Annotated in this window: 57 protein-coding genes (2 of these 57 cut by a window edge); 37 read left to right on the top strand and 20 right to left on the bottom strand. The window is 73.5% G+C overall.

From position 1 onward, the window contains the following. Nucleotides 1-266 carry the beginning of an ABC transporter ATP-binding protein gene (locus GGQ55_RS05200; protein ID WP_179715436.1) on the bottom strand. The gene continues 433 nt to the left of window position 1, outside the view, so the window shows 266 of its 699 coding nt (coding positions 1-266); it begins with the start codon at nt 264-266; its stop codon lies beyond the left edge, outside the window. A gap of 203 nt (nt 267-469) precedes the next feature. Between GGQ55_RS05200 and GGQ55_RS26725 the strand changes: the two genes are divergently transcribed. From GGQ55_RS26725 to tsaD, 5 genes are read left to right on the top strand one after another with little or no spacing between them, the layout of a single operon-like run. Continuing rightward, the gene (locus GGQ55_RS26725) at nt 470-1,762 is read left to right on the top strand and encodes a sensor histidine kinase (protein WP_218859170.1); all 1,293 of its coding nucleotides are present in this window, start codon (nt 470-472) and stop codon (nt 1,760-1,762) included. Then, the gene (locus tag GGQ55_RS05190; RefSeq protein WP_179715434.1) at nt 1,759-2,442 is read left to right on the top strand and encodes a response regulator; all 684 of its coding nucleotides are present in this window, start codon (nt 1,759-1,761) and stop codon (nt 2,440-2,442) included. The genes GGQ55_RS26725 and GGQ55_RS05190 overlap by 4 nt, the downstream gene beginning before the upstream one ends. A gap of 33 nt (nt 2,443-2,475) precedes the next feature. Continuing rightward, nucleotides 2,476-3,111: a tRNA (adenosine(37)-N6)-threonylcarbamoyltransferase complex dimerization subunit type 1 TsaB gene (gene tsaB, locus GGQ55_RS05185; protein ID WP_179715433.1), complete on the top strand. Its 636-nt coding sequence runs from the start codon at nt 2,476-2,478 to the stop codon at nt 3,109-3,111. Then, complete coding sequence (gene rimI, locus GGQ55_RS05180; RefSeq protein ID WP_366488779.1) at nt 3,108-3,572, top strand: ribosomal protein S18-alanine N-acetyltransferase; 465 nt, start codon at nt 3,108-3,110, stop codon at nt 3,570-3,572. Before tsaB ends, rimI begins: the two co-directional genes overlap by 4 nt. Next, entirely contained in the window at nt 3,569-4,603 is a 1,035-nt protein-coding gene (gene tsaD, locus GGQ55_RS05175) for a tRNA (adenosine(37)-N6)-threonylcarbamoyltransferase complex transferase subunit TsaD (protein WP_179715432.1), read from the top strand. The genes rimI and tsaD overlap by 4 nt, the downstream gene beginning before the upstream one ends. Nucleotides 4,604-4,635: 32 nt before the next feature. On the opposite strand, the gene GGQ55_RS05170 is transcribed toward tsaD, so the two are convergent. Beyond that, nucleotides 4,636-5,877, bottom strand: a complete 1,242-nt coding sequence (locus GGQ55_RS05170) for a THUMP-like domain-containing protein (RefSeq protein ID WP_366488777.1) — start codon at nt 5,875-5,877, stop codon at nt 4,636-4,638. 170 nt (nt 5,878-6,047) lie between these two features. On the opposite strand from GGQ55_RS05170, the gene groES reads away from it, so the two are divergent. Both groES and groL read left to right on the top strand, forming a co-directional pair. Then, complete coding sequence (groES, locus tag GGQ55_RS05165) at nt 6,048-6,356, top strand: co-chaperone GroES (RefSeq protein ID WP_179715431.1); 309 nt, start codon at nt 6,048-6,050, stop codon at nt 6,354-6,356. 104 nt (nt 6,357-6,460) lie between these two features. Beyond that, entirely contained in the window at nt 6,461-8,101 is a 1,641-nt protein-coding gene (gene groL / locus GGQ55_RS05160) for a chaperonin GroEL (protein ID WP_179715430.1), read from the top strand. A 164-nt stretch (nt 8,102-8,265) separates the two neighbouring features. On the opposite strand, the gene GGQ55_RS05155 is transcribed toward groL, so the two are convergent. Then, nucleotides 8,266-8,565: a WhiB family transcriptional regulator gene (locus tag GGQ55_RS05155; RefSeq protein WP_179715429.1), complete on the bottom strand. Its 300-nt coding sequence runs from the start codon at nt 8,563-8,565 to the stop codon at nt 8,266-8,268. Nucleotides 8,566-8,913: 348 nt separating this feature from the next. On the opposite strand from GGQ55_RS05155, the gene GGQ55_RS05150 reads away from it, so the two are divergent. Continuing rightward, nucleotides 8,914-9,648 carry a LuxR C-terminal-related transcriptional regulator gene (locus tag GGQ55_RS05150; RefSeq protein ID WP_366488774.1) on the top strand — a complete coding sequence of 245 codons (735 nt, stop codon included), beginning with the start codon at nt 8,914-8,916 and terminating at the stop codon, nt 9,646-9,648. A gap of 76 nt (nt 9,649-9,724) precedes the next feature. Here GGQ55_RS05150 and GGQ55_RS05145 read toward each other — a convergent pair whose 3' ends face one another. Continuing rightward, nucleotides 9,725-10,120, bottom strand: coding sequence for a DUF5319 family protein (locus GGQ55_RS05145; protein WP_179715428.1), 396 nt, complete (start codon nt 10,118-10,120; stop codon nt 9,725-9,727). A 140-nt stretch (nt 10,121-10,260) separates the two neighbouring features. Between GGQ55_RS05145 and guaB the strand changes: the two genes are divergently transcribed. The 3 genes from guaB to guaA are packed head-to-tail and all read left to right on the top strand — an operon-like array spanning nt 10,261 to nt 14,487. Continuing rightward, nucleotides 10,261-11,778 carry an IMP dehydrogenase gene (guaB, locus tag GGQ55_RS05140; RefSeq protein WP_179715427.1) on the top strand — a complete coding sequence of 506 codons (1,518 nt, stop codon included), beginning with the start codon at nt 10,261-10,263 and terminating at the stop codon, nt 11,776-11,778. Nucleotides 11,779-11,780: 2 nt separating this feature from the next. Beyond that, nucleotides 11,781-12,908, top strand: a complete 1,128-nt coding sequence (locus GGQ55_RS05135) for a GuaB3 family IMP dehydrogenase-related protein (protein ID WP_218859860.1) — start codon at nt 11,781-11,783, stop codon at nt 12,906-12,908. Between the two features lie 10 nt (nt 12,909-12,918). Further along, complete coding sequence (guaA, locus tag GGQ55_RS05130; RefSeq protein ID WP_179715425.1) at nt 12,919-14,487, top strand: glutamine-hydrolyzing GMP synthase; 1,569 nt, start codon at nt 12,919-12,921, stop codon at nt 14,485-14,487. A 33-nt stretch (nt 14,488-14,520) separates the two neighbouring features. On the opposite strand, the gene GGQ55_RS05125 is transcribed toward guaA, so the two are convergent. The 3 genes from GGQ55_RS05125 to GGQ55_RS05115 form a co-directional block, all read right to left on the bottom strand. Further along, nucleotides 14,521-15,246: an META domain-containing protein gene (locus GGQ55_RS05125; RefSeq protein WP_179715424.1), complete on the bottom strand. Its 726-nt coding sequence runs from the start codon at nt 15,244-15,246 to the stop codon at nt 14,521-14,523. A 75-nt stretch (nt 15,247-15,321) separates the two neighbouring features. Beyond that, nucleotides 15,322-15,609: a hypothetical protein gene (locus tag GGQ55_RS05120; RefSeq protein WP_179715423.1), complete on the bottom strand. Its 288-nt coding sequence runs from the start codon at nt 15,607-15,609 to the stop codon at nt 15,322-15,324. Beyond that, complete coding sequence (locus GGQ55_RS05115; RefSeq protein WP_179715422.1) at nt 15,602-16,540, bottom strand: PspC domain-containing protein; 939 nt, start codon at nt 16,538-16,540, stop codon at nt 15,602-15,604. Before GGQ55_RS05115 ends, GGQ55_RS05120 begins: the two co-directional genes overlap by 8 nt. Nucleotides 16,541-16,674: 134 nt before the next feature. Here GGQ55_RS05115 and GGQ55_RS05110 point away from each other — a divergent pair, with 134 nt between their 5' ends. Genes GGQ55_RS05110 through GGQ55_RS05100 form a run of 3 tightly spaced genes read left to right on the top strand, consistent with a single transcriptional unit; the run spans nt 16,675 to nt 19,324 of the window. Then, nucleotides 16,675-17,886 (top strand): ATP-binding protein, encoded by a 1,212-nt coding sequence (locus GGQ55_RS05110; RefSeq protein WP_366488771.1) that lies wholly within the window; start codon nt 16,675-16,677, stop codon nt 17,884-17,886. Beyond that, a complete protein-coding gene (locus tag GGQ55_RS28220; protein ID WP_179715420.1) occupies nt 17,883-18,545 on the top strand; it encodes a response regulator in 663 nt (220 codons plus the stop codon). The genes GGQ55_RS05110 and GGQ55_RS28220 overlap by 4 nt, the downstream gene beginning before the upstream one ends. Then, a complete protein-coding gene (locus tag GGQ55_RS05100) occupies nt 18,542-19,324 on the top strand; it encodes an alpha/beta hydrolase (protein WP_179715419.1) in 783 nt (260 codons plus the stop codon). Before GGQ55_RS28220 ends, GGQ55_RS05100 begins: the two co-directional genes overlap by 4 nt. Here GGQ55_RS05100 and GGQ55_RS05095 read toward each other — a convergent pair. From GGQ55_RS05095 to GGQ55_RS27565, 5 genes are all read right to left on the bottom strand, one after another. Continuing rightward, nucleotides 19,310-19,609 carry a TfoX/Sxy family protein gene (locus GGQ55_RS05095; RefSeq protein WP_179715418.1) on the bottom strand — a complete coding sequence of 100 codons (300 nt, stop codon included), beginning with the start codon at nt 19,607-19,609 and terminating at the stop codon, nt 19,310-19,312. The two genes, GGQ55_RS05100 and GGQ55_RS05095, sit on opposite strands and share 15 nt — an antisense overlap. Beyond that, nucleotides 19,606-20,346: a PIG-L deacetylase family protein gene (locus GGQ55_RS05090; RefSeq protein WP_179715417.1), complete on the bottom strand. Its 741-nt coding sequence runs from the start codon at nt 20,344-20,346 to the stop codon at nt 19,606-19,608. Before GGQ55_RS05090 ends, GGQ55_RS05095 begins: the two co-directional genes overlap by 4 nt. Next, the gene (gene sigJ, locus GGQ55_RS05085; protein WP_179715416.1) at nt 20,343-21,269 is read right to left on the bottom strand and encodes an RNA polymerase sigma factor SigJ; all 927 of its coding nucleotides are present in this window, start codon (nt 21,267-21,269) and stop codon (nt 20,343-20,345) included. Before sigJ ends, GGQ55_RS05090 begins: the two co-directional genes overlap by 4 nt. Continuing rightward, on the bottom strand, nt 21,266-21,847 hold the full coding sequence (locus tag GGQ55_RS05080) for a carboxymuconolactone decarboxylase family protein (RefSeq protein ID WP_179715415.1): 582 nt from the start codon (nt 21,845-21,847) through the stop codon (nt 21,266-21,268). Before GGQ55_RS05080 ends, sigJ begins: the two co-directional genes overlap by 4 nt. Before the next feature lie 64 nt (nt 21,848-21,911). Further along, the gene (locus GGQ55_RS27565; RefSeq protein WP_281371287.1) at nt 21,912-22,043 is read right to left on the bottom strand and encodes a hypothetical protein; all 132 of its coding nucleotides are present in this window, start codon (nt 22,041-22,043) and stop codon (nt 21,912-21,914) included. Between the two features lie 199 nt (nt 22,044-22,242). Here GGQ55_RS27565 and GGQ55_RS28215 point away from each other — a divergent pair, with 199 nt between their 5' ends. Then, nucleotides 22,243-23,829 carry a diguanylate cyclase domain-containing protein gene (locus GGQ55_RS28215; RefSeq protein WP_179715414.1) on the top strand — a complete coding sequence of 529 codons (1,587 nt, stop codon included), beginning with the start codon at nt 22,243-22,245 and terminating at the stop codon, nt 23,827-23,829. On the opposite strand, the gene GGQ55_RS05070 is transcribed toward GGQ55_RS28215, so the two are convergent. Continuing rightward, nucleotides 23,826-24,092: a chorismate mutase gene (locus GGQ55_RS05070; protein WP_179715413.1), complete on the bottom strand. Its 267-nt coding sequence runs from the start codon at nt 24,090-24,092 to the stop codon at nt 23,826-23,828. The genes GGQ55_RS28215 and GGQ55_RS05070 overlap by 4 nt on opposite strands. Before the next feature lie 297 nt (nt 24,093-24,389). Between GGQ55_RS05070 and GGQ55_RS05065 the strand changes: the two genes are divergently transcribed. After that, nucleotides 24,390-25,478 (top strand): methyl-accepting chemotaxis protein, encoded by a 1,089-nt coding sequence (locus tag GGQ55_RS05065; protein ID WP_179715412.1) that lies wholly within the window; start codon nt 24,390-24,392, stop codon nt 25,476-25,478. A 63-nt stretch (nt 25,479-25,541) separates the two neighbouring features. Next, on the top strand, nt 25,542-27,836 hold the full coding sequence (pcrA, locus tag GGQ55_RS05060; protein ID WP_179715411.1) for a DNA helicase PcrA: 2,295 nt from the start codon (nt 25,542-25,544) through the stop codon (nt 27,834-27,836). A 108-nt stretch (nt 27,837-27,944) separates the two neighbouring features. On the opposite strand, the gene GGQ55_RS05055 is transcribed toward pcrA, so the two are convergent. Continuing rightward, the gene (locus tag GGQ55_RS05055; protein WP_179715410.1) at nt 27,945-28,712 is read right to left on the bottom strand and encodes a M23 family metallopeptidase; all 768 of its coding nucleotides are present in this window, start codon (nt 28,710-28,712) and stop codon (nt 27,945-27,947) included. Nucleotides 28,713-28,848: 136 nt separating this feature from the next. Further along, nucleotides 28,849-29,748, bottom strand: coding sequence for an esterase/lipase family protein (locus GGQ55_RS05050; RefSeq protein ID WP_179715409.1), 900 nt, complete (start codon nt 29,746-29,748; stop codon nt 28,849-28,851). Nucleotides 29,749-29,931: 183 nt separating this feature from the next. On the opposite strand from GGQ55_RS05050, the gene GGQ55_RS05045 reads away from it, so the two are divergent. Then, the gene (locus GGQ55_RS05045) at nt 29,932-30,981 is read left to right on the top strand and encodes a hypothetical protein (protein ID WP_366488767.1); all 1,050 of its coding nucleotides are present in this window, start codon (nt 29,932-29,934) and stop codon (nt 30,979-30,981) included. A gap of 19 nt (nt 30,982-31,000) precedes the next feature. Further along, a complete protein-coding gene (gene icmB, locus GGQ55_RS05040; protein ID WP_179715408.1) occupies nt 31,001-31,411 on the top strand; it encodes a coenzyme B12-dependent isobutyryl CoA mutase small subunit in 411 nt (136 codons plus the stop codon). A 23-nt stretch (nt 31,412-31,434) separates the two neighbouring features. On the opposite strand, the gene GGQ55_RS05035 is transcribed toward icmB, so the two are convergent. Further along, nucleotides 31,435-33,288, bottom strand: a complete 1,854-nt coding sequence (locus GGQ55_RS05035; protein ID WP_179715407.1) for a CocE/NonD family hydrolase — start codon at nt 33,286-33,288, stop codon at nt 31,435-31,437. Between the two features lie 125 nt (nt 33,289-33,413). Between GGQ55_RS05035 and sucC the strand changes: the two genes are divergently transcribed. The 7 genes from sucC (at nt 33,414) to GGQ55_RS05000 (ending at nt 40,972) form a co-directional block, all read left to right on the top strand. Beyond that, nucleotides 33,414-34,574, top strand: coding sequence for an ADP-forming succinate--CoA ligase subunit beta (sucC, locus tag GGQ55_RS05030; RefSeq protein WP_179715406.1), 1,161 nt, complete (start codon nt 33,414-33,416; stop codon nt 34,572-34,574). Between the two features lie 31 nt (nt 34,575-34,605). Further along, nucleotides 34,606-35,484, top strand: coding sequence for a succinate--CoA ligase subunit alpha (gene sucD / locus GGQ55_RS05025; RefSeq protein ID WP_179715405.1), 879 nt, complete (start codon nt 34,606-34,608; stop codon nt 35,482-35,484). 163 nt (nt 35,485-35,647) lie between these two features. Further along, the gene (locus tag GGQ55_RS05020; protein ID WP_179715404.1) at nt 35,648-36,826 is read left to right on the top strand and encodes a hypothetical protein; all 1,179 of its coding nucleotides are present in this window, start codon (nt 35,648-35,650) and stop codon (nt 36,824-36,826) included. Nucleotides 36,827-36,946: 120 nt separating this feature from the next. Continuing rightward, on the top strand, nt 36,947-38,179 hold the full coding sequence (locus GGQ55_RS05015; RefSeq protein WP_179715403.1) for a cell division protein PerM: 1,233 nt from the start codon (nt 36,947-36,949) through the stop codon (nt 38,177-38,179). A gap of 20 nt (nt 38,180-38,199) precedes the next feature. After that, a complete protein-coding gene (gene purN, locus GGQ55_RS05010) occupies nt 38,200-38,814 on the top strand; it encodes a phosphoribosylglycinamide formyltransferase (protein ID WP_179715402.1) in 615 nt (204 codons plus the stop codon). After that, nucleotides 38,811-40,361, top strand: coding sequence for a bifunctional phosphoribosylaminoimidazolecarboxamide formyltransferase/IMP cyclohydrolase (gene purH, locus GGQ55_RS05005; RefSeq protein WP_179715401.1), 1,551 nt, complete (start codon nt 38,811-38,813; stop codon nt 40,359-40,361). The genes purN and purH overlap by 4 nt, the downstream gene beginning before the upstream one ends. After that, a complete protein-coding gene (locus GGQ55_RS05000) occupies nt 40,361-40,972 on the top strand; it encodes a pentapeptide repeat-containing protein (RefSeq protein WP_179715400.1) in 612 nt (203 codons plus the stop codon). Before purH ends, GGQ55_RS05000 begins: the two co-directional genes overlap by 1 nt. On the opposite strand, the gene GGQ55_RS04995 is transcribed toward GGQ55_RS05000, so the two are convergent. Continuing rightward, entirely contained in the window at nt 40,969-41,655 is a 687-nt protein-coding gene (locus tag GGQ55_RS04995; RefSeq protein WP_179715399.1) for a hypothetical protein, read from the bottom strand. The two genes, GGQ55_RS05000 and GGQ55_RS04995, sit on opposite strands and share 4 nt — an antisense overlap. A gap of 120 nt (nt 41,656-41,775) precedes the next feature. Here GGQ55_RS04995 and GGQ55_RS04990 point away from each other — a divergent pair, with 120 nt between their 5' ends. The 4 genes from GGQ55_RS04990 to GGQ55_RS04975 are packed head-to-tail and all read left to right on the top strand — an operon-like array spanning nt 41,776 to nt 45,201. After that, nucleotides 41,776-42,645, top strand: coding sequence for a bifunctional methylenetetrahydrofolate dehydrogenase/methenyltetrahydrofolate cyclohydrolase (locus GGQ55_RS04990; RefSeq protein ID WP_179715398.1), 870 nt, complete (start codon nt 41,776-41,778; stop codon nt 42,643-42,645). 5 nt (nt 42,646-42,650) lie between these two features. After that, a complete protein-coding gene (locus tag GGQ55_RS04985; protein WP_179722304.1) occupies nt 42,651-42,950 on the top strand; it encodes a DUF3017 domain-containing protein in 300 nt (99 codons plus the stop codon). A gap of 44 nt (nt 42,951-42,994) precedes the next feature. After that, nucleotides 42,995-43,948 (top strand): malate dehydrogenase, encoded by a 954-nt coding sequence (mdh, locus tag GGQ55_RS04980; RefSeq protein ID WP_179715397.1) that lies wholly within the window; start codon nt 42,995-42,997, stop codon nt 43,946-43,948. 38 nt (nt 43,949-43,986) lie between these two features. Next, nucleotides 43,987-45,201: an NADP-dependent isocitrate dehydrogenase gene (locus GGQ55_RS04975; protein ID WP_179715396.1), complete on the top strand. Its 1,215-nt coding sequence runs from the start codon at nt 43,987-43,989 to the stop codon at nt 45,199-45,201. Between the two features lie 156 nt (nt 45,202-45,357). On the opposite strand, the gene GGQ55_RS04970 is transcribed toward GGQ55_RS04975, so the two are convergent. Next, the gene (locus GGQ55_RS04970) at nt 45,358-46,212 is read right to left on the bottom strand and encodes a CAP domain-containing protein (RefSeq protein WP_366488764.1); all 855 of its coding nucleotides are present in this window, start codon (nt 46,210-46,212) and stop codon (nt 45,358-45,360) included. A gap of 204 nt (nt 46,213-46,416) precedes the next feature. Between GGQ55_RS04970 and GGQ55_RS04965 the strand changes: the two genes are divergently transcribed. Next, complete coding sequence (locus tag GGQ55_RS04965; protein ID WP_179715394.1) at nt 46,417-47,742, top strand: hemolysin family protein; 1,326 nt, start codon at nt 46,417-46,419, stop codon at nt 47,740-47,742. On the opposite strand, the gene galE is transcribed toward GGQ55_RS04965, so the two are convergent. Then, the gene (galE, locus tag GGQ55_RS04960) at nt 47,739-48,686 is read right to left on the bottom strand and encodes a UDP-glucose 4-epimerase GalE (protein ID WP_179715393.1); all 948 of its coding nucleotides are present in this window, start codon (nt 48,684-48,686) and stop codon (nt 47,739-47,741) included. The two genes, GGQ55_RS04965 and galE, sit on opposite strands and share 4 nt — an antisense overlap. 27 nt (nt 48,687-48,713) lie before the next feature. Between galE and hisC the strand changes: the two genes are divergently transcribed. From hisC to GGQ55_RS04940, 4 genes are all read left to right on the top strand, one after another. Beyond that, nucleotides 48,714-49,826 (top strand): histidinol-phosphate transaminase, encoded by a 1,113-nt coding sequence (gene hisC, locus GGQ55_RS04955; protein ID WP_179715392.1) that lies wholly within the window; start codon nt 48,714-48,716, stop codon nt 49,824-49,826. Between the two features lie 73 nt (nt 49,827-49,899). Next, nucleotides 49,900-50,919, top strand: coding sequence for a tryptophan--tRNA ligase (trpS, locus tag GGQ55_RS04950; RefSeq protein WP_179715391.1), 1,020 nt, complete (start codon nt 49,900-49,902; stop codon nt 50,917-50,919). Beyond that, complete coding sequence (locus GGQ55_RS04945; protein ID WP_179715390.1) at nt 50,916-51,485, top strand: 2'-5' RNA ligase family protein; 570 nt, start codon at nt 50,916-50,918, stop codon at nt 51,483-51,485. The genes trpS and GGQ55_RS04945 overlap by 4 nt, the downstream gene beginning before the upstream one ends. Nucleotides 51,486-51,527: 42 nt before the next feature. Then, nucleotides 51,528-52,493, top strand: coding sequence for a YihY/virulence factor BrkB family protein (locus tag GGQ55_RS04940; RefSeq protein WP_179715389.1), 966 nt, complete (start codon nt 51,528-51,530; stop codon nt 52,491-52,493). Here the strand turns inward: GGQ55_RS04940 and GGQ55_RS04935 are convergent. After that, nucleotides 52,450-53,697 (bottom strand): D-alanyl-D-alanine carboxypeptidase family protein, encoded by a 1,248-nt coding sequence (locus tag GGQ55_RS04935; RefSeq protein WP_366488761.1) that lies wholly within the window; start codon nt 53,695-53,697, stop codon nt 52,450-52,452. The genes GGQ55_RS04940 and GGQ55_RS04935 overlap by 44 nt on opposite strands. A 263-nt stretch (nt 53,698-53,960) precedes the next feature. On the opposite strand from GGQ55_RS04935, the gene GGQ55_RS04930 reads away from it, so the two are divergent. After that, the gene (locus GGQ55_RS04930) at nt 53,961-55,019 is read left to right on the top strand and encodes a BMP family lipoprotein (protein ID WP_179715388.1); all 1,059 of its coding nucleotides are present in this window, start codon (nt 53,961-53,963) and stop codon (nt 55,017-55,019) included. 123 nt (nt 55,020-55,142) lie between these two features. Next, nucleotides 55,143-55,991, top strand: the 5' portion of a protein-coding gene (locus tag GGQ55_RS04925) for an ABC transporter ATP-binding protein (protein ID WP_179715387.1). 717 nt of this gene lie beyond the right edge of the window; 849 of the gene's 1,566 nt are visible here — the first part of the coding sequence; its start codon is at nt 55,143-55,145; the stop codon falls past the right edge of the window.

Genomic DNA, 55,991 nt, shown 5'->3' with positions numbered 1-55,991 from the left:
ACCATGCCGACGCGGGCCCGGCGGAACCGCGCCGAGGCCGCCTCGCCGAGGCGGTCCACCCGCTCGCCGTCGACGGTGACCGTGCCCGTGGTGGGCCGGTCCAGCCCGGCGATCAGGTTCAGCAGGGTCGACTTCCCGCTGCCCGAGGGCCCGAGGACGGCGACCGCCTCCCCGGGCTCGATGCTCAGCGAGAGCGCGTCGAGCGACGGCCGGGCGCCGTCGTAGGTCTTGCTCACCTCGCGGAGGTCGATGATCGGTGCGCTCACGGCTGCTCCTCGGGTCGGCTCGGTCGAGTGCGCGCCGACGCTAGGAGCGGGCCGCCGCGGAGCGCGTCGGCCGCGAGAGCGGGATCGGCTACCGCGACGGGCGGACCGACCAGCCCGTCATCCCTGGGATGTAGGCCGACGGTGCAGGCGGGTGGGTCGCGCGGGTGATGTCCGGGACGACGACTGCTTGCCACACTGACCCGGTGACGGGAGCGGTGATCGCGGACCGGGTGCACGCCGCCCGGGCGGCACTGCTGCGCGGCACGGGTCCGGTCCCGCTGTCCCGGTGGGCCTGGACCGCCGACGTGTTCCTCGGCGCCTTCTTCGCGGCCGCGCTCCTCGTGCGCTGCCTGGTCCGGGTCCGCGGTCCCCAGCTGATCGACCCGATGGCGCCGCTACCGCCCGAGGGCGATCTCCTCGTGCCCGGGCCTGGCGGCGATCCGTTCGTCCTGCCGCCCATCGTCGTCCACCCCTGGGAGCTGGTGCTCGCGGTGCTCTGCGGGCTGCCCCTGGCGGTGCGCCGGCGCTACCCGCTCGCCGCGTTCTGGCTGGTCCTCTCCGCGTCGCTGCTGTTCCACGTCCGGGTGGTCGACGACGACACGAAGCTGTTCACCTTCGCCGCCTGCCTGGTCGCCGCGTACAGCGCCGCGATGTACAGCCCCTACCGGCTGCTGGCGGTGGGGAGCGTGGCGATCGGGGCCGCGCTGATCGCGGTGCTGCACGACGACAACGTCCCGGACGTCACGGCCGGGTACGTCCCGTTCCTGCTGATCCTCGCGATCGGCCTCGGGGCCAACTCCATCCACACGTGGAAGCAGCGGGTCGGCCGGCTCGAGGCGCAGCAGCAGACGGCGACCCGGATCGCCGTCGAGGACGAACGGGCCCGGATCGCCCGGGAACTGCACGACGTGGTCACCCACAACGTCAGCGTGATGGTGATCCAGGCCGGCGCCGCCCGGAAGGTGATGGACGCGGAGCCGGGTCAGGCCCGCGAGGCGCTGCTGGCCGTGGAGGCCGGCGGTCGCGCGGCCCTGGCGGAGCTCCGGCACGTCATGGACCTGCTGACCACGGCCGGTGACGAGCCGGACGACGACCGGCTCGCCCCGCAACCGGGCCTCGGGCAGCTGCCGGCGCTGGTCAGCCGCGTCCGCGGCACCGGGGTGCCGGTCGAGCTGACCGTCACCGGCACGCCGGCCCCGATCCCGGCGGGCGTCGACCTGGCCGCGTACCGGGTGGTCCAGGAGGGGCTGACCAACGCCGTGCGGCACGCCGCGGGAGCGCGCGTGCGGATCACCGTCGAGCACGCGCCCGACGCCGTCCTGGTCGAGGTCGCCGACACCGGCGGGGCGCCCGCCCTCGGGGTCGGTCCCGGGAACGGCCGCGGGCTGATCGGCCTGCGGGAGCGACTCGCGGTGCTCGGGGGAACGCTCGAGGCAGGGCCTCGGCTCACCGGCGGCTACCGCGTCCGCGCCGTCCTGCCGGTGGCCGGGTCGTGACCGAGCCCCTGCGGGTGGTCGTCGCCGACGACCAGGCGCTGGTGCGCAGCGGGTTCGGGATGATCCTGGCCGCCGACGGGATCGAGGTCGTGGCCTCCGTGGCCGACGGCGCCGCGGCCGTCGACGCGGTCCGCCGGACCCGGCCCGACGTCGTCCTCATGGACATCCGGATGCCCGAGGTCGACGGACTGGAGGCGACCCGGCGGATCCTGGCCGACCCCGGCGACCCGGGCGCGCCCAAGGTGCTCATCCTGACGACGTTCGACCTCGACCGGTACGTGTACGCGGCGCTCCGCGCCGGGGCGAGCGGCTTCCTGCTCAAGGACGTCACGCCGGAGCAGCTGGTCGCCGCGGTCCGCCTGGTGCGCTCCGGCGACGCGCTGCTCGCGCCGGCGATCACCCGGCGGCTCGTCGAGCGTTTTGCCGCGCGCGACGAGCGGGTCGCGACGCTGCACCGCGACCTGTCCTCGCTCACGCCGCGCGAGCTGGAGGTCCTCGAGCTCCTGGCCGGGGGGCTCAGCAACGCCGAGCTCGCCGCGCGGCTGCAGCTCAGCGAGGCGACCGTGAAGACCCACGTCGCCCGGATCCTGGCCAAGCTGCGGCTGCGCGACCGGGCCCAGGCCGTTGTGATCGCCTACGAGACCGGCCTGATCACGCCCGGCGGCAACGGTTCCGCGTAGGGGGCCGGCGGCACGTCGGTAACCTGGCCGGTCGTGCTGGTCCTCGCTCTCGACACCGCCACCCCGACGCTCGTCGCCGGGGTCGCCCGCTGGGCCGACGGCACGGTCGAGGTGCTCGCCGAGCAGGCCGTTCCCTCCGGCAACAAGCACGCCGAGCTGCTCACCCCGGCCATCCGTGCGGTGCTGGGCGACGCCGGGACGGCGATGGGCGACCTCGATGCGGTCGTCGTGGGGCTGGGCCCGGGCCCGTTCACCGGGCTGCGGGTCGGCGTCGTCACCGCGGCCACGCTCGCCGATGCCCGCCGGCTGCCCGCGGTCGGCGTCTGCTCGCTCGACGCGATCGGCGACGGTGGGCGCACCGTGGTCACCGACGCGCGGCGCAAGGAGGTCTACTGGGCCGCCTACGACGCCGCGGGCGTCCGCGTCGACGGCCCGGGTGTGGAGCGGCCCGAGGAGCTGTCCGCCCGCGGGCCGTTCGTGGGCGACGAGCGGTTCGCCGAGCGGCTCGGGGCCGAGGTCGTGGACGCCCGGGTGACGACGGCGGGGCTGCTGCAGGCTGCGGCGGCGCAGCTGGCCGATCCGTCGTCCGCCGGCCCCCTCACCCCGCTGTACCTGCGCCGTCCCGACGCGACGCCGCCGGCGTCGATCAAGACGGTGTCCCAACCGTGACGGTGGGCCTGCGACCGATGCGGCTGGCCGACCTGACCGCGGTCCTCGAGCTCGAGGAGGAGCTCTTCGCGCCCGACACGTGGACCGCGGCGATGTACCGCGACGAGCTGGCCCGCACCGACACCCGCTGGTACCTGGTGGCCGAGGACGAGTCCCCGGACGGGAGGCCACGCGTCGTCGGCTACGCCGGGCTGATCGCCTATCCCGAGGAGGCGCACATCGCGACCATCGGGGTGGCGGGCAAGCGCCAGGGCGAGGGCATCGGGGCGCGGCTGCTCGACACGCTGCTCGAGGAGGCCGACCGGCGGCGCGTGCCCGTCGTCCTGCTCGAGGTGCGGGCCGACAACGAGCTCGCGCAGGGTCTGTACCGGCGGCGCGGGTTCGCCGAGATCGGCCGGCGGCGCGGCTACTACCAGCCCAGCGGGACCGACGCCGTGGTGATGAAGAGGGAGAAGCTGTGAGCGAGCCTCTGGTGCTCGGGTTCGAGACGTCGTGCGACGAGACCGGCGTCGGGCTGGTGCGCGGGCAGACGCTGCTCGCCGACGCGCTGGCCACGTCGGTGGGGGAGCACGAGCGCTTCGGCGGCGTCGTCCCCGAGATCGCCTCGCGGGCGCATCTGGAGGCGATGGTCCCCACGGTGCACCGCGCGCTGGCCGACGCCGGGGTCACGCCGGACGACGTCGACGCGATCGCGGTGACCTCGGGCCCGGGCCTGACCGGGGCGCTGCTGGTCGGCGTCGCCGCCGCCAAGGCCTACGCGCTGGCGCTGGACAAGCCGCTCTACGGGGTCAACCACCTGGCCGCGCACGTGGCGGTCGACGAGCTGCAGCACGGGCGGCTGGCCGAACCGTCGATCGCGCTGCTGGTCTCCGGCGGGCACAGCTCGCTGCTGCTGGTGCCCGACCTGGCCCGCGACGTGGAGTCGCTGGGCCGGACGATCGACGACGCGGCGGGGGAGGCCTTCGACAAGGTCGCCCGCGTGCTCGGCCTGCCGTTCCCGGGCGGCCCGCCGATCGACAAGGCGGCCCGCGAGGGCGACGCGACCGCCATCGACTTCCCGCGCGGCCTGACCGGCCCGCGCGACGCCCCGTACGACTTCTCGTTCTCCGGCCTGAAGACGGCGGTCGCCCGCTGGATCGAGGCGCGGCAGCGGGCGGGCGAGCCGGTGCCGGTGGCCGACGTCGCCGCGTCGTTCCAGGAGGCCGTGGCCGACGTGCTGACCGCGAAGGCGGTGCGGGCGTGCCGGGACACCGGCGTCGACCACCTCGTGCTCGGCGGCGGCGTGGCGGCGAACTCGCGGCTGCGGGCGCTGGCCGAGGAGCGCTGCACCGCGGCCGGGATCGTCCTGCGCGTGCCGAGCCCCCGGCTGTGCACGGACAACGGCGCGATGGTCGCCGCGCTCGGCTCGCGGCTGGTCGAGGCGGGCGTGACGCCGTCCGAGCCGGACCTCGGCGCCGACAGCTCGCTGCCGATCGGCGTCGTCTCGCGCTGAACGGAGGCTGAGCGCGCAGGAAACCTGCGCTCTCAGCCTCCGCTGACGTCGCAGACCAGCGCCGTGGGGGCCCCGGCCACCCGGGTGACGACGACGACCGCCGACTCCGGGCCCGGACCGCGCAGCTGGCGGGCCAGAGACTCCGGCTCGATCGCCGAGCCGCGCTTCTTCACGGTCACCCGACCGACCCCGCGGGTGCGCAGCAGCGCGCGCAGCTTCTTGAGGTTGAACGGCAGGACCTCGTCCACCCGGAACGAGCGCACCCACGGCGACCCGGCGGTGGCGTCGGAGGTCAGGTAGGCGATCGTCGGGTCGACCAGCGTCGCCTCCAGGTCGGCGGCGACCAGCGCGACGAGGCCGGAGCGGATCACCGCGGGGTCCGGCTCGTGCAGCCAGCCGCGCACCGGCCCAGCCGGCGCCGTACCCGGGTCCGGCTCGGCGGTCAGCTCCAGGAACCCGCCGTCGTGCAGCAGCGTGGTCCGGCGCCAGGTGGTGGAGACGCCGGTGCCCCACAGCAGCGCCTCGACGATCGAGCCGCCCACGGAGACCCACTCCGCCTCCACGCCGTCCGGCACCCGCTCGTGGTCGAGGCCGGGCGCCACCTTGACCAGCGCGCGGGGGACCCGTTCCAGGAGCCGGGCGACCGTCGACCAGGGCGGTGACCAGCGGTCGGGATCCAGCTGCCGGCGGCCGTCGGCGCGGCGGGCCGGGTCCAGCACCGCGGCCGCGCAGCTCGCGACCCAGCCGTTCTCCGCGCGGTCGACGACGTCCACGACGTCCCCGCCGACCACCCGCACCCGCGAACCCACCCCGAGCGCCGCGGCGTTGGCGGTGGTCAGCTCGCGCGCGACCGGATCGCGGTCGATCGCCACCACGGACGCGCCGCGGCGGGCCAGGGCGACGGTGTCGGTGCCCGCGCCGCAGCCCAGGTCGGCCACCGGGCCGCCGCCGTCGGCCAGCAGCCGGGCCGCGCGCCGGTCGGCGAGCTCGGGCCGCCCGGCCTGCTCGAGGGTCTCCGCGGTGAGGAACAGCAGGTCGGCGTCGGCGCCGAAGACCGGCCGCGCGCGGGCCCGCAGCCGGGCCAGCTCCCAGGCCGGCCCGGCGAGCTCCGGGCCGAGCTCCTCGCGCAGCCGGGACAGCCCGGTCAGCAGGTCGACGCCCTCGGCGAACAGCCCGGCCGCACGCTGCACCGCTGCCGTCCCCTCGGCCGTGCGCAGCAGGCGGAGGTTCGACAGCGCGGGGTCGTCGTCGGGCACGCGCACAGCCTCGCTCACGAGAACCTCCCCGGGTCGGGGGACCCGGTTGAGAGGCTGGCACTCTCGTGGGTAGAGTGCCAACCGACACGGGCGAGGTGCTCGACCCCCGCGACGGCGGGCGCCGGTTCCCGTGCCACAGCGTCAGCACCATCCACCAGCCCTGCTATCTGCGAAGGGGGCGTCACGACGTGACGACCGCTACCAAGGTCAGCATCAAGCCGCTGGAGGACCGCGTCGTGGTCCAGGCCAACGAGGCCGAGACCACCACCGCCTCCGGTCTGGTCATCCCGGACACCGCCAAGGAGAAGCCGCAGGAGGGCACGGTCATCGCCGTGGGCCCCGGCCGCATCGACGACAACGGCAACCGGGTCCCGCTCGACGTCTCCGTCGGTGACGTGGTCATCTACTCGAAGTACGGCGGCACCGAGGTGCGCTACGGCGGCGAGGACTACCTGGTCCTCTCGGCCCGCGACCTGCTCGCCGTCGTGGAGAAGTAGAACTCCTCCAGCTGAGCACACCGACCGCCCCGGCGGCCCGACATCCCGGGTCCCGGGGCGGTCGCTCGTTCCACCCCTAGACGAACGCATTCGAGAGGTCTGGCATGGCCAAGATCATCAAGTTCAACGAGGACGCCCGCCGCTCGCTCGAGCGCGGCGTCGACAAGCTGGCCGACGCGGTCAAGGTGACCCTCGGCCCGCGGGGGCGCAACGTCGTCCTCGACAAGAAGTTCGGTGCCCCGACCATCACCAACGACGGCGTCACGATCGCCCGCGAGGTCGAGCTCGACGACCCGTACGAGAACCTCGGCGCCCAGCTGGCGAAGAACGTCGCCACCAAGACCAACGACGTGGCCGGTGATGGCACCACCACCGCGACGGTGCTGGCGCAGGCCCTGGTGCACGAGGGGCTGCGCAACGTGGCCGCCGGCGCCAACCCGATCGCGCTCGGCCGCGGCATGCGCGCCGCCGTCGACGCCGTCCACGGCGTGCTGGACAAGGTCGCCATCCCGGTCGACGACCGCTCGGCGATCGCCGGCGTCGCGACCGTCTCCGCGCAGGACGCCGAGGTCGGCGACCTGATCGCCGAGGCCATGGACAAGGTGGGCAAGGACGGCGTCATCACCGTCGAGGAGTCCACCACCATGGACACCGACCTCGAGGTGACCGAGGGCGTGCAGTTCGACAAGGGCTACCTGTCGCCGTACTTCGTCACCGACGCCGAGGCGCAGGAGGCCGTCCTCGAGGACGCGCTCGTCCTGCTGGTCAGCGGCAAGATCGGCGCGCTGGCCGACCTGCTGCCGCTGCTGGAGAAGGTGCTCGGCCGCGGCAACTCGCCGCTGCTGATCGTCGCCGAGGACGTCGAGGGCGAGGCGCTGTCCACGCTCGTCGTCAACTCGATCCGCAAGACGATCCGCGCCGTCGCGGTGAAGTCGCCGTACTTCGGCGACCGCCGCAAGGCGTTCATGCAGGACCTCGCCGTCGTCACCGGCGGCCAGGTGGTCAGCGAGGACGTCGGCCTCAAGCTCGACTCGGTCGGTCTCGAGGTGCTCGGCACCGCGCGCCGGGTGACCGTCTCCAAGGACACCACCACGATCGTGGACGGCGGCGGCGCCAAGGACGCCATCGCCGACCGCGTGGCGCAGATCCGCCGCGAGATCGAGAACACCGACTCCGACTGGGACCGCGAGAAGCTGCAGGAGCGGCTGGCCAAGCTGGCCGGCGGCATCGGCGTCATCCGCGTCGGTGCGGCCACCGAGGTCGAGATGAAGGAGAAGAAGCACCGGATCGAGGACGCCATCGCCGCGACCAAGGCCGCGGTCGAGGAGGGCGTCGTCCCCGGTGGTGGCTCCGCGCTGGTGCACGCCGCCGCGGCGATCGACGGGCTGGACCTCTCCGGTGACGAGGCGACTGGTGCGCGCGCCGTCCGCCTGGCCCTGGACGCCCCGCTGTCCCGGATCGCGAGCAACGCCGGCTACGAGGGTGCGGTCGTGGTCAGCAAGGTCCGCGAGCTCGGCGAGGGGCAGGGCTTCAACGCCGCCACCGGCGAGTACGGCGACCTGGCCGAGCAGGGCGTCATCGACCCGGTCAAGGTGACCAAGGCCGCGCTGGCCAACGCCACCTCGATCGCGGCGATGGTGCTCACCACCGACTCGGCCGTCGTCGAGGCGCCGGAGGAGGAGCACGACCACGGGGCCGGCCACCACACCCACGGCCACTCGCACGGCCACGGCCACTCGCACTGACGTCAGCGTTTGATCAGGTGACCTGGGTAAGGACCCCGCTGCCCCCCGCCGCTCGCAGGCTCGCGGCGGGACCCTGCAGCGGGGCCACCAGGACGGCCTGACAACACAAGAGGGCCGGGTCCGGACAGTTCGTCCGGACCCGGCCCTCTCGCACGTACCGAGAACTAGACCCCCGCGGCGACGGCGGCGGGCTCCGCGGCGATCAGCCGGGCCCGCTCCTCCTCGCTCATGCCGCCCCAGACCCCGTAAGGCTCGCGCACCGAGAGAGCGTGCTTCAGGCAGGCTTCGATGACCGGGCAGCGGGCGCACACGGCCTTGGCCGCGTTCTGGCGCCGGGCCCGTGCGGGACCCCGTTCGCCGTCCGGGTGGAAGAAGAGCGACGTGCTCTCGCCGCGGCAGGCGCCGTGCAACTGCCAGTCCCACACCTCGGCAACGGGCGTCGGGAGTCGGCGGATGTCAGCCATGTCGTCCTCCTGGGCTCGGTCTCGCGAGCCGGGAGGGGGAGTCCGGCTGCAAGGGGCCCGGTGCCCGGGGTCCCGGGACGTCAAACACGCCCGGGGCGCGCATTTTCGCTCCGTTTCCCCGAACGCGCGACCTCACCCCCGGGAGTGATGGCCGCTGTTGCCGACAGCAACCGTCGATCAAGGTGATTTCGGGTCGTGCCGACGACCGGGTGGGGGAACCCGGCGCGGCACGCCTCGACAGCGATCGACGGAGGGCTTCGCGGCTCCCCGTCCGAGCGACACCCGGCCGGGCGCTGCCCGGTCGGCCAGACCGGCCGGCAACCCGTCCGGGGGAACGAGGAGCTAGGCGTGATCGACGATCGGATGCGCGGTCCGGGCCAGGGTGCCACGACCGTCTGGGTGTACGACGAGCGGCGCCGGGTGCGCGACGACATCGCCTCGCGGCTGGTCGCCCTGCCCTTCGTGGGCCGGGTCGAGGTCGTCGGCGACGCCCAGTCGCTGCTGCAGCGGCTCGCCACGCGTACGCCCGACGTGCTGCTGGTCGGCACGCAGCGCGCCGTCGACTCGGGGCTGACCGTGGCCACCCAGGCCCTGCGCTCCTACCCGAACCTGCCGGTGCTCGTCCTCGGCGCGCCCGACGACGCCGAGACGGTCCGCGCCGCCGTCGCGCTGGGCGCCCGCGGCTACCTCCGCTGGGACGCCCTGCCGATCGAGATGGGCCTCGGCCTGTCCCGCGTCGGCCTGCGCGCCGACGGCCGCATCCCGGCCCCGGCGCCGCCCCGCGAGCTGTCCTCCATCGGCGCCCCGGCGCCGTCGTGGGGCGGCGCGGCCCCGCTGGCCGGCTCGCAGCCGACCACGGTGCGCTCGACGGTCCGCGAGCTGGCCCCGGTCACGCTCTCGATGCGCGAGATGCAGGTGCTCACCGGCATGAGCCAGGGCAAGAGCAACGCCCAGATCGGCCGTGAGCTCTACCTGTCCGAGGACACCATCAAGACCCACGCCCGGCGGCTGTTCCGCAAGCTCGGCGCCAAGGACCGCGCCGAGGCCGTCGCGACGGGCTTCCGCCGCGGCATGATGCAGTAACAGGACCCGCTGGAACGGCCCCGCTGCAGGGGCCCGCCCCGAGCGTGCGAGGGGTGGGGGGCAGCGGGGTCCTTGATCAGTCGTCGCGGGCGTGGCGGCCGCGGGGCTCGGTGTCGGCCTCGTGCTCCGCGGCAGCGGCGATGCCGTCGGCGTACCCGCTGGCGTAGTCCCAGCTGACGTAGTCGTCGGGGTTCGGGTCGAACGGTGGCTCGTGCCGGCCGGTCTGCCCCTCATCGAGCAGCTGGCGCAGGTTGGCCTGCATCAGCGCCCAGTCGACGTGGTGCTCCTCGTCGCAGTCGGGGCAGTCGACCACGATGCCCTTGATGCCGGTCGGCTCCAGCAGCGTGCGGAACACCTCCAGCTCGGCGAGGTCGTCGAGGACGCCGGCGCGCTCCTCCATGGTCAGCGGCGGCGGACCCGGTCGGTCGGCGGGCCCGAAGTCGGGCCCGGTTGCGTCGTCCCACGTACTCACGGCTCCCACGGTAGTGGGCGAACAGGGGAAAGACCGCCCCCTCCACACCGCCGCCTACGATCAGGGGTGGTCCCTCCCGCGCCCGGCCAGGGGCGGCTTCCGGCACGGGGACCCGATACCTGGAGGGGTGGCCGCCGACGATGCAGCCCGACGACCGTGTTCCCGAGCTGCCCGCGAAGTTCGCTCCGCTCGGCCTGACCTACGACGACGTCCTGCTCATCCCGGGCGCGTCGGACGTCGTCCCGGCGGAGGTCGACACCAGCACCCGGATGACCCGCCGGATCCGGCTGGCCGTCCCGCTGGTCTCCAGCGCCATGGACACCGTGACCGAGGCCCGGATGGCGATCGCCATGGCCCGCGTCGGCGGCGTCGGCGTCCTGCACCGCAACCTCGCCGCCGAGGAGCAGGCCGGCCAGGTCGACCTGGTCAAGCGCTCCGAGGCCGGCATGGTGACCAACCCGGTCACCTGCTCGCCGGACAACACCCTCGCCGAGGTCGACGCGCTCTCGGCGCGTTACCGGATCTCCGGCGCACCTGTCGTCGACGCCGAGGGCCGCCTCGTGGGCATCGTCACCAACCGGGACATGCGCTTCGAGACCGACCAGAACCGCCTCGTCCGCGACGTCATGACGCCGATGCCGCTGGTCACCGCACCCGTGGGCGTCGACGCGGACACCGCGCTGCAGCTGCTGTCGAAGCACAAGATCGAGAAGCTGCCGATCGTCGACGAGGCCGGCCGGCTGCGCGGGCTGATCACGGTCAAGGACTTCGTCAAGCGCGACCAGTTCCCCAACGCCACCAAGGACGCCGACGGCCGGCTGGTCGTCGCCGCCGCGGTGGGCGTCGGCGAGGACGCCTACAAGCGCGCCGGCCTGCTGGTCGACGCCGGTGTCGACGTGGTCATCGTCGACACCGCCCACGGCCACCAGCGCGCCGTCCTCGACATGGTCGCGCGGGTGAAGCAGGAGTTCGGCGGCGAGCACGGCATCGACGTCGTCGGCGGCAACGTGGCCACCCGGTCCGGCGCCCAGGCGCTGATCGACGCCGGCGTGGACGCGGTCAAGGTCGGCGTCGGTCCCGGCTCGATCTGCACCACCCGCGTCGTGGCCGGCGTCGGCGTCCCCCAGATCACCGCCGTGTACGAGGCGGCGCTGGCGGCCAAGGCGGCCGGTGTTCCCGTGATCGCCGACGGCGGCCTGCAGTACTCCGGCGACATCGCCAAGGCCCTGGTCGCCGGCGCCGACACGGTGATGATCGGCGGGCTGTTCGCCGGCGTCGAGGAGGCCCCCGGCGAGCTGATCTTCGTCAACGGCAAGCAGTACAAGAGCTACCGCGGCATGGGCTCGCTCGGCGCGATGCAGAAGCGCGGCAACCAGTCCTACAGCCGCGACCGGTACTTCGCAGACGACGTGCTCTCCGACGACAAGCTCGTCCCCGAGGGCATCGAGGGCCAGGTGCCCTACCGCGGCCCCCTGGCCGGGGTCGCCCACCAGCTCGTCGGCGGCCTGCGCGCCTCCATGGGCTACGCCGGGGCGCCGACGATCGACTACCTGCAGCAGCACGGCCAGCTGACCCGCATCACCTCGGCCGGCCTGACCGAGAGCCACCCGCACGACATCCAGATGACCGTCGAAGCGCCGAACTACCGGGGGCGATGAGCATGCCCGTGCGCGAGACCGCCGAGATCGGCCTCAACCGCTTCGCTCGCCGCGGCTACGACCTCGACGAGGTGTCGATCGTCCCGTCGCGGCGCACCCGGGACGTCGACGACGTCTCCACCGCGTGGCAGATCGACGCCTTCCGGTTCGACATCCCGCTGATCACCAGCCCGTCGGACGCCGTCGTCAGCCCCGAGACGGCGCTCGCCGTGGACAAGGCCGGCGGCCTCGGCGTCCTCAACGCCGAGGGGCTGTGGACCCGCTACGAGGACCCGACCCCCGTCTACCGCAAGCTGCGGGACGCCGCCGGGTCCGAGGGCCCGCCGACGGCGCTGCTGCAGGAGGTGTACTGCGAGCCGGTCAAGACCGAGCTCATCAGCGCCCGCATCAAGGAGCTGCGCGACGCCGGCGCGACGACGGCGGTGCGCGTCTCGCCCCAGCACACCGAGCAGCTGGCGCCCGCGGCGCTGTCCGCCGGGGTCGACCTGCTGGTCATCCAGGGCACCGTCGTCTCCGCCGAGCACGTCACCACGCAGGGCGACGCGCTCAACCTCAAGGAGTTCATCGCCGACCTCGACGTCCCGGTGATCGTCGGCGGGGCCGCGGACTACCGCACCGCGCTGCACCTGATGCGCACCGGCGCGGCCGGCGTGATCGTCGGCGTGGGTGCCGACAGCTTCTCCACCACCGACCTGATCATGGGCATCCGGGTGCCGCTGGCCAGCGCGATCGCCGACGCCGCGGCCGCCCGCCGCGACTACCTCGACGAGACCGGTGGCCGGTACGTGCACGTGATCGCCAACGGCCGGATCGAGACCAGCGGCTCCATCGCCCGGGCGCTGGCCTGCGGCGCGGACGCCGTCCAGCTCGGCGAGCCGCTGCGGATCGCCCGCGAGGTGCCCGCCGGCGGGGTCTGGTGGGACTCGGTGGCCGCGCACCCGCGGCTGCCGCGCGGCGGGGCCTCGGCGCCGCTGCCGCCCGCGGGGTCGCTGCAGCAGGTGCTGCTCGGCCCGGCCGAGCAGGCCGACGGCCGGACCAACCTGTTCGGCGCGTTGCGCCGGACCATGGCCAAGACCGGCTACCGCGACCTCAAGGAGTTCCAGCGCGTCGACCTCGTCATCGGGGGCTGAGTTCCGCGTCATGAGCATGGACTTCCCGACCGTCCTGGTCGTCGACTTCGGCGCGCAGTACGCCCAGCTGATCGCGCGGCGGATCCGCGAGGCCGGCGTCTACTCCGAGATCGTCCCGTCGACGACGCCCGCCGAGGAGATCGTGGCCCGCAAGCCGGCCGCGATCGTGCTCTCCGGCGGCCCGTCGAGCGTCTACGCGCCCGGTGCGCCGCAGGTCGACGCGACGCTGTTCGAGTCCGGCGTCCCCGCCTTCGGCATCTGCTACGGCTTCCAGGCCATGGCGGCCTCCCTCGGCGGCACGGTCGCCCGCACCGGCGACCGCGAGTACGGCGGGACGCCGCTGACCGTCACCACCGGCGGTGCGCTGTTCGGCGACCTGCCGGTGCAGCAGTCGGTGTGGATGAGCCACGGCGACGCCGTCGCCGAGGCCCCGCCCGGGTTCACCGTGACGGCCACGTCCGCCGGTGCGCCCGTCGCCGCGTTCGAGGACGTCGACCGGCGGTTGGCCGGTGTCCAGTTCCACCCCGAGGTGCGGCACACCTCGCACGGGCAGTCGGTGCTCGAGCACTTCCTGTTCGACATCGCCGGCCTGGAGCCCACGTGGACGATGGCCAACGTCGTCGAGGAGCAGGTCTCCCGGATACAGGAGCAGATCGGCGACGGGCGGGCGCTGTGCGCGCTGTCCGGCGGGGTCGACTCCGCGGTCGCCGCGGCTCTCGTGCAGCGGGCGATCGGCGACCGGCTCACCTGCGTCTACGTCGACCACGGCCTGATGCGCGAGGGCGAGACCGAGCAGATCGAGCGGGACTTCGTCGCCGTGACCGGCGTCGACCTCCGGGTGGTCGACGCGCGAGAGCAGTTCCTGGGCGCGCTGGCCGGGGTCAGCGACCCCGAGGAGAAGCGCAAGATCATCGGCCGGGAGTTCATCCGGGTCTTCGAGCAGGCGGCGCTCGACGTCGTCGGCGACGCGAAGGCGCACGGCGACACGGTCGACTTCCTGGTGCAGGGCACGCTCTACCCCGACGTCGTCGAGTCCGGCGGCGGCACGGGGACGGCGAACATCAAGAGCCACCACAACGTCGGCGGCCTGCCCGAGGACCTCACCTTCACCCTGGTCGAGCCGCTGCGGACGCTGTTCAAGGACGAGGTCCGCGAGGTCGGCATCCAGCTCGGGCTGCCCGAGTCGATGGTCTGGCGCCAGCCGTTCCCGGGACCGGGGCTCGGCATCCGGATCGTCGGCGAGGTCACCCAGGAGCGGCTCGACGTCCTGCGCAAGGCCGACGCGATCGTCCGGGCCGAGCTGACCGCCGCCGGGCTGGACCGCGAGATCTGGCAGTGCCCCGTGGTGCTGCTGGCCGACGTCCGGTCGGTCGGCGTCCAGGGCGACGGGCGCACCTACGGGCACCCGATCGTGCTGCGGCCGGTCTCCAGCGAGGACGCGATGACCGCCGACTGGACCCGCCTGCCCTACGACCTGCTGGCGAAGATCTCCACGCGGATCACCAACGAGGTCGCCGAGGTCAACCGCGTCGTCCTCGACGTGACCAGCAAGCCCCCGGGCACCATCGAATGGGAGTAGGCGGAGTGCCAGGGCGCGGATTCCGCGTCCTGGTCACTCCGCTCGATACACCAGCTCGCGCGCGTCGGGGGCGGTGAGGGTCAGCCGGTCGCCGTCGATGGCTGAGGTCGGCGCCGCGTCCAGGACGGCGAGCACGTGCTCATCCTGGCGGCCCAGGTCGGCGGGGCAGCCGATGTCGTCGCGGGTCACGTCGAGCGTCAGGACGTCGCCGGCGACCGACCACGTGCCGACGAACCCGCGGCAGCCGGTCGACCCGGTCGCCGTCCCGTCCGGCGCCAGCTCCAGCGTCGGTGAGCCCAGCACCGACAAGGCGACCTCGCCGTCCACCAGCGTGTCGAGGGTCCACGTCGTCCCGGCGAGCTCGCGGTCGGGGACCGGCGCCTGCCGGGCGAACCGCAGGGACCCCTCCGGCCCGCTCAGGACCAGGTCCGCGCCGTCCCGCGTCACGCGGTCGGCCCTGCCGAGGGCGGTCAGGAAGGCGGTCTCGGCGGCCATGACGGCGGGCTCGCAGCCCATGTCGGACCCGCCGAGCCCGCTGACGGCCAGGACGTCGCCGTCGAGGGTGTAGCTGCCGGCGTAGTGGTTGCAGAAGGAGATCCCGCGCAGCTGCGCGTCCTCCACCACCAGGGTCGCGGGAACCCCGCTGGGCTGGGGTACGCCGGACACGAGCACCCACTCGCCGAGCACGTCGGGCCCGGCGGCCGCGCCCCCGCCGCAGCCGGCGAGGGCCAGCAGCGCGACGAGCAGCACCCGGGTCACGGCGGCAGCGTGGCAGAGAGAGAGGGCCCGGGGAGCGGTTGCTCCCCGGGCCCTCTCGACCTCCGCACCGTGTGGTCAGCGTCTGCGGCCTCGCCGCACCTCGCGCAGCAGCAGGCCGACGCCGGCGATGATCAGCAGGGCCCAGAGGACGCCGCCGTCGCGGAAGATCGTCATCGGCACGTCCACCCCGGTGAGCACCAGGATCGCGATCGTGATGAAGGCGACGCCGGGCACGAGCGCGACCAGGTCGATCCGGGGCCGCGGCTGGACCGGCGGGTCCTCCGCCGGGAGGGGCGCGATCTCCTGCCAGGCCCGCTCCTGCCACGCGGTCGGGGTGGTCGGGAACTCGCTGTAGTCAGGCACGGGACACCTCCACGTCACCGGCACCGGAATCGATCGTGATGATGAACTCGGGGTGGCCGTCGTCGGTCCAGGCCGCCGAACCGGTGCCCGCGAAGAAGCCGTCCGTGGCGCCGGAGTCGAACACGTCGAGGTTCCCGATGCCCTGGTCGACGTTGATCTGGACGTCGGCCGAGTCGGGCACGACCACGGTGAGGTCGCCGACGCCGTGGTCGACCTTCGTCCGGATGGGCGCACCGAGGTCGGAGACGTTCACGTTGCTGAGGTCGACGGTCAGGTCGCCAGCGCCGAGCTCGTACACCGGGCGGACCATCTGGGCGGTGGCCGGCCGGTAGGTGCGGTCGCCGACGCCCCCGCCGAAGTGCCACGGCCCGGACGCCGACGCGATCAGCCCGAACGACAGGATGATCCCGAGCGCGATCAGCCCGCCGCGGGCCCGTCGTCCGCCGGAGAACGCGGCGGCCACCAGCCCCAGGCCGACGACCAGCAGCGCGGCACCGAAGAAGCCGCGGGGGCCGACGTCCCAGGTCGAATACCGGGTGATCAGCACCAGGATGCCGATCACGATGAGCAGGCCGGCGAGGGTGATGCCGGGGATCGGCGAGCGCGGCCCGGCGGCGGCCCGGCGCTCGGCCATGCGGTCCAGCGGCGCGCGGCGCTCGACGGGTGCGCGGTCGGCGTGCGGCATGAGCAGCCACAGCAGCAGGTAGACCAGGACGCCGGAGCCGCCGGCGAACGCCAGGGCGACGAAGCCGATGCGCCAGAGCAGCGGGTCGATCCCGCTGTAGTCGGCCAGGCCGCCGCAGACGCCGCCGATCATCCTGTCGGTGCTGCTGCGGCGCAGCTGGGTCCGCACGGGCGGGCCGGGCGGCGGGGTCGGCGGCTCCCAGGACGGGTCCACCGTCGGTTCTGCGGGGGGCGGTGCGGATGTCATGCCCACAGGGTCGGCACTCCGGCCGCCCGGATCCATCGGGGAACGCCCCCATCCGACCCTGGTCCTCGGGGAGCTCCCCGACCCGGGTGATCACCGGTGTTCCACCGGGGCCCGGCGGTGCGACGATCGGAAACGTGCAGATCCCTGTCGCGGGGTCCCCGGCTTCCGGGGCGACGCCCGCCCCGCAGCCCCGCCCGCCGCTGGCGCGCCCGCGTGAAGGGCGCCTGCTGGCCGGCGTGGCCGCGGGCACGGCCGCGCACCTGCGCCAGGACCCGCTCGTCGTCCGCGCCGCCTTCGTGGTGCTCTCCGCGCTCGGCGTCGGCGTCGTCCTCTACGGGCTGCTGTGGCTGACCATGCCGGTGGCCGAGCCCGGCGCCGAGCCGGTGGTCAGCCTCGCGCCCGGTGGACCGCGCAGCACGCGGCAGATGCTCGCGCTCGGCGGGCTGGGCCTGGTCGCGCTCATCCTGTTCGGGCAGGTGCTGTCGTTCAGCAACGGCAACGTCGTCCTGCCGCTGGTGCTGGTCGCCGCGGGGCTCGCGGTCATCTGGCGCCAGCTCGACACCGACCGGGCGCTGTCGCTGCCCGGGGTGCGCTGGGTGCTGGCCGGCGGCATCGCGCTGGCCGGGGGCGGCGTCATCCTGCTGCTGGCCACCACCGGTCAGCTGGCCAACGCCCGCAACGGGTTCGCCGCCACCCTGGTGATCCTGGTCGGCATCGTGCTGGCCACCGCGCCGCTGTGGCGGCGGCTGCTCGACTCGCGCGAGGCCGAGCGGGCCGCGCGCATCCGCTCCGAGGAGCGCGCCGCGGTGGCCGCGCACCTGCACGACTCGGTGCTGCAGACCCTCGCGCTGATCCAGCGCAACGCCGACGACGCGCAGGCGGTCGGCCGGCTGGCCCGCTCCCAGGAGCGCGAGCTGCGCACGTGGCTGTACGAGCCGCAGGTCGCCAGCGGCGGCACGTGGGCCGGCCTGGTCGCGCAGATGGTCGCCGAGGTCGAGGCCGACCACGCGGTCACCGTCGACCCGGTGGTGGTCGGCGACGCCCCGCTCGACGACGCGCTCACCGCCCTGGGCGCGGCCACCCGCGAGGCCATGGTCAACGTCGCCAAGCACGCCGGGGTGACGACGGCGGACCTCTACACCGAGGTGACGCCGGACAAGGTGTCGGTGTTCGTCCGCGACCGCGGCAAGGGCTTCGACCCCGAGACCGTGCCCGACGACCGCCGCGGGCTGCGCGACTCGGTGAGCGGCCGGCTCGCCCGGCTGGGCGGGACGGCGACGATCCGGTCGGCGCCGGGGGAGGGGACGGAAGTGGAACTGGTGCTGCCGAGGGAGACCAGCGCGTGAGCGAGCCGGTGCGCGTGTTCGTCGTCGACGACCACGCGATGGTCCGGGCCGGCGTGCGCGCCGAGCTCGGGGACGAGGTGACCGTCGTGGGGGAGGCCGCCGACGTGCCGGAGGCGGTCGAGCGCATCCGGACGACGGTGCCGGACGTCGTGCTGCTCGACGTGCACCTGCCCGGGGGCGGCGGCCGGGCGGTGCTCGAGACGCTGCGGGCCGAGCTGCCGTCGGTGCGCTGGCTGGCGCTGTCGGTGTCCGACGCGGCCGAGGACGTCATCGCGGTCATCCGCGCCGGCGCCCGCGGCTACGTCACGAAGACGATCTCCGGGCCGGACCTGCAGGCCGCCGTCCGCCGGGTGGCCGACGGCGACGTCGTCTTCAGCCCCCGGCTGGCCGGCTTCGTGCTGGACGCGTTCTCCGCCGCCGGGCCCGCCCCGGCACCGGCCGAGGACCCCGCGACCGACCCGGGCCTGGACCTGCTGTCCGCCCGCGAGCGCGAGGTCATGCAGCTGCTCGCCCGCGGCTACACCTACCGGGAGATCGGCTCGCGGCTGTTCATCTCGGTGAAGACCGTGGAGTCCCACGCCTCGAACGTGCTGCGCAAGCTGCAGTTGTCCAACCGCAACGAGCTCACCCGCTGGGCGGCGACCAACCGGTTGCTGTGAGGCGTGCGCTGCTCCTCGTCCTCCTGGTGGTCGTGGCCGTGACCGGGCTGCTGTGGACGTTCCAGCGGCGGCTGGTCTACCTGCCGGAGGGCACGCCCGGCCCGGCGCCGGCCGGGGCCCGCGACGTCACGCTGACCACCGACGACGGCCTGCGGCTCGGGGGGTGGTTCTTCCCAGGCGACGACGCCGCGCCGGCCGTGCTGGTCGCCGACGGCAACGGCGGCAACCGCGGACTGCGGGCACCGCTCGCCGAGGCGCTGCAGGAGCGCGGGCTCTCGGTCCTGCTGTTCGACTACCGCGGCTACGGCGGGAACCCCGGCAGCCCCAGCGAGGAGGGGCTGGCGCTCGACGTCCGGGCCGCCCGGGCGTTCCTGCTGGAGCAGGTGCCGGCGGCGCGGCTGCTCTACTACGGCGAGAGCCTGGGCTGCGCCGTCGTCACGGAACTGGCGACCGAGCACCCGCCCGCCGGGCTGGTGCTGCGCTCGCCGTTCACCGACCTGGCCGCCGTCGGCAGCGTGCACTACCCGTTCCTGCCGGTCCGGCTGCTGCTGCGCGACCGCTACCCGGTGGAGGAGCAGATCGCGCGGGTCCGGGTGCCGACGACGGTGGTCTTCGGGACGGCGGACACGATCGTCCCGCCCGACCAGAGCCGGGCCGTGGCCTCCGCGGCCGCGGACCTCCACCGCCTGCTGGCCGTGACCGGCGCCGACCACAACGACCCGGTGCTGCTCGACGGGCCGCAACTGGTCGAGGCGGTGGTCGAACTAGCGCGTCTGTGACTCCACAAAGGCGCGGGCCTCCTCGACCAGCGGGGGCCGGTCGACGCTCTCGTCCACGACCACCCAGCCGTTCATCCGGCGGCCGTCCATCGGCTCGAACGGCACGGCCTGCCCGGCGCCGACCAGCTCGTCCTGCCGGGTCGGCGGGAGCTTCAGCACGAGCTGCTCGTGCCACCAGATCGCGAAGAACTTCGCGCCCGTGCGCAGGCCCTGCGAGCCGAACATGCTGCCGCGGCTCACCGGCCCGCCCTCGGCCCCGGCGACGAGCTCGTCCCAGGCGCTCATGCCGTGTGGACGACGTGGAAGGCCTCGGCCAGCCGCCCCTCCGCCAGGCCGAAGCGCTGGGCCGTCTGGCTCATCCAGCCGCGGACGAACCCGTCGAGGTCGGGCATGTGGCCCACCTGCGACTTGTGGCAGCTCAGGGCCTCGATCTTCCGGTCGGCGACGGCGGTGACGTCGACGGCGTGGTCGGCGCGCGGGCTGGCGCCCAGCCACACCTCCGCCACCGTCCACGCCTCCAGGCCCTCGTCGGCCAGCAGCTCGGGCCAGGCGAACGGGTTGCGGGCGTCGGGGTAGACCGCGCGCAGCGTCGACTCACCGACCGTCATGTGGTCGGGGTGGCTGGCGCCGATCCGGTCCCAGAACCGCTCCGGCGAGCTGGTCAGCACCCGCTGCGGCCGCACCTGGCGGATCACCCGGCTGATGTCGCGACGCAGGTCGAGCGAGAGCTCCAGCCGCCCGTCCGGATAGCCGAGGAACCGCACGTCCTCGACGCCGACGACGGCCGCGGCGGCCCGCTGCTCGGCCTGGCGCAGCGGGCCCATCTCGTGCCGGGGCGTCTCGTCGAAGCCCCCGGCGTCGCCGTCGGTGACGATGCAGTAGGTGACCTCGGTGCCGGCCGCCGTCCAGGTCGCCACCGTGCCGGCGCTGCCGAAGTCGACGTCGTCGGGGTGGGCGAGCACGCAGAGCGCGCGCTCCACGTGCTCGGCGGGCTGAGTCGGTCGGGCGAACGGATTGGTCACCCGCCGGAGCTTATGTGCCCGGCCGCCGCGGCGATCCCGGCCAGCTTGTCCGGGTTGCCCATGTAGAACACCTGCTCGACCAGGCCGTCGACCAGCACCAGCTGCAGCGCCATGTACGGCCCCTCGTCGTTCCACGCCACGACCGCCGGTGCCCCGTTGACCTCGGCCAGGCCGACCTGCAGCCCGAGCCCCGCGCCCACCGGTCCGATCGCGGCCAGGAAGCGGGCCACCTTGTCCGCGCCGAAGATCGGCCGCCGCGCCGCCTTGACCTTGCCGCCGCCGTCGGAGACGAGGACGACGCCCGGCGACATCGCCGCGAGCAGGCTCTCGACGTCCCCGCTGACCGCCGCCGCGAGGAAGCGCTCGGTCACCTCCTGCGTCTCGCGCCGGTCGGTGTCGAAGCGCGGACGGCGGGCCTGCACGTGCTCGCGCGCCCGGTGCCCGAGCTGCCGGACGGCGGCCTCGGACCGGTCGAGGACTGCGGCCACCTCCGACCACGCCATGCCGAACACCTCGCGCAGCACGAAGACCGCCCGCTCCACCGGCGACAGCGTCTCCAGGACGACGAGCACCGCCAGCGAGACGTCCTCGCCGAGCTCGACCGACTCCGCCGGGTCCGGTGGCCTGCTGCCCGGCACCGGGTCGGTCAGCAGGGGCTCGGGCAGCCACGGGCCGACGTAGGTCTCCCGCTGCGCCCGCGCCGACCGCAGCCGGTCCAGCGCCAGGCGGGAGACGATCCGGACGAGGAACGCGCGCGGGTCGGCGACCTCGCCGCGGTCGGCCGCCGACCAGCGCAGCCACGCGTCCTGCACGGTGTCTTCGGCGTCGGCGACGCTGCCCAGCATCTGGTAGGCCACCCCGAACAGCAGCCGCCGGTGCCGGTCGAAGACGGCGAGCAGCTCGTCGCCGGCGCCGGAGGTCATGACGCGGTGGACCGGAGCGGGGCGACCCGCGCGGCCGGGATCTCGCAGCGGTCCTTGAAGCCCTGGCTGTGCAGGCCCAGAGCGCTGTTGAAGCGCGAGCGCTGGTTCTCCACGGCGATCATCATGGTCAGCTCGACCAGGGCGGCGTCGTCCAGATCCCGGCGCAGGCCCTCGACCATCTCGTCGGTGACCGTCGGCGGGGTGGCGGTGGCCGCCTCGGTGTACTCCAGGACCCGCCGCTCGAGGTCGGTGTAGACGTCGCTGTCCCGCCACCGGGGCACGTCCCTGATCTTGGCCTCGTCGGTGCCCCGGCTCACGGCGGTCCAGTAGCCGAAGTCGACGCACCAGGAGCAGCCGATCGCCACCGACGCGGCCATCTCGGCCAGGTGCCTGAGGGTGGGGTCGAGCCGGTGCCACTTGTCGAGCGACATCTCGAAGCGGGCGTTGGTCAGCAGGACCTTCGGGTTGTGCCCCATCGCCGCCGCCGGGTCGGCGACGACGCCCCACTTGCGGCGCGAGTACCACTCGGTGAGCCGGTAGACGAGGCTGCGGGGCGGGTCGAGCGGGATGCGGGCCATGGTCGTCGTCCTCTCTGCATCGGTTGACGCACAGAAAGACGGGGCAGCCGCGCCGGATGTGACATCAGTCCAGGGGCAGTGCCGGCAGCCGCTTGAGGAACCGGCGCAGCGGCAGCGGTCGGGTGGAGGTCCCAGCGGGGTCAGGGCCGGGCGGCGGCGGGACGTCGGGCCCCGGTTCCTGCGGCGATGCGCTCATGCCGTCCAGGCTGGCCCGCGCGGTACCGGACGTCGTCGTTCCAGGAGTCGAATCGCGGTCGGCCGCAGTGCATCGTCCGGAGGACCCCGTCTCCTCCTCCGGATGGATCCCCCCGGGCCGGAACACCGTCGTTCCGACCCGAGAACGGACGTCGAAACCCCTGGTCGGCGAGGGGGCTGATTCGCCATGCTGTCCCACCGTGGCTGTTTCGGCACACCCCGTGGTCGACCGGAGAGTGCGATCGGGGGCCGCCGCGGCGCTCCCCCCGGTCGCGGCGGGCACGGCGGGGCTGTTCGTCCTCGGCTGCCTGATCGCCTCGCTGACCCTGCCCGGCGACCTGTACTCGCGGGTGGTCACCAACGTGGCGCAGTTCGTCGCGCCGGCCGTCGCCGCCGTCACCCTCGGGCTGCGGGCGCGCCGGTCCACCGGGCGGTTGCTCGCCGCGTGGACGGTGCTCGCCGTCGGCTGCGGGTGCTGGGCGGCCGGCCAGGCCTGGTGGGCGCAGCAGGAGATCAGCGGCGCGGGCATCCCGTTCCCCTCGGTCGCCGACATCGGCTACCTCGCGTTCCCGGTGCTCGCCGCGGTGGGGCTGCTGCTCTACCCGAGCGACGGCGGGGCGCGCGGCCGTTGGCGGCGCACCTCCGACGCCGTCATGACCTCGGCGGCAGTCGGGCTGGTGAGCTGGGAGACCGCGCTCGGCGCGATCGCCGACCGGACCACGCCGGACGAGCCGCTGACGTGGGTGCTCTTCCTCGCCTACCCGGTGCTGGACGTCGTCCTCATCGTCCTGGCCGTGCTGACCGCCGCCCGGACCCGCAACCCCCGCCTGCCGCTGGTGCTGGTCTGCGCCGGCCTGGTCGCGCTGAGCGTCTCCGACAGCGCCTTCGCCTACCTGCAGGCGACCATGTCCTACCGCGGCGGCTCGCTCGACCTCGGCTGGGTCGCCGGCTTCCTCCTGCTCGCACTGGCCGGGCTGGCCCGCACGCCGACCGCGGTGCCGGAGACACCGGAACGAGAGGCGACGGCGGAACTGCGCGCCGACCTGCTGCCCTACCTGCCGGTCGCCGTCGCGCTGGTCGCCACCTTCGTCTACGCGCTCACCGGCGGGCAGCTCGGCATCGTCGCGGTGTCGCTCTCGGTGGTCGTCATCGGGCTGATCCTGGTGCGCCAGTACGTCACCCTGCGCGAGAACGTGCGGCTCAACCGCGAGCTGGTCCAGCGGGAGGCGCTGCTCCGGCACCAGGCGTTCCACGACGGCCTGACCGGGCTGGCCAACCGCGCGCTGTTCCTCGACCGCCTCGAGCACGCGCTCGCCGTCCACCGCCGGGAGCCGCGGCCGGTCGCGCTGGTCTTCCTCGACCTCGACGACTTCAAGGTCGTCAACGACACCCTCGGCCACGCCGCCGGCGACGCGCTGCTGGTGGAGGTGGCGGTCCGGTTGCGCGGTGCCCTGCGGACCGCCGACACGGTCGCCCGGCTGGGCGGGGACGAGTTCGCCGTCCTCCTCGACCCGGCGGACGACGTCGAGGCCGCCATCACCCGCGCGCTCGACGCACTGCGCACGCCGGTCGTCCTCGCCGGGACTCCGGTGCCGGTGCGGGCCAGCGCCGGGGTGTGCGTGCTCGGCCCGGAGGACCCGTCGGCCCGGGCGGACGCGGTGCTCGTGCGCGCCGACACGGCGATGTACGCGGCGAAGCGCGCGGGCAAGGACCGGGTGGTCCGCTTCACGCCCGGTCTGCCGCTCCAGGCGGGAGCCCGCGAGCCGCGGGGTGTGCTGACCTCCTAGAGGCGGCCGCGCCCCTGGCGCAGCAGCATCAGGCCGAGCGCGGCGCCGTCCGTCCCGAGCGCGGCCTGGAACCTCGCCAGGACCTGCTGCTCGCGGGCGAGGGAGAGGCGTGTGCCGCCGGCGGCGGCGCGCAGCTGCCCGATCTCGCGGGAGATGGCGAGCCGGCGCTGCACGAGCTCGATGATCTCGGCGTCGCAGGCGTCGATCTCGGTGCGCAGCTCGCCGATGCGGGCCGTGGCATCAGGTGCGGTGGTGGTGCTCATCGGAACGGTTCCTCCGGGGCGGTTCGGCCGTCTGACCCCGGAACGAGAAACGCCCCGGGCTCTTCGGGCCCGGGGCGTCGGTTGCTGTGGTCGCTCAGCCAGCAGTGACGGACACCGGATCCCGGTGACCGTAAAAAAACACGGAGCTGGTGTGCAGCACGGCAGCAGTGTGCCACAGCCGCCGGACGCGCCGCCAGGATGTGACGTCGGCGGCTCCGCTGGAGGAGCGGACGGCCCAGGCCGATGGGAGAACGGCCGCAGGACCCGCCGCGGCCTCGTCGCACAGGAGCCCCGAACGTGCCCTCCTTCCTCCGCCCGCACTCCCGGCTCGAGGGATCCCCGCTGGTCACCGACCCGAGCACGCTCCGGGCGGTCCTCGACGCCGCTCCGGTGACGCTGTTCGTCACCGACGAGCGCGGCGAGATCGTCCACCGCAACGCGGCCGCCGGGACGACGCTGGCCGACGCCGTCGCGATGCTGGGGGAGCGCGGCCTGGACCAGCTGCGCGGGACCCTGCGCCGCGTGATCCGGGAGCGCACGCAGTTCCCGGTGCACGAGACGATCGTCGTCGAGGGCGACCAGCGGATGGTGGCCCAGCTGGGCATCGGCCGGATCCCGGGCGGCTACGTCGTCCACTGGCGCAACGACACCGCCCGCGCCGCGCTCGCCACGGCGACGGGGGAGCTGGCCGACGGGCTCGCCGACGACGGCGCCGCGCTCGCCGCCGTCGGGGACACCCTGGCCGGTGCGGCGGAGGGCTGCTCCGCGCAGGCCGGGACCGTCTCCGCCGGCGCCGTCCAGCTCACGGCCAGCATCGACGACATCAGCCGGAACACCTCGGCGGCGGTGACCAGCACCGCGAACGCCGTGACGTCGGCGCGGGCGGCGACCGACAGCGTCGAGAAGCTCTCCGCCTACAGCGCCGAGATCGGCAGCATCTCGAAGCTGATCATCTCGATCGCCGAGCAGACGAACCTCCTGGCGCTCAACGCCACGATCGAGGCCGCGCGCGCCGGGGAGGCCGGCAAGGGCTTCGCCGTCGTCGCCAACGAGGTCAAGGAGCTGGCCAGCGGCACGGCCGAGGCGTCGGCGAACATCAACCGGATGATCGAGACGATCCAGGCCGGCAGCCGGGCCGCGGTCGAGGCGATCGCCGACATCGTCGCCCGGATCACCGAGCTCGAGGAGCAGCAGACGACCATCGCCGCGGCGGTCGAGGAGCAGAGCGCCACCGCGGCCGGGATCTCCCAGGCGACCGGGGGTCTCGCGGGGGCGGCCCAGACGACGTCGGACTCGGTGACCGGCGTCCGCTCGGCGGTCGGCTCGATGGCCGACCGGGCGGCGCGCCTGCGGGAGCTGCTGGCCGATCTCCACAGCGCGAGCTGACCGTTCACAGACGTCACACGAGGACCGGGAGCCGTCACCCGTCCGGCTTACAGTGATGTGGTCATGAGCAGCGCCCAGTCAGCCCTCCCCGGTACCGCCACCCTCCAGCGCACCGCGCCGGGCTCGGTGGGTCGCGATCTCGACCGCATGCTCGCCGGCCTGAACGGCCCGCAGCGCGACGCCGTCGTCCACGAGGGCGGGCCGCTGCTCATCGTGGCCGGCGCCGGGTCGGGCAAGACGCGCGTGCTCACCCACCGCATCGCCTACCTGCTCGGTGCGCGGCACGTGCAGCCCGGCGAGATCCTCGCGATCACCTTCACCAACAAGGCCGCCGGCGAGATGAAGGAGCGCGTGGCCAACCTCGTCGGTCCGCGCGCCCGCGCGATGTGGGTGTCGACGTTCCACTCGATGTGCGTGCGGATCCTGCGCGCCGAGGCGTCGAAGCTCGGCCTGAAGTCGTCGTTCACGATCTACGACCAGGGCGACTCGGTGCGGCTGATGACGATGGTCGCCCGCGACCTCGACCTCGACGCCAAGCGCTACCCCGGCCGCAGCCTCGCCGCCCAGGTGTCCAACCTGAAGAACGAGCTCATCGACGAGGAGAGCTACGTCCCGTCGACGGCGCCGGAGAAGGTGCTGGCCGAGGCCTACAAGCTCTACCAGCAGCGGCTGCGCCAGGCGCACGCGCTGGACTTCGACGACCTGATCATGACGACCACGCACCTGCTGCAGGCCTTCCCGGACGTCGCCGAGCACTACCGCCGCCGCTTCCGGCACGTGCTCGTCGACGAGTACCAGGACACCAACCACGCGCAGTACGTGCTGGTCCGCGAGCTGGTCGGCCCGCCCGGTGGCCCGGTGCCGCCGGCCGAGCTGTGCGTCGTCGGCGACGCCGACCAGTCCATCTACGCCTTCCGCGGCGCGACGATCCGCAACATCGACGAGTTCGAGCGCGACTACCCCGAGGCCACGACGATCCTGCTGGAGCAGAACTACCGCTCCACCCAGCGGATCCTGCGGGCGGCCAACACCGTCATCGCGAAGAACACCGGTCGCCGTCCCAAGAACCTGTGGACCGATGCCGGCGACGGCGAGCTCATCGAGGGCTACGTCGCCGACAACGAGCACGACGAGGCCGCGTGGGTCGCCGAGCAGATCGACGCGCTGGTCGACGAGGGCACGGCAGCACCCAAGGACATCGCCGTCTTCTACCGGACCAACAACGCCTCCCGCGTCTTCGAGGAGGTGTTCATCCGGGTCGGGATGCCCTACAAGGTGGTCGGCGGCGTGCGCTTCTACGAGCGCAAGGAGGTCCGCGACGCGCTGGCGTACCTGAAGGTGGTCGCCAACCCGGCGGACGTCGTCAGCCTCCGGCGGGTGATCAACACCCCGAAGCGCGGGATCGGCGACCGGGCCGAGGCCTGCATCGAGCAGTTCGCCGACCGCGAGCGGATCGCGTTCGCGACCGCGCTGCGCCGCTGCTCGGAGATCCACACGCTCGCCCCGCGCTCGCTCAAGGCGATCCAGGAGTTCGTCGCGCTGCTGGAGGAGTTCGAGCAGCTGGTGGAGACCGGCTCCGGGCCGGCCGCGCTGCTGGAGAGCATCCTCGACCGCACCGGCTACCTCGCCGAGCTGTCGGCCTCGACCGATCCGCAGGACGAGGGCCGTGTCGACAACCTCAACGAGCTCGTCTCGGTCGCCGCCGAGTTCGAGGCGGCCAGCCCCGGGGGCTCGGTCACCGACTTCCTCGAGCAGGTCTCGCTCGTGGCCGACGCCGACCAGGTCCCGGTCGCGGGTGACGACGCCGGCGTCGTCACCCTGATGACCCTGCACACCGCCAAGGGGCTGGAGTTCCCGGTCGTGTTCCTGACCGGTCTCGAGGACGGCGTCTTCCCGCACCTGCGGGCCCTCGGCGACCCCAAGGAGCTCGAGGAGGAGCGGCGGCTGGCCTACGTCGGCATCACGCGGGCGCAGCAGCGGCTGTTCCTCTCGCGGGCGCAGGTGCGCACGAGCTGGGGGCAGCCGGCCTACAACCCGCCGTCCCGATTCCTCGACGAGCTGCCGGCCGACACGGTGCACTGGGAGCGCAAGGACGCCGCGCCGATCTCGACGTCGTACTCGTCGGCGCAGCAGCGGGTCGCCGCGACCGGGCTCTCGACCGGCGGGCTGCGCGGCGGCGCGGGCAACCGGCCGATCATCGCCGTCGAGGTGGGCGACCGGGTCAGCCACGACGCGTTCGGGATGGGCACCGTGGTCGAGGTCAACGGCGTCGGCGACAAGGCCCAGGCGACCGTCGACTTCGGCTCCGGCGGCACCAAGCGCCTCGTCCTGCGCTACGCCCCCCTCGTCAAGCTCTAGGCGTCACGCAGGCCCTGCCCGCGACTCTCGCGGTCTTTCTGCAGCTCTTGCGGTCCTGCAGGACCGCGAAAGCAGCAGGAAAACCGCAAGACCAGCGCCGAGCGCTCCTCAGCCGACGCTGATGCCGCGGTCGGCGAACCAGGGAGCCGGGTTGAACGGCTTGCCGGTCATCCCGCCGCGGTGCAGCTCGAAGTGCAGGTGCGGGCCGGTCGACTGCCCCTGGTTGCCCACCTTGGCGATCTGGTCGCCGGCGTGGACGACGTCCCCGGCCTTCACGTTGTAGTACTTCATGTGGCCGTAGATCTCGACGTCGCCGTCGGCGTTCTGGATGTAGATCGCGTTGCCGAACCCGGACGCGGGGCCGGCCTTCAGCACGACACCGTCGGTCGCCGCGTAGATGGGCGTGCCGAGCGGGGCGGCCATGTCGATGCCCCAGTGCATGGTGCCCCAGCGCATGCAGTAGCAGGTGGTCAGCCGGAAGTCGGTGACCGGCAGCACGGTCTTCGGCTCGCGGGCCGCGCGGGAGGCGGCGAGCTCGTTGAGCCGTGCCTGCGCCTCGGCCTCGGTGATGCTGGCGCGGGCCACGGCGTCGTCCATCCCGCCGGTCAGACCGACGTCGGACGCCGTCCCGAGCCCGTAGTCGGCCGCGGACGCCACGACGTCGGTGGGACCGCTGCCGAGCAGGCCGGGCAGGCCGGCGACGAGGGCACCGAGGATCAGCGCGGCCAGCCACAGCGGGGCGCGCTTGCCGGGGGGCTGCGGGAGGCGGCGGGTGTGCGTCGTCTCGCCGGCGTCGTCCGCGGGACGGGCGCTTCCGAGGGAGACGTCCGTCGCGGGGAGGATCCCAGGCCGGGGAAGGACCAGGGAGCGGGACACAGGTGCACCTTCCGGTGGAGCGACGGCCACGACTGCTGCCGGGACCGTGACCGGACCGTAACGATGCGTCAGGAGTCGACAAAGCACCTCGCGGCACGTGTCGTGCCGGGCCCGTTCCGGATGTGACGGGTGGGACTCAGGCGACCGCGGCGGTCAGCGACGCGACCGTGGACACGGTCCGTCGCAGGCCCGCGAGCGTCGCCGCGACCTCGTCCAGGACACCGCGGTGGATCGGCAGGGACATGTGCCCGACGCCCCGCACGAGCACGTTGCGCGCCCCCAGGTCGGGGTGGTCGCACCGGCCGGAGCTCGTGGGCAGCACCATCTGGTCGATGTCGCTGTAGACGGCGGTGATCCGGGTGGTGCAGCCGGGCGCAGGCTCCGCGAGCTCCTGGTACAGCGGCGAACCGGGCCGCAGCTGCCGGATCAGCGGCGCCGGGACGACGTTGGCCCACCGCGAGCCCTGGTGCGGCGTGCCGAGGGTCACCAGCGAGTCGACCCGCCGGTCACCGCCCAGCCGCTGCACGAAGTAGCGCGAGATCAGCCCGCCGAGGCTGTGCCCGACCACGTGGATCCGCTCGTGCCCGGTGTCCTGGCAGATCTGCTCGACGCGGTCGGCGAGGTCGTGGGCGGCCTCGGCGACGTCGCCGAGCAGCGGGCTGTAGTTCCAGGAGCACACCGAGCCGAAACCGCGCCGGCGCAGGCTGCGGCGCATCACCGCGAAGGCCGAGCTGTTGTCGACCAGGCCGTGGACCAGCAGCACCGGGGTGCGCGAGGCCAGCGGGTCGTCGGCGAACAGCGCCCGGACGGCGGGGGACTGCGCCCCGGGCCGGAACCGGACGTCCGGACGCAGCTGCTCGCTGCGCGTGCCGAACGGGTAGAGCAGCACGTGCGCGCCGACCCAGGCCAGCTCGGTGAGCCCGCCGGTCAGCGCGGCGGGGGAGCACAGAGAGCGCAGGCCGCCTCGTGGCGATCCCGAGGGAACGCCGCCGATGTGCGACTCTGGACCGGAGTCCGGATCGCTCCTCGGTTGCATCCCACTACCTCCGTCTGCTCCCACCGGTGCGTTCCGGGACGGCCTTCCCGCCGGTGGCGGAGCACTCCCTGTGTGCTCCGTTCACGTGACGGTAATGCCTGTGTGTGTTCGTCGTCACACGGGCAGAGCTGCTCATCGGCGGAATGACGCCTGTTCGTGACCATCCCGGCCGAAGGGGAATCCGTGCCCACCCGCAGTGGACCCGCCCGCGACCGCGCTCCCTCGGCGGCCGACCGCGTGCCGAGTCGCCCGTCCGCCCGCCGCACCGGCTCGGCCCGGCGCAGCGCGCCGACCGCGCCGGTCGACGAGGTCGTCGTCGGCACCGTGCCGGTTCCCGCCCGGCTGGCCGGCGGGCTGCTGGTCCTGGCCGCCGTCCTGGCGGTCGTGGCGCTCTTCCCGACCTACCTCGTCGTGGGCGGCACGGTGGTGTCCCCGGCGCGCAACGCCGGCAGCGTGCTGGTCGCGCTGCTGGTCCCGGTCGTCTCCGCGGCGGTCGGCGTCGTGCTCGCCCGCGGTGCGGTGCCGAAGTTCGGCCTCGCCTACGCCGGGACGGCGGCCGCGCTGTCGGTCGGTCCGCTGCTCATCGAGCTGTACCGCGGCAGCAGCTCGACGTCGCGGCCCGCCGTCGAGGTGCTCGCCGGGGAGAAGGTCCTGACCAGCAGCGTCGAGATCGGCGCCGGCTGGGTGCTCGGCGTCGCCTCGCTCGCCGTCTTCGTGCTGGCCGGTCTGCTCGCCGCCTTCGCGTGGGGCCGCACGGTCATGGAGGACGGCGGCACGCTCGACCCCGTGCGCTCCGCGCTCGCCGGCGCCGGGGTCCTGCTCGGCGTCGGGACGGTGCTCTGCCTGACCCTGCCCGCCGCCGACGTGCCCGACCGGATCGTCACCGACCCCTCCACCCACATGCAGACGGTGGTGACGTCGGAGGGCCCGCAGGCGCTGCTCGAGCGGCCGGGCCTGGCGCTGCTGGGCGGGCTGCTGCTCGCCGGCGCGATCGTCCTGTGCTCCGTCGTGGCGCCGTCGCTGCGGCCGCGGCTGGCGACCGTCGGCGCCCTGCTGGCCCTCGCCGTCGCCGTCCTCGACGCCGGCCTGACCGGCGTGCGCGACGCCCTCTCCTCCTCCGAGCTGGAGTGGACGGTGCCCGGCGCCGGGCTGCTGGTCGCCGGGCTCGGCTACGTGCTGCTGACCGTCCTCGCCTGGCGGCTGCGCCGGACGCCGTCGTCCGAGCGCGGCTGAGCGCCGCTACAGTCCCCCCATGGCGGAGGAACGCATCCGGGTGGTGGTCGCCAAGCCCGGCCTCGACGGGCACGACCGCGGTGCCAAGGTCGTGGCCCGGGCGCTCCGGGACGCCGGCATGGAGGTCGTCTACACCGGCCTGCACCAGACGCCCGAGCAGATCGTCGAGACGGTCGTCCAGGAGGACGCCGACGCCGTCGGCCTATCCGTGCTCTCCGGGGCGCACATGACGCTGTTCGAGCGGCTCTCCGAGCTGCTGCGCGAACGAGGCGTCGACGACGTCGTGGTGTTCGGCGGCGGGATCATCCCGGACGAGGACATACCCGAGCTCGAACGGATGGGGGTGGCCCGGGTCTTCACGCCCGGCGCGACCACCACCGAGATCGTCGACTGGGTCCGCGAGCACGTCGGGGCCCCGGCAGGAGCCTGAGCGCAGCAGCTCCAACCGGCACGTCACGAGGTCACCGGCAGGGTCAGCTGCTGCACGTGCCCGGCGCCGGTGGTCAGCGTGACCGGCTGCGGCGCCGTCGACCCGCGGTAGGCCAGGTCGCCGCCGGCCAGGACGACGGCCAGCCGGTGCCCGGGCAGGAACCGGTGCACGATGCCCGGCAGCTCGATCGTCACCGGCTGGGTCACGTCGGTGATCCGGGCCGGCGAGATCACCCGGTGCGGCAGCTCGATCGCGCCGTCCGGGCCGATGTCGTAGAGCTTGGCGAAGACGACGAGCTGCCCGGCCGGCCCGGCGGACTGGGTCAGCGCCGCGGGGGAGTCCAGCTGCACCGTCAGCTGCCCGGAGCCGACCACGTCGAGGGGCTTCGTCAGCGGCGCGGTGGCGAAGCGGATCGCCGTCCCGGGCGGGTCGGTGACCGGCTGGGACTGGTCGAGCGCCGATGTCTCGGTGTAGTTCGGCCCGACCGGCGCGACGCTCGAGTAGGCGCTGGTGCCGGGCACGACCGCGGCCTGGCGGTCGACGAGGGTGCCGTCGCCGGGACCGCCGCCGGACAGGTACAGCGTCCGCTGCGAGCCGACGGGGTAGCACGGTGCGGTCGCGTAGGCCTTGGCCGCGTCGCCGGTGGCCGCGTAGACCCAGTCGCGGAAGTAGGAGAAGTTCAGCTTCGGGGCGGGGCCCTTGCCGAGCAGGTAGTGGTCGAACCACTGGATGGCCAGCCGGCCCTGGTAGGACGACGCCGGGTGGCGCTCGTCGAGCTCGCCGGGCACCGGCGTCGAGCCGCTGTGCCCCCATGACTGCCACTGCAGCGCGACCGGGGTGCCCTGCTGCTTCAGCGTCGTGTAGGTCGCCACCGACTCCTGCAGGTTGAACAGGGTGTCCGCCTGGCCCTGGGCCAGGAACGTGGGCACCCGGACGTCGGAGATGTAGCTGGCCACGGAGTTGGAACGCAGGTAGTCGATCGAGGCCTGGCTGGCGTAGCCCTGCGTGCCGATCTCCAGCAGCGCCTGGCACACCGGCGGGTCGAAGTTCCCGCAGTTGTCGTTCACGAACGTCTGGAACTTCGCCGGGTCCGACAGCGCCTGCAGGTCCTCGACGCCGTTGACCACGCCGAGCGTGGTGAACAGCAGCGACCACTGGTACTTGAAGACGCCGCTGCCGCCGTAGCTCACCGAGCCGCTGCGCGCGGTGCCGCCGGGCAGGCCGCTGTTCTCGGGGTCGAGGGAGTAGGCCAGGTCGTTCCAGGTGATCATCGGCACGATCGCGTCGAGCCGGTCGGTGCCGGCCTCGTGCTCGTAGGCCGCGGTGGCGAACTGGATCTGCCCGCCGTAGGAGCCGCCGACCATGCCGACCGCCGGGTCGTACGGGGTGCCGGTCGTCGCGTCCTGCCGGATGACCTGGTCGACGTGCACCGGCTGGCCCGTGGCGTCGTCGACCGCGGTGATCGACGGGTCGCCGCCGAGGAAGCGCAGCAGCTGGCTGGCGGCCGCGCCGTCGTGCTCGCGGTCGTCGAGCGTGATCGGGCAGGTGTCGCCGTCGACGAACCCGAGCCCGGTGTAGGACAGCGTCACGTACCCGCGCTCGCCGAAGCCCTGCGCGAGATCGGCCTGGTCGGCCTTGGTGCCACCGAACCCGTTGGTCGCCAGCAGCGCCGGGCCGGGGTGCGCGGCGGTGACGCCCGCGGGCACGTACAGGTCCGCGTCGATCTGGCAGGTGCGGTCCTCGGGACCCACGTGGGTCACCGTGATCGTCAGGTCGCGCGGGACGATGTCGGTGGCCGCGGACGCCGCCGGGGCCAGCACCGCCGTCCCGGCGGCGAGCAGTGTGCACGTGGTCAGGACGGTTGCCGCTCGGCGCATATCTCCCTAACGCGCGTCCGGCCAGGGGGTTACGCGCGAGTAGCTACGGCGTCCGGGTGTGAGCCTCCGCACCTCACCCTTGCCGGTGGAGCGGCCCCGTTTCCCGCGCGTTACGGTGCCTGTTCGTGGATCTCTTCGAGTACCAGGCCCGTGATCTGTTGGCCTCGCACGGCGTGCCCGTGCTCCCCGGGGGCGTCGCCGAGACGCCCGAGCAGGCCGAGGCGATCGCGCGCGACATCGGCCAGCCCGTCGTGGTCAAGGCGCAGGTGAAGGTCGGCGGGCGAGGCAAGGCCGGCGGCGTCAAGCTCGCCGACAACCCCGAGGACGCCAAGGCGCGCGCCCAGGACATCCTCGGGCTGGACATCAAGGGCCACATCACCCACCGCGTGATGGTCGCCCAGGCCAGCGACATCGCCGAGGAGTACTACTTCTCCTACCTGCTCGACCGCGCCAACCGCACCTTCCTCGCCATGGCGTCGAAGGAGGGCGGCATGGAGATCGAGCAGCTCGCCGTCGAGCGGCCCGAGGCGCTGGCCCGCATCCCGGTCGACGCCGTCCAGGGCGTCGACGAGGCCAAGGCCGCCGAGATCGTCGACGCCGGGAACTTCCCGGCCGAGGTCCGCGACCAGGTCATCGCCATCGCGCAGCGGCTGTGGGAGGTCTTCCAGCAGGAGGACGCCACCCTCGTCGAGGTCAACCCGCTCGCCAAGGCTCCCGACGGCACCGTCCTGGCGCTGGACGCCAAGGTGACCCTCGACGACAACGCCTCCTTCCGGCACGACAACCGGGTCGGCCTCGAGGACACCGCGGCCGCCGACCCGCTCGAGGCCCGCGCCAAGGAGAAGCACCTCAACTACGTCAAGCTCGAGGGCGAGGTCGGCATCATCGGCAACGGTGCCGGCCTGGTCATGAGCACCCTCGACGTCGTCGCCTACGCCGGCGAGGAGTTCGGCGGGGTCCGCCCGGCCAACTTCCTCGACATCGGCGGTGGCGCCTCGGCCGAGGTGATGGCCAACGGGCTGGAGATCATCCTGTCCGACCCGGCCGTCAAGAGCGTCTTCGTCAACGTGTTCGGCGGGATCACCGCCTGCGACGCCGTCGCGAACGGCATCGTCCAGGCGCTGCAGATCCTCGGGGACGAGGCGACCAAGCCGCTGGTCGTCCGGCTCGACGGCAACAACGTGGAGGAGGGCCGGCGGATCCTCGCCGAGGCCAACCACCCGCTGGTCACCGTCGTGGACACCATGGACGGCGCCGCGCGCCGCGCCGCCGAGCTCGCCGCCTGACCGCCCCTCCCCGAACAGGACCCATACAGAGATGTCGATCTTCCTCAACGAGAACAGCAAGGTCATCGTCCAGGGCATGACCGGCTCGGAGGGGCGCAAGCACACCCAGCGCATGCTCGCCTCCGGGACCGCGATCGTCGGCGGTGTGAACCCGAAGAAGGCCGGCGAGAACGTCGAGTTCGACGGCGCCACCGTGCCGGTGTTCGGCAACGTCGCCGAGGCGATGAAGGAGACCGGCGCCGACGTCAGCGTCATCTTCGTGCCGCCGGCCGGCGCGAAGGGCGCGGTCATCGAGGCCGTCGACGCGCAGATCGGCCTGGCCGTCGTGATCACCGAGGGCATCCCGGTGCACGACTCGACCTACTTCTGGGCGCACGCGCAGGGTGGCTCGACCCGGATCATCGGCCCGAACTGCCCCGGCCTGATCAGCCCCGGGCGGTCCAACGCCGGCATCATCCCGGCCAACATCACCAAGCAGGGCGCGATCGGCCTGGTCAGCAAGTCCGGCACGCTGACCTACCAGATGATGTACGAGCTCCGCGACATCGGCTTCTCCACCTGCGTCGGCATCGGCGGCGACCCGGTCATCGGCACCACGCACATCGACTGCCTGCAGGCCTTCCAGGACGACCCGGAGACCGAGGCGATCGTGATGATCGGCGAGATCGGCGGCGACGCCGAGGAGCGGGCGGCCGACTTCATCAAGGCCAACGTGACCAAGCCGGTCGTCGGCTACGTCGCCGGGTTCACCGCCCCCGAGGGCAAGACGATGGGCCACGCCGGCGCGATCGTCTCCGGTTCCTCCGGCACCGCCCAGGCCAAGAAGGAGGCCCTCGAGGCTGCCGGCGTCCGGGTCGGCAAGACCCCGTCGGAGACCGCCCGCCTCATGCGGGAGATCGTCGGCGCCTGAGCCGTGTCCGCTGCCCGGTGCCCTTTCGGGGGAACCGGGCAGCGGCGTTCTCCACCCGGTTCGGTCACGGACGGAGGATGACGGGCGTGCCACGGTTGCGCGCAGCGACCTGGGCAGACACCATGCGCTCCGCAACGCCGTTCCTACTGAGGAGAAGCGCGCCATGACCTCCAGCCAGCCCCCGCAGCCGCCGGGCGGGTACGGGCCGCCGCCGGGTGGGCAGCCCGGATACGGGCAGCAGCCCGGCTTCCCGCCGCCGCAGCCGGGGCAGCCCGGTCAGGGCCAGCAGCCGCCCCAGCCCCCGTACGGCCAGCCGCCGCAGCAGCCGCAGCCGCCGCAGCCGCCCTACGGCCAGCCGCCGCAGCAGCCGCCCTACGGGCAGCAGCCCGGCCAGCCTCCCTACGGCCAGCAGCCGCCGGGGCAGCCGCCCTACGGCGCTCCGGGGTACGGGCAGCAGCCCGGCTTCAACCCCTACGGCCAGCCCGCGAGCACGGGCGGCGGGTTCTCGTTCGACGCCAAGAAGCTCACGATGGCGACCTACGTCATCGGTGCCGGCACGCTGGTCTACCTGATCCTCGCGCTGTTCCCGTGGTTCGACTACAGCGACTACGTCTTCGGCATCCCGAACGAGGCGACGTTCTTCAACGACACGCTCAGCGGCTTCGGCAGCGGGCTGGTCACGTTCAGCTTCGTCCTGTTCCTGCTGGCGACGATCTGGGCGCTGCTCCCGGCGTTCTACGAGCTCAAGCTCGGCTTCCCGCGCGGCTGGATCACCGTCGGCCTGGCCGGTCTCGGGTTCGTCCTGACGCTGATCGCGTGGATCCAGTCGCTGGGCGGCGGGTTCTTCATCTTCGCGCTGCTCGGCTTGATCGTGTCCCTGGCCATCGCGCTGTTCGCGTTCCTCTCGCTGCTCCCCGAGCTGAAGAACAAGCCGGCGCTGCCGGGCCAGCTGGCCGGCGCCGCGCAGTGGGCCAACCAGCAGGCGCCGGACCTCACCCAGCAGTTCAACGCTCCGCGCCCGCAGGGCCAGCCCGGGCAGCCCGGGCAGCCCTACGGCCAGCAGCCGCCCGCTCCGGCCGGTCCGCCGCCGCAGCAGCCGTACGCGTCGCCGTCCTACCCGCCGCCGGCCCCCACGGGTCCGGGCGCGCCGGGTGGTTCGCACACCGGTCCCGGGACGACGCCGTCGCCGGCCGCGCCCAGCGGTCCGCCGCCGAGCGGGCCTGCCGCGACGGGCCCGGGCGCGCCGCCGCCCCCGCCGTACGGCCAGCCCGGCGGCTCGACGGCGTCCGGTGAGCAGCCGCGCCCCGAGCACGGCCCGGAGAGCTCCTCGACGGGAGTCTGAGCCGCACCGCACCGACGACGCGCCGGTGGCCCTGTCCGGGCCGCCGGCGCTTCGTGCGTTCGGGGGCCGCCCGGCGCGTGCGCCCGATGAACCGGGCCGGACCTTGCGACAGTGGAGCCCATGCCGTCCTCCTCGACGCGGGCCGCCGCCCCGCGGGCCGCTGCGGCCCCGCGGGCGTCCCTCCTCGAGCGGCTGACCGCGCACGGGCCCGGCGGTGCCCGCGCGGGCGCCGTCTGGGCCGCGGCCGCCGTCCTCGCCGTGACCCTTGTCGGGCTCGTCGGCCTGTCCATCGCCGTCGTCGTCGTCTCTACCCTGGACCCCGGCGGGGGGCTCTCCGTCGGGGGCTCGATCGCGCTCGCCGGCCGGCTGTGGCTGCTGGCGAACGGCGCCGAGCTGCGGCTGCCGTCCGGCCCGCTCCAGCTCGCGCCCCTCCTGCTCACCGCCGCCATCGCCTGGGGTCTGTCCCGGGCCGGGCGGTTCGCCGTCCACGCGGGTAACGCCACCTCGCCGCGCGCCGTCGGCGGCGCCACGGCCGCGCTGGTCGCCGGGCACGTGCTGCTCACCGGTGTGCTCGCCCTGGTCCTGGACGACGACGGCGCGGGCGTGGCCCTCGGTCGGACGCTGGCGGGTGCGGCCGTCCTCGCGCTGGTCGCCGGCGGCTCGGGCGTGCTGAGGGAGTCGGGGGCCCTCGACTCGGTGCTCGACCGGTTGCCCGGCGCGGTCCGCCCGCTGCTGCGCGCCGTCCTGGCGGGTCTGCTGGCCCTGCTGGCGCTGTGCACCGCGGTCGTGGCCGTGGCCCTCGCCGACGACGCCTCCGGCTACGCCGCGGTGTCCGGGTCTCTCGGCGGGGCCGGGGCCGGCGCGCTGGGGCTCCTCGGGCTCGGCCTGCTGCTGCTCCCGAACGCCGCGGCCGCCGTGCTCGGCCTGGCCGCCGGCCCCGGCTTCGTCGTCGGCGCCGGCACCGCCGTCTCGGTGCACGGGGTGTCCCTGGGCGCCGTCCCGGCGCTGCCGCTGCTCGCCGCGCTGCCCGACACCCAGGCGGTGCCCCTGCTCGCGTTCGCCTCCCAGGTCATCCCGGCGCTCGGCGGCCTGGTCACCGGCGTGGTGCTCGGCCGCCGGATGGGGGACGACGACGGCGGCTCGATCGTCGCCGGCCTGTGGGGCGTGGTCGCCGGTGTTCTGCTCGGCGCGGCCTCGGCCGTCGTCGTCTGGCTGGCCGGCGGCGTGCTGGGCGACGGCGCGCTGGCCGAGGTCGGCGCCCCCGCGCTGGCGACCGGCCTGGCCGTGGGCGCTCAGGCGGGCATCGCGGCCGCGTTGGCGGCCACCGTCAGCCGCTGGCGGTCGCTCGGCTGAGCCTGGATAGGGTCGGTCTCGTGCCCGCACCCGAGCCGACCCCGCGGGCGCGGGTCGTCGTCCTCCTGTCGGGCACCGGCTCGCTCTGCGCCGCGCTCCTGGACGCCGCGGCCGACCCCGCGTACCCGGCGCAGGTGGTCGCGGTCGGCGCCGACCGGGACGCGGCCGGCCTCGACCACGCCCGCCGCCGCGGCCTGCCCACCTTCGTCTGCGCGGTCGGCGAGCACCCGGATCGGGCCGCCTGGGACCGCGCGCTGGCCGCCGCGATCGCCGCGCACGAACCCGATCTCGTCGTCTCCGCCGGGTTCATGAAGATCGTCGGCCCTGCCGTCCTGGACGCGTTCGGCGGCCGCCTGATCAACACCCATCCCGCGCTGCTGCCGGCCTTCCCAGGCGCGCACGCGGTGCGCGACGCGCTGGCCGCCGGCGCGAGGGTCACCGGCTCGACGGTGCACCTGGTCGACGCCGGGGTGGACACCGGCCCGGTGCTCGCCCAGCGCGAGGTGCCGGTCGAGGCCGGGGACGACGAGGCGAGCCTGCACGAGCGGATCAAGATCGTGGAGCGTCAGCTCCTGGTGGACACGGTGGCGCAGCTGGCTCCCACCGTCAGGGAAGGACGAAAGGTTCTCTCATGAGTGACCGAACCCCCATCCGGCGGGCCCTGCTGGGCGTCTACGACAAGACCGGCGTCGAGGAGCTGGCCCGCGGGCTGGCCGCGGCCGGCGTCGAGCTGGTCAGCACCGGCGCGACCGCCCGGCGGATCGCCGACGCCGGCGTCCCGGTCACACCGGTGGAGAAGGTGACCGGCTTCCCCGAGTGCCTCGACGGCCGGGTGAAGACCCTGCACCCGGCGGTGCACGCCGGGATCCTGGCCGACCGGCGCAAGGCCGAGCACAGCAAGCAGCTCGAGGAGCTCGGCATCGCGCCGTTCGACCTCGTCGTGGTCAACCTCTACCCGTTCACCGAGACCGTCGCCTCGGGCGCGGCGCCCGACGAGTGCGTCGAGCAGATCGACATCGGCGGCCCGGCGATGGTGCGGGCCGCGGCGAAGAACCACCCGTCGGTCGCCGTGGTCGTCGACCCGGCCCGGTACGGCGACGTCCTCGCCGCCGTGCAGGCCGGCGGGTTCACCCTGGCCGAGCGGCAGCGGCTGGCCGCGGCGGCGTTCCGGCACACCGCGAGCTACGACATCGCCGTCGCCTCGTGGATGGGCAGCGTGCTGGCGCCGGACGACGAGACCGGCTTCCCCACCTGGGTCGGCGCGAGCTGGGAGCGGGCCGACGTCCTGCGCTACGGCGAGAACCCGCACCAGCGGGCCGCGCTCTACCGCGGCCTGACGCCGGGACTGGCGCACGCCGAGCAGTTGCACGGCAAGGCGATGTCCTACAACAACTACATCGACACCGACGCCGCCTGGCGGGCCGCCCACGACCACAACGACCCGTGCGTGGCGATCATCAAGCACGCCAACCCCTGCGGGATCGCCGTCGGCGCCGACGTCGCCTCGGCCCACCGCAAGGCGCACGCCTGCGACCCGGTGTCGGCGTTCGGCGGGGTGATCGCCACCAACCGCGAGGTCGACCTGACCATGGCCGAGCAGATCGCCGAGGTGTTCACCGAGGTGGTCGTCGCGCCGTCGTTCACCGCGGACGCGTTGGCGGTGCTGCAGGGCAAGAAGAACATCCGGCTGCTGCGGCTGCCCACGGTCGCCGCGCCCGCGGTCGAGCTGCGGCCGGTCGGCGGCGGGCTGCTGCTGCAGGCCGTCGACCGGGTGGACGCCCCCGGCGACGACCCGACCACGTGGACGCTGGTCGCCGGCGAGCCCCTGGACGCCGCGGAGCTGGACAACCTCGTCTTCGCCTGGCGCAGCGTGCGCGCGGTGAAGAGCAACGCGATCCTGCTCGCGCACGACAAGGCGACCGTCGGGGTCGGCATGGGCCAGGTCAACCGGGTCGACTCCGCGCGGCTCGCGGTGGCGCGGGCGGGGGACCGGGCCGCCGGCGCGGTGGCCGCCTCCGACGCGTTCTTCCCGTTCGCCGACGGGCTGCAGGTGCTGCTCGACGCCGGTGTGCGGGCCGTCGTCCAGCCGGGCGGCTCGGTGCGCGACGCGGAGGTCATCGAGGCGGCGGCCGCGGCCGGCGTGCCGATGTACCTGACGGGTACCCGCCACTTCGCCCACTGATGCGGCCGCCCGAGGACGGCGCGGTCGTCGAGGGGGAGGACTTCGCCCGCGTCGAGTGGGACGCGGTGGAGCTGTCCGGGGTGACCTTTCGCGACTGCCGGTTCGACGACGCCTCGCTGTCGGAGCTGGTCACCCGCCGCTGCGTGTTCGAGAACTGCGTGGTCAGCGGCTCGAGGCTGGGCGGTTCACGGCATTTCGGGACGGCGTTCCTCTCCTGCCGGTTCGACCGGGCGAAGCTGTTCGACGTCCGCTGGGAGGGCTGCAAGCTGACCGGCTCGCAGTTCCCCGGCGCGGAGCTGCGGCCGATGACGTCGATCGACTCCGACTGGAGCTGGAGCTCGCTGCGCGGCGCGGACCTGTCCGGGCTCGACCTGTCCGGTCAGCGCTTCCGCGAGGCCGACCTGACCGACGCCGACCTGCGTGAGTGCGACCTCACCGGCGCCGACCTCGACCACGCCCGGATGCATGGCGCGAAGCTCCGCGGCAGCGACCTGCGCGGCGCCTCCATGGACGCGGTGGACTGGCGCGGGCTGGACGTGCACGGGGCCCGGTTGGACCTCGTGCAGTCCGTGCAGTTCGCCCGCGCCCACGGCGCGCTGGTTTCCGATTAGGACGTCGTGCCGGCGGTCGTCGTCCCGACCTTGGGTCCGGTGAGCAGGGCCTTCAGGGAGCCGAGGATGCCCAGGACGGCGACGGCGATCGCGAAGTAGAACCCGACGCGGAAGTCGCCGAGCCTCCAGTTCTTGTCGGCCAGGGGGACGAGCACACCCGCCGCCGCCGCGAAGCTGACCAGCAGCGCCAGCAGCCCGAGGAAGCGGTGCGAGCGGGCCGGCACGAGCATCAGCAGGCCGAGGACGAACAGCACGCCGCCACCGAGCATGACCGCGAGCGGCTGCCACATGCCGGAGCTGAAGAACTCGCCCCAGCCCTGGTCGCGGATCGTCGTGAAGCCGAGCTTCAGGATGTCCAGGCCCTTGGCGTCGTCGCGCGGCAGCCAGCTGAGCAGCAGGCTCACGCCGGCCGCGATGCCGGCCAGGATCAGCAGCAGGGCGGCCAGGGCGTCGGCGCGGCGGATCCGCACCGGCGTCGTCGAGTACTGCGGGGTCGTGTAGTAGTTCTCACCCGGCCCGACGTAGCCGTGCGCCCCGGAGCCCACCGCGGACGACCCACCCGTCACCGGGCTGATCCCCGGGGTGGTCTGCTCCCGCCACGCCTCGTCGGCAGGTCGGGGGCTCGGGTCCTCCTGCGCGGACCGGCTCCCGTACGGGAAGGGGGTCTGTTCGCGCTCGCTCATGTCGCTCCTCCGCGGTCAGCAGGCGGTGTTCCCTACGGCTACGGATGCCGCCTGACTGCTGAGCGTAGGGCCGGGAGCGCTTCCCCGGAGGTCTCTGCCGCATCGGGCACACTGTCGGGTGTGCCCGCGACCATCCTCGACGGCAAGGCGACCGCGGCGGCGATCCGCACCGAGCTCACCGAGCGCGTCGCGGCGCTGACCGCCGCCGGCCACCAGCCGGGTCTCGGCACGCTGCTGGTGGGTGACGACCCCGGCAGCCGCTGGTACGTCGACGCGAAGCACAAGGACTGCGCCCAGGTCGGCATCGCCAGCATCCAGCGCGAACTGCCCGCCGCGGCGACGCAGGCCGACGTCCTGGCCGTGGTCGAGGAGCTCAACGCCGACCCGGCGTGCACCGGCTACATCGTCCAGCTCCCGCTGCCCGACCAGGTCGACGAGTACGCCGTCCTGGAGGCGATGGACCCGGCCAAGGACGCCGACGGGCTGCACCCGGTCAGCCTCGGCCGGCTGGTGCTCAACGTCCCCGGCGCGCTGCCGTGCACGCCGGTGGGCATCGTCGAGCTGCTGCGCCGCTACGACGTGCCGATCGCCGGCGCCGAGGTCGTCGTCATCGGCCGCGGCATCACCGTCGGCCGCCCGCTCGGCCTGCTGCTCACCCGCCGCTCGGAGAACGCGACGGTGACCCTGTGCCACACGGGCACCCGCGACCTGGCCGCGCACGTGCGACGCGCGGACATCGTGGTCGCGGCCGCCGGGGTCCCGGGTCTGATCACCGGGGAGATGGTCAAGCCGGGGGCCGCCGTCCTGGACGTCGGCGTCAGCCGGGTGGACGGCAGGATCGCCGGGGACGTCGCCCTCGACGTGCTCGACGTCGCCGGGTTCGTCGCCCCCAACCCGGGCGGGGTCGGTCCGATGACCCGGGCGGAACTGCTGGTCAACGTCGTGACGGCGGCCGAGCAGGCGGCGGCGGTCGACGTGCTGACCGCGTGACGACGATGACCCGGCCGCCGCTCTACGTCCGCCGGCCCTTCCTCGCCGGCCTGATCCGCCAGCTGCCGCTGCTCGCGGTGCTGGTCGCGGTCGGCGTCGGGCTGCTGATGGTCACCTTCGAGCACTGGCGCAAGGGGCTGGTCGTCGTCGGGGTGGCGCTCGTGGGCGGCGCCGTCCTGCGGTTGCTGCTGCCGGTGCGGCGGGTGGGCTTCCTCGCCGTCCGGAGCCGGTGGGTGGACGTCGTCCTGCTCGCCGGGACAGGTCTCGCGCTGGCGGTCATCGCCCTGGCCATCCCCGCTGCCTAGACCCGACCGGGCGTGCGCCGCCGCGCGGCGATAGGTTGACGGCCATGGCTGACAAGTCCAGGACGGGCAAGGTCACGGTCGTCGGCGCCGGCTTCTACGGGTCGACCACCGCTCTGCGGCTCGCCGAGTACGACATCTTCGAGACCGTCGTCCTCACCGACATCATCGAGGGCAAGCCCGAGGGCATCGCCCTGGACATGAACCAGTCGCGGCCGGTCGAGGGCTTCGAGACGAAGGTCGTCGGCGTCGGTGGCGGGTCCTACGAGGGCACCGAGAACTCCGACGTCGTCGTCATCACCGCGGGCCTGCCCCGCAAGCCCGGCATGAGCCGGATGGACCTCATCGAGACCAACGCCAAGATCGTCCGGGACGTCGCGGAGAACATCGCCCGCACCTCGCCCGACGCGGTGATCATCGTCGTGTCCAACCCGCTCGACGAGATGACCGCGCTGGCGCAGCTGGCCACCGGCTTCCCGAAGAACCGGGTGATGGGCCAGGCGGGCATGCTCGACACCGCGCGGTTCACCAACAACGTCGCCGAGGAGCTCGGCGTCCCGGTGGGTTCGGTGCAGACGCTGACCCTCGGCTCGCACGGCGACACGATGGTGCCGGTGCCCTCGCGCTGCACCGTCGACGGCAAGCCGCTCGCCGACGTCCTGCCCGCCGACCGGATCGAGCACCTCGTCGACCGCACTCGCAACGGCGGGGCCGAGGTCGTGGCGCTGCTCAAGACCGGCTCGGCCTACTACGCACCCTCGGCCGCCGCGGCCCGGATGGCGCGCGCGGTCATGGAGGACGCAGGCAGGGTCATGCCGGTCTGCGCCTGGGTGGACGGCGAGTACGGGATCTCCGGGGTGTACCTGGGCGTCGAGGCCGAGATCGGTCGCGAGGGCGTGCGCCGCGTGGTTGAGGGCGAGCTGACCGAGAGCGAGCTGGCCGGCCTGCGCGAGGCCGCCGAGGCGGTGCGGGCCAAGCAGGCCGACGTAGCCGACCTCTGACCCCAACGGTCAGAGCTGCAGAGAGGGAAAGTCACAACGTGAGCAAGATCAAGGTCGAGGGCACCGTCGTCGAACTCGACGGCGACGAGATGACCCGGATCATCTGGCAGTTCATCAAGGACCAGCTGATCCTCCCGTACCTCGACGTCAACCTCGAGTACTACGACCTGGGCATCGAGAAGCGCGACGAGACCGACGACCAGATCACCATCGACGCCGCCAACGCCATCAAGAAGCACGGCGTCGGCGTCAAGTGCGCCACGATCACGCCGGACGAGGCGCGGGTCGAGGAGTTCGGCCTGAAGAAGATGTGGCGCTCCCCGAACGGGACCATCCGCAACATCCTCGGCGGCGTCATCTTCCGCGAGCCGATCATCATGTCCAACGTGCCGCGGCTGGTGCCGGGCTGGACCAAGCCGATCGTCGTCGGCCGTCACGCCTTCGGTGACCAGTACCGGGCCACCGACTTCCGCTTCCCGGGCGAGGGCACGCTGACGCTGACCTTCACCCCGAAGGACGGCAGCGAGCCGATCGAGCACGAGGTCTTCCAGTCGCCGGGCTCCGGTGTGGTGCTCGGCATGTACAACCTGGACGAGTCGATCCGCGACTTCGCCCGGGCCTCGATGAACTACTCGCTGCAGCGCGGCTACCCGCTGTACCTGTCGACGAAGAACACGATCCTCAAGGCCTACGACGGCCGGTTCAAGGACCTGTTCCAGGAGATCTTCGACGCCGAGTTCAAGGACAAGTTCGAGGCCGCCGGGATCACCTACGAGCACCGGCTCATCGACGACATGGTCGCCGCGTCCCTCAAGTGGGAGGGCGGTTACGTCTGGGCGTGCAAGAACTACGACGGCGACGTCCAGTCCGACACCGTCGCCCAGGGCTTCGGCTCGCTGGGCCTGATGACCTCGGTGCTCATGAGCCCCGACGGCCGCACCGTCGAGGCCGAGGCCGCGCACGGCACGGTGACCCGGCACTACCGCCAGCACCAGCAGGGCAAGGAGACGTCGACCAACCCGATCGCATCGATCTTCGCCTGGACCCGGGGCCTGGCCCACCGCGGCAAGCTCGACGGCACCCCCGAGGTCACGCAGTTCGCCGAGACCCTCGAGCGGGTCTGCATCGAGACCGTCGAGAGCGGTCAGATGACCAAGGACCTCGCGCTGCTCATCAGCAAGGACCAGGCCTTCCTGAACACCCAGGACTTCCTGGCCGCGATCGACGCCAACCTCCAGAAGGCCATGGCGTAACGCCTTCGGCATCGAGCGACAGCGGCCCCTCGCCTTCGGGCGGGGGGCCGCTGTCGTGAGGCTCAGCCGGTTGAGCGTCTCTGGAGCCGCGCTGTGGCGCGGCTCCAGAGACGGTGGTGCGGCGAAGCCTGCCCCGGGGGCCGCAGGGAAGACTTCTCAGGCGAAGTCCTGGGTCCACCAGGGGCCGCCGGGGCCGTAGGCCACGCCGACGCCGAGCTTCGTGTACGAGCAGTTCAGGATGTTCGCGCGGTGCCCGGGGCTGTTCATCCACGCGGTCATGACCGAGGCCGCATCGGGCTGGCCGTAGGCGATGTTCTCGCCGAGCACCGTCACGCCCGCCCGCTTGCCGCGGTCGAACGGTGAGAGGCCGTCGGGGTCGGTGTGCGAGAAGAAGCCGCGGTCGCGCATGTCCGCGCTGAACGCCCGCGCGAGCGAGGCGAGCCCGCTGTCGGCGGCGACCGCGCCGCAGCCCGCGGCCGCGCGCTGCTGGTTCACCAGCGCCAGGATCTGCCCCTCGGCGCTCGCGTCGGCCGAACCGGCCGCGGGGGCAGTCGCGACGCTGGTGTCCGGTGCGGGCTCCGCAGCGGGCGCCGGCGCCGGGGCCGGCGCGGGTGCGGGCGCAGGTGCGGACGACGTCTCCTCGGGCGAGGGAGTCGTCGTCTCGGGCGCCGGCGTCTCCACCACCGGCGCGGGCGCGGGCGCGGCAGGCGTGGACGACTGCGCGGCCGTGGCCGATGGCGCCGCGGCAGCAGCGCGCGCACTCCGGCTGGTCCGCGTCGAGGGGCTCGAACCGAGCGCGGCGGCCGAGGCGGCGTTGGTCGACTCGAGGCCGAGCGCGCCGCGCGTTCCCGTGACCGCCGGCGCGTAGGACGGCAGGACCAGCGCGATGGCGGCCAGGACGCCGCAGACGAGCACGACCGGGACGATCAGCGACGGGCGGGGGAGCCGGAGCCCGTAGAGCGCGTCCCGGACACGGCCGAGGAGGGAGGGCCCGCTGGGGGTTTGGTGCACCGGGAAGACCTCGCGGGGTGCTAGATCACGATTCGTTACCGCGTCGAGACTAAACGTATCCGAGGCACTACGGAACGTCAGTTCGAGAATTCGTCGCTGACCGGCCCGAATGGGGGCATACCGGGTGCCTCGGTGGGCATCGGCCCTCCGGGCGGGCAGCATGGAACGCGTCCGCAGCACCCGACCCCGAGGAGCACGCCGCCGGTGAGCGACGTCTGGCTCAACATCCTGATGGTCGTCGTCTTCGTCCTGATCGGAGGTTTCTTCTCCGGGACAGAGCTGGCGCTGATCTCGCTGCGCGAGTCACAGGTCCGGGCCCTCTCGGAGCAGGGCCGGCGCGGGGAAGCGCTGGGCAAGCTGCTCGCCGACCCCAACCGGTTCCTCGCCACCGTGCAGATCGGCGTCACCCTGGCCACCCTGTCGGCGTCGGCGTTCGGTGCCGAGACGCTCAACGAGCCGTTCTCCGAGGCGCTGGTGAGCTGGGGCGTCAGCCCCGGCCTGGCCGGCCCCCTGGCGTTCATCATCGTGACGGTGGCGGTCAGCTACCTGTCGCTCGTCCTCGGCGAGCTGACCCCGAAGCGGCTGGCCCTGCAGCGGGCCGAGGGTCTCGCGATGCTGGTCGCCCGCCCGCTCAACGGCCTGGCCTCCCTCACCCGGCCGATCGTCTGGGTGCTCTCGAAGTCCACCAACGCCCTCGTGCGGCTCTTCGGCGGCGACCCGAAGGTCGCCGGCGAGGCGATCAGCCAGGAGGAGCTGCGCGACCTCGTCGCCGCGCACGAGTCGCTCACCAGCGACGAGCGCAAGCTCATCGACGAGGTCTTCCGCGCCGGCGACCGCGAGGTCCGCGAGGTGATGACCCCCCGCACCGAGGTGACCTTCCTCGACGGGAGCATGACCGCCAGCCGCGCGGCCAAGCTGGTCGGCGACTCCACCTTCTCCCGGTTCCCCGTCGCCGGCCGCGACGAGGACGACGTCGTCGGCTTCGTGCACGTGCGCGACCTCTTCCTGCCCAACCACCCGGCCGGGCGGGCGGCGACGGTCGGCGACCTGGCCCGCGAGGTGAAGCAGCTGCCCGGCACCGCCGGCGTGCTCACCGCGCTGTCGGAGATGCGCCGGGAGAACCAGCACCTGGCGATCGTCGTCGACGAGTACGGCGGCACCGACGGCATCGTCACCCTCGAGGACCTCATCGAGGAGGTCATCGGGGAGATCTACGACGAGTACGACGCCGACGTCACCCCCGAGGACGGCGCGGCCCCCGACGGCCCCCGCGAGGTCGACGGGCTGCTCAACCTCGACGACTTCACCGAGGTCACCGGCCTGCGCCTGCCGGAGGGGCCCTACGAGACGGTGGCCGGCTACGTCCTCGCCGAGCTGGGCCGGCTGCCCGAGATCGGCGACACCGTCGAGGTCGAGGGCCGCACGCTCACCGTCCTCGAGCTCGACGGCCGGCGGATCGCCCGGCTCGCGGTCAGCCCACCCCCGCAGACCGAGGACGGCGCCGAGGTCGAGACCGGGGCGACCGCCTAGCTGATCAGCGACCAGGCGTCGCCGACGATGCCGGCCAGGTCGGTGTGCTTCGGCGCCCATCCCAGGTCGCCGCGGATCCGGTCGCTGGAGGCCACCAGCTGCGCCGGGTCGCCGGCCCGGCGCGGACCGACCTCGACCGGGATCGGGTGCCCCGTGACCTGGCGGACGGCGTCGACCACCTCCTGCACCGAGAAGCCGGTGCCGTTGCCGAGGTTGTAGATGCGGTGCTCGCCGGCCGCCGGGGCGGGCAGCGCCAGCAGGTGCGCGTCGGAGAGGTCCTCGACGTGGATGTAGTCGCGGATGCAGGTGCCGTCGGGCGTCGGGTAGTCCTCGCCGTAGACGGTCAGGTGCTCGCGCTTGCCGGCGGCGACCTGCAGCGCGATCGGGATGAGGTGGGTCTCGGTGGTGTGCCGCTCCCCGAGGCCGTACGCGGCACCGGCCACGTTGAAGTAGCGCAGGCTCACCGCGGCGAAGTCGTGCGCGACCGCGTAGGAGGTCAGCATCGCGTCGACGGCCAGCTTCGTCGCGCCGTAGGTGTTGGTGGGCCGGGTCGGGGCGTCCTCGCGGATCGGCACCTGCTCCGGCTCGCCGTAGGTGGCGGCGGTGGAGGAGAAGACGATCCGCCGGCAGTCGGCCGCGCGCATCGCCTCGAGCAGCGCGAGCGAGCCGCCGACGTTGACGTGCCAGTACTCCTCCGGCGTCTGCTGCGAGGCGCCGACCAGGCTCTTGGCCGCGAAGTGCAGCACCGCCTCCGGCCGGACCTCGGCCAGCACCGGGCCCGAGTCGTGCAGGGACGCCTGCACGAAGCGGGCTCCCGACGCGACGGCGTCGGCGTGCCCGGTCGAGAGGTCGTCGAGCACCGTGACCTCGTGGCCACCCTGGAGCAGAGCGGCCGTGACTACGCTGCCGATGTAGCCGGCGCCACCGGCGACGAGAACGCGCATGCGCCAACCCTAGGGAGGACGACGGTCGTGGTCAGCGCACGCCCCGCCGTGCAGGCGCTGCCTGCGTACAAACCGGGCCGCAATCCCGCCGACGTCGCTCGCGAGATCGGCGTCGAGCGCGCCGTCAAGCTGGCCAGCAACGAGGTGGCCTTCCCGCCGCTGCCGGCCGTCGTCCAGGCGCTGGCCACCGCCGCGGCGGAGACCAACCGCTACCCCGACAACGGCGCCGTCGTCCTCACCCGGGCGCTGGCCGAGCGCTACGACGTCGACCCGGCCCAGGTGGTGACCGGCTGCGGCGCGGTCATGCTCTGCCAGCAGCTGGCGCAGTCCTACAACGACCCCGGCACGAGCATCGCCTTCGCCTGGCGGTCGTTCGAGATGTACCCGCTGCTGGCGCAGGTCGCCGGCGCGCGCAGCATCCAGGTGCCGCTGGTGCCCGGGCGCCCGGGCGGCCCCGCCGACACCCACGACCTCGAGGCGCTGGCCGCGGCGGTCGACGACACGACCCGGCTGGTCTTCGTCTGCAACCCGAACAACCCCACCGGGACGGCGGTCCGCCGCCCCGAGCTCGTCCGGTTCCTCGACGCCGTCCCGGCGCAGACCCTCGTCGTCCTCGACGAGGCCTACCGCGAGTTCGTCACCGACCCCGACGTCCCCGACGGCCTCGAGCTGATGCGCGGCCGCCCGAACGTCGCGGTGCTGCGCACCTTCTCGAAGGCGTGGGGGCTGGCCGGGCTGCGCGTCGGCTACCTGATCGCCGAGGACCCGGCTGTCGCCGACGCCGTCCGCAAGACGCACGTGCCGTTCAGCGTGTCCATGCTGGCCCAGGCCGCCGCGGTCGCGGCCCTCGCCAGCGAGGACGAGGTGCGCCGCCGGTGCGCCGCCGTCACCGCCGAGCGCGAGCGGCTCACCGCCGCGCTGCGGGAGCGCGACCTCGACGTCGCCGACAGCCAGGCCAACTTCGTCTGGCTGCCCGTGGGGGAGCAGACCGCCGAGCTGGCCGGCGCGCTGGAGGCCCGCGCGGTCATCACCCGCCCGTTCGCCGGGGAGGGCATCCGGGTCACCGTCGGCACGCCGGAGGAGGACGACGTCTTCCTCACCGCCCTCGACGACGTGCGTTCCGGCGCACGGGTGGCCTGAGGCTCACCGGTATGGGATCCGGCACGACACGGTCGGGGGAGTCCGGACGGACAGCGCCGGAGGGGCTGGTTTGATGGATTCCGTGCCTCTTCCCCGCGTCCTGTCCGGCATCCAGCCGACGGCGGACTCCTTCCACCTCGGCAACTACCTGGGTGCGCTGCGGCAGTGGGTGAGCCTGCAGGAGTCGGCCGAGGCGTTCTACTGCGTCGTCGACCTGCACGCGATCACGCTGCCCCAGGACCCGGCGACGCTGCGCCGCAACACCCTCGTCTCCGCCGCCCAGCTGCTGGCCATCGGGGTCGACCCCGGCCGCAGCGCGCTGTTCGTGCAGAGCCACGTCCCGGAGCACGTGCAGCTGTCGTGGGTGCTGGAGTGCCTGACCGGGTTCGGCGAGGCCAGCCGGATGACGCAGTTCAAGGACAAGAGCCAGCGCGAGGGCACCGGCACGGCGTCGGTCGGGCTGTTCACCTACCCCGTGCTGCAGGCCGCCGACATCCTCGTCTACCAGGCCGACGAGGTGCCGGTCGGCGAGGACCAGCGCCAGCACCTCGAGCTCACCCGTGACCTCGCGGTCCGGTTCAACGGCCGCTTCGGGCAGACGTTCACCGTGCCGACCGCGCGCATCCCGCAGGGCGCGGCGAAGATCCTCGACCTGCAGTCCCCGGACAAGAAGATGAGCAAGAGCCTGCCCCCAGCCGGCTGCATCTTCCTGCTCGACGAGCCGGCGGTGACGGCGAAGAAGATCCGCTCGGCGGTCACCGACACCGGCCGCGAGGTCGTCTTCGACCCGGAGAACAAGGCCGGCGTCAGCAACCTGCTCGCCATCCACAGCGCCCTGTCCGGGCAGTCGATCGCCGACCTCGAGGCGCACTTCGCCGACAGCGGCTACGGCGACCTCAAGAAGGAGGTCGCCGAGGTGGTCACCGAGTCGCTGGCGCCGATCCGCCAGCGCACCCAGGAGCTGCTCGACGACCCCGCCGAGCTGGAGCGGGTGCTCGCCGCCGGCGCCGCCCGCGCCCGCGAGGTGGCCTCGCGCACGGTGGCCGAGGTCTACGACCGGGTCGGCTTCCTGGCGCCCGGGAGCCGCTCGTGAACGACGACACCTTCGTACCCCGCAGCCGCAAGCCGTCGGCGCAGACCACGGTGCTCGGCATTGTCGTCCCCGTCCCCGAGCCGTGGGCCCAGCTGCTCGTCGACTGGCGGGCCAAGGTGGGCGATCCGCAGGCCGGCGTCGTCCCGCCGCACGTGACGCTGCTGCCGCCGACGGAGGTGCCCGTCGCCGACCGGCTGACGATCAGCGCCCACCTGGCCCAGGTCGCCCGCTGCCACCCGCCGTTCGACATGCACCTGTCCGGCACCGGCACCTTCCGCCCGGTGTCCGACGTGGTGTTCGTCGCCGTCGCGCGGGGGATCGGCAACTGCGAGCTGATCGCCACCGACGTCCGCAGCGGCCCGCTCGCGCGCACGCTGTCCTTCCCGTACCACCCGCACGTGACCGTCGCGCACGACGTCGCGCCGGACATGCTCGAGCTGGCCTACAGCGGCCTGGCCGATCTCTCGGCGGAGTTCCGCGTCGAGGCCTTCACCGAGTTCGAGCAGACCGCCGACGGCACCTGGGCCGTGGCCCGCGAGTACGCGCTCACCGGCCCGCCGCATTGAGGTAGGCAGCGCCGGGACCACGCAGGCCGCAGACTCTGCCGGGTGACCACCCCGCCCGAGCGCCGCCGGTCCCTGTGGGCGCGGCTCTCGGGGATCCCGGCCGCGTTCGAGGCCCTCAAGGCCCGGCTGCGCGCGCGGTGGCCCTTCGTCGACCACCTGGCCCGCGCCGGTGGCCGCTACCGCCGCCGGCAGGGCGACCTCATGGCCGCGGGGGTCACCTACTTCGGGTTCCTCAGCCTGTTCCCGCTACTGCTCCTGGTGGGGTCGATCGCCGGGCTCGTGCTCTCCGGCAACTCGCTGCTCCAGCAGGAGCTGTACGACGCGATCCGCGAGGCGGTGCCCGGCAAGACCGGTGACTGGCTGGTCGAGCAGGTGCAGAACGCCATCTCCTCGGCCGGCGTGGTCGGGATCATCGGGCTCGTCGGCTTCCTCTACGCCGGGCTGCGGCTCATGGACCAGCTGCGGATCGGCATGGAGCGCATCTGGAAGGGCCGGGTCGACGACCCCGAGTTCCTCCGAGACAACCTGCAGGACGTCGTCGCGCTGTTCGCGCTCTTCGTCGCAGGCCTGCTCAGCCTGAGCCTGACCGTCCTGGTCACCCAGGCCACGACGCGCGTGCTGAGCTTCCTCGGCCTGGACGACGCCACGGGTGTCGGCGTGCTCACCCAGGTCCTCGCCATCGGGCTGGCCCTCGCCGGCGACACGCTGATCTTCCTGTGGCTGCTGCGCTTCGTGCCCTCGGTGAACCACCCCTTCCGGCTGCTGCTGCCGGGGGCGCTGTTCGGGGCGGCCGGGATCGAGGTGCTGAAGGTGTTCGGCGGGGTGTACCTGGCGCTGATCAGCCGGAGCGTCACGTCCGCGGCGTTCGGCGGCGCCGTCGGCATCCTCGTGTGGATCAACCTGGTCGCCCGGTTCAGCTTCTACACCGCGGCCTGGACGGCGTCGTCGACGGCGATCGAGGCGGCTAGCCAGGAGGCTTCGCGGACCGAGCCCGCCGACGCAGCGTGAGGACGACGCCGAGGACGGCGACCGCCAGCACCCCGGCGCCCGCGGCGAGCCAGCCCGGCGCGAGGTGCGCCGGCGCCGCCCTCGTCGGTGCCGGAGCGGCGGCGGCCGCCGCGCGGGACGTCGTCGCGGGGGACGGCGCGGCCGTCGTCGACGGCACCTCCCCCGGATCGACCAGCCGGCCGACCCCCCTCGTGCCGGCCGGCACGGAGAACCCCCAGTCGAGCAGCAGCGCGGCCTGCTGCGCCTCGTGCACCGGCCGCCGCTCGGTCTGCATGAGGCTGACCACGATCCGCCGGCCGTCCCGCTCGGCCTCGGTGACGAAGGTGTGCCGGGCGGCGTCGGTGAACCCGCTCTTCGCGCCGAGGTTGCCCGGGTAGCTGCCGAGCAGCGGGTCCTGGTTCTGGATCTGGTAGCCGGGCTTGTCGCCGACCGCGGGCATGTCGGCGGTCGACGTCATCAGCACCGCCGCCGTCGTGGGGTCGGTGGTGAGCTGCCGGAAGATCAGCGCCAGGTCGTACGGGGACGACGACTGCCCGGCCACGTCCAGCCCCGAGGGCGTGCCGACGACGGTGTCGAACGCGCCGAGCCGGTCGGCGGTCTGCTGCATCTCCGCCACGGTCTGCGGCACCCCGCCGTTGGTCCGCGCGAGGGCGTTGGCCGCGTCGTTGCCCGACTGCAGCATCAGCGCCCGGTACAGCAGGGCGACCGGGTACGAGCCGCCGTTGACGATGCCGACCCGGCTGCCCTCGATGTTCTCGTCCTCGGTCGTGCCGACGACGACGGTGTCCGGCGACAGCCGCGGCGCCAGGGTGAGCAGCAGCAGCGTCTTGAGCGTGCTGGCCGGGTAGTAGCGACCGTGCGGGTCGCGGGCGCCGAGCACCGCGCCGGTGCCCGCGTCGGCGACCAGCCAGCCGGCGGCCCCCACGCCGGCGGGCAGCGGCGGCGCCCCGTCGGCGACCACGAGCCCGCGGGTGTCCAGCTCGTCGCCGCCCACCGTGGTGCCGTCGGGCGCGGAGCCCTCCGGCGGCGGGCCGGCCGGGGGAGAGGTGGGCGTCGGCGCCGCGAGGTCCGCCGTCGGCCGCGGGGACGGCGTCGCGCTCGGTGCCGCGAGGGCCGACGGCGCGGCCGCCAGGAGGAGGGCCGCCGTCGTGACCACCGCGAGGACGCCGGCGCGCATCCAAGCGGTCGGCGCGGGGCGGAACACTCCCGCACGCTAACGCGCGCGCAAGGATCTGCGTTGCGCGCCAGGTCGGAGCCGAAAATCCTCAACGCTTAACGATCGGGTCACGCTCCTGCGCGAGCCTTCTGGCAGACCCCTGCACGCGGCTAGCGTTCCCCTCCGACGTGTCGCCCCGGGCTGGTCGCAACCGGTCCGGCGGTGGCGCGGGACCCCGATGTTCGGGGCACGCTCCGCCCGACGGCGGCGCGCGCCCTCCCAGAGAGGAGATCGTCTTGCGCCGAGCGCGGATGACGAAGGCAGCCGTGCTGCTGCTGGCCGGCAGCATGGCCCTGGCCGCCTGTGCCAGTGACGAGAAGAACAACAGCAGCGGCAGCGGGAGCAGCGGCAGCAGCGGCGGCGACCTGAAGGTCGGCATCGCCTACGACACCGGTGGCCGCGGCGACAAGTCGTTCAACGACTCCGCCTTCGCCGGCGTCGAGAAGGCGACCAAGGACAACGGCGGCAAGTACACCGAGCTCTCGCCGAACTCCGACGCCTCCAACCGGGCCGACCTGCTGACCCAGCTCGCCGACCAGGGCTACAACCCGGTCATCGCCGTCGGCTTCGCCTACGGCGACGTCATCGGCGACGTGGCCAAGCAGTACCCGGACACGCAGTTCGCGATCGTCGACTCCAGCGCCCTGGACGCCGACGGCAAGCCGCTCGGTGCCAGCAACATCACCGGCCTGCAGTTCGCCGCCAACGAGGGCTCGTTCCTCGGTGGCGTGGCCGCGGCGCTGAAGACCACGACCAACCACATCGGCTTCGTCGGCGGCGTCCAGACCCCGCTGATCCAGGCCTTCGAGGCCGGTTACGTGGCCGGTGCCAAGGCCGCCAAGCCCGACATCACCGTCGACGTCGAGTACATCTCGCCCGCCGGTGACTTCTCCGGCTTCAACGACCCGGCCAAGGGCCAGATCGTCGCCCAGGGCATGTACGACAAGGGTGCCGACATCGTCTACGCGGCGGCCGGCGGCTCCGGCATCGGCGTCTTCCAGGCGGCCAAGGCCTCCAACGCCCGTGCGATCGGCGTCGACTCCGACCAGTACCAGACGGTCGGCGACCCGACGCTGCAGCCGGTGATCATGACCTCGGTGCTCAAGCGGGTCGACAACGCCGTGGACGCGTACATCAACGACTTCGTCGACGGCAAGATCAAGGGCGGGTCGGACATCGTCAACGACCTGAAGACGGACGGCGTCGGCCTGGCCACCTCCGGTGGCTTCATCGACGACATCCAGGCGCAGATCAAGGAGTACGCCGACAAGATCAAGTCCGGCGAGATCACGGTGCCGACCACTCCGTGACCTCCCCGGTCGCCTGACGGAGGCTGGGAGCGCAGCATTCCTGCGCTCCCAGCCTCCGTTCACGTGCGGCGCGTGCGGCAGAGTGGGTCCCGCACCGGCGGGTGAGGAACGAGGAGAGGGCAGATGGCCACGACAGACGCCCCGCAGGGTGAGCCCTACGCCGTCGAGCTGCGGGGCATCACCAAGCGCTTCCCCGGCGTGGTCGCCAACCGCGACATCGACCTGCGGGTCCGCCGCGGCGAGGTGCACGCCATCGTCGGCGAGAACGGCGCCGGCAAGTCGACGCTGATGAAGACGCTCTACGGCGAGCACCGCCCCGACGAGGGCGAGATCCTGGTCGACGGCCGGACGGTGAGCTTCAAGAACCCGTCCGACGCCATTGCGGCCGGCATCGGCATGGTGCACCAGCACTTCATGCTGGCCGACAACTTCACGGTCCTGGAGAACGTGATCCTGGGCAGCGAGCCGAACCGCGGCGTGGGGCTCGACCGGGCCGAGGCCAGACGCCGGATCACCGAGATCTCCGACCGCTACAACCTGGGCCTGCAGCCCGACACGCTGCTCGAGGACCTCGGCGTCGGTGACCGCCAGCGGGTCGAGATCGCCAAGGTCCTCTACCGCGACGCCCGCATCCTGATCCTCGACGAGCCGACCGCGGTGCTCGTGCCGCAGGAGGTCGACGAGCTGTTCGGCAACCTCGCCGAGCTCAAGCGGGAGGGGCTCACGGTCATCTTCATCTCGCACAAGCTCGACGAGGTCCGCAAGGTCGCCGACTCCATCACCGTCATCCGCCGCGGGACCACCGTCGGCGAGGCCGACCCGAAGACGACGACCACCAAGCAGCTGGCCGAGATGATGGTCGGCAGCGAGCTGCCCTCCCCGGAGACCAGGACGTCGACGGTCCGCGAGACGCCGGTGCTCGAGCTGCGCGACGTGACCACCCTCAACGCCGACGGGCGCGCGGTCGTCGAC

This window comes from Petropleomorpha daqingensis (genome assembly GCF_013408985.1).
GTDB lineage: Bacteria > Actinomycetota > Actinomycetes > Mycobacteriales > Geodermatophilaceae > Petropleomorpha > Petropleomorpha daqingensis.
The sequence above is the reverse complement of the archived record's forward strand: the minus strand, read 5'-3'. Positions and strand labels throughout refer to the sequence as shown.

Coding starts and splice junctions, on each gene's coding strand:
- groL (WP_179715430.1), top strand. CDS start 6,461: ATGGCCAAGATCATCAAGTTCAACGAGGACGCCCGCCGCTCGCTCGAG.
- GGQ55_RS05155 (WP_179715429.1), bottom strand. CDS start 8,565: ATGGCTGACATCCGCCGACTCCCGACGCCCGTTGCCGAGGTGTGGGAC.
- guaB (WP_179715427.1), top strand. CDS start 10,261: ATGCAGCCCGACGACCGTGTTCCCGAGCTGCCCGCGAAGTTCGCTCCG.
- GGQ55_RS05135 (WP_218859860.1), top strand. CDS start 11,781: ATGCCCGTGCGCGAGACCGCCGAGATCGGCCTCAACCGCTTCGCTCGC.
- guaA (WP_179715425.1), top strand. CDS start 12,919: ATGAGCATGGACTTCCCGACCGTCCTGGTCGTCGACTTCGGCGCGCAG.
- GGQ55_RS05115 (WP_179715422.1), bottom strand. CDS start 16,540: ATGACATCCGCACCGCCCCCCGCAGAACCGACGGTGGACCCGTCCTGG.
- GGQ55_RS05095 (WP_179715418.1), bottom strand. CDS start 19,609: ATGAGCGCCTGGGACGAGCTCGTCGCCGGGGCCGAGGGCGGGCCGGTG.
- sigJ (WP_179715416.1), bottom strand. CDS start 21,269: ATGACCTCCGGCGCCGGCGACGAGCTGCTCGCCGTCTTCGACCGGCAC.
- GGQ55_RS05080 (WP_179715415.1), bottom strand. CDS start 21,847: ATGGCCCGCATCCCGCTCGACCCGCCCCGCAGCCTCGTCTACCGGCTC.
- GGQ55_RS27565 (WP_281371287.1), bottom strand. CDS start 22,043: ATGAGCGCATCGCCGCAGGAACCGGGGCCCGACGTCCCGCCGCCGCCC.
- GGQ55_RS05070 (WP_179715413.1), bottom strand. CDS start 24,092: ATGAGCACCACCACCGCACCTGATGCCACGGCCCGCATCGGCGAGCTG.
- pcrA (WP_179715411.1), top strand. CDS start 25,542: ATGAGCAGCGCCCAGTCAGCCCTCCCCGGTACCGCCACCCTCCAGCGC.
- GGQ55_RS05050 (WP_179715409.1), bottom strand. CDS start 29,748: ATGCAACCGAGGAGCGATCCGGACTCCGGTCCAGAGTCGCACATCGGC.
- icmB (WP_179715408.1), top strand. CDS start 31,001: ATGGCGGAGGAACGCATCCGGGTGGTGGTCGCCAAGCCCGGCCTCGAC.
- GGQ55_RS05035 (WP_179715407.1), bottom strand. CDS start 33,288: ATGCGCCGAGCGGCAACCGTCCTGACCACGTGCACACTGCTCGCCGCC.
- sucD (WP_179715405.1), top strand. CDS start 34,606: ATGTCGATCTTCCTCAACGAGAACAGCAAGGTCATCGTCCAGGGCATG.
- GGQ55_RS05020 (WP_179715404.1), top strand. CDS start 35,648: ATGACCTCCAGCCAGCCCCCGCAGCCGCCGGGCGGGTACGGGCCGCCG.
- GGQ55_RS05015 (WP_179715403.1), top strand. CDS start 36,947: ATGCCGTCCTCCTCGACGCGGGCCGCCGCCCCGCGGGCCGCTGCGGCC.
- purH (WP_179715401.1), top strand. CDS start 38,811: ATGAGTGACCGAACCCCCATCCGGCGGGCCCTGCTGGGCGTCTACGAC.
- GGQ55_RS05000 (WP_179715400.1), top strand. CDS start 40,361: ATGCGGCCGCCCGAGGACGGCGCGGTCGTCGAGGGGGAGGACTTCGCC.
- GGQ55_RS04995 (WP_179715399.1), bottom strand. CDS start 41,655: ATGAGCGAGCGCGAACAGACCCCCTTCCCGTACGGGAGCCGGTCCGCG.
- GGQ55_RS04985 (WP_179722304.1), top strand. CDS start 42,651: ATGACCCGGCCGCCGCTCTACGTCCGCCGGCCCTTCCTCGCCGGCCTG.
- mdh (WP_179715397.1), top strand. CDS start 42,995: ATGGCTGACAAGTCCAGGACGGGCAAGGTCACGGTCGTCGGCGCCGGC.
- galE (WP_179715393.1), bottom strand. CDS start 48,686: ATGCGCGTTCTCGTCGCCGGTGGCGCCGGCTACATCGGCAGCGTAGTC.
- trpS (WP_179715391.1), top strand. CDS start 49,900: ATGGATTCCGTGCCTCTTCCCCGCGTCCTGTCCGGCATCCAGCCGACG.
- GGQ55_RS04930 (WP_179715388.1), top strand. CDS start 53,961: ATGACGAAGGCAGCCGTGCTGCTGCTGGCCGGCAGCATGGCCCTGGCC.